The organism is Ruegeria sp. J8, assembly GCF_056531925.1.
This window is the reverse complement of record NZ_JBQFMR010000004.1, coordinates 1-57,671: the sequence shown is the minus strand read 5'-3', so window position 1 is coordinate 57,671 and position 57,671 is coordinate 1. Positions and strand designations below refer to the sequence as shown.

At 58.6% G+C, this 57,671-nt stretch carries 44 protein-coding genes (1 of these 44 running past the window's edge); 13 read left to right on the top strand and 31 right to left on the bottom strand.

Features of this window, described 5'->3' with window-relative positions:
• From tssM to tssA, 19 genes are all read right to left on the bottom strand, one after another.
• A protein-coding gene (tssM, locus tag ACR0L1_RS09975) for a type VI secretion system membrane subunit TssM (RefSeq protein ID WP_480858542.1) crosses the window boundary here: on the bottom strand, positions 1-3,298 show its 5' portion. The gene continues 275 nt to the left of window position 1, outside the view; only the first 3,298 of its 3,573 coding nucleotides appear in the window; its start codon is at positions 3,296-3,298; its stop codon lies beyond the left edge, outside the window.
• Positions 3,295-4,728 (bottom strand): type VI secretion system protein TssL, long form, encoded by a 1,434-nt coding sequence (gene tssL, locus ACR0L1_RS09970; protein WP_480858540.1) that lies wholly within the window; start codon positions 4,726-4,728, stop codon positions 3,295-3,297. Before tssL ends, tssM begins: the two co-directional genes overlap by 4 nt.
• A 93-nt stretch (positions 4,729-4,821) precedes the next feature.
• Positions 4,822-6,162, bottom strand: a complete 1,341-nt coding sequence (gene tssK, locus ACR0L1_RS09965) for a type VI secretion system baseplate subunit TssK (RefSeq protein WP_480858538.1) — start codon at positions 6,160-6,162, stop codon at positions 4,822-4,824.
• 36 nt (positions 6,163-6,198) lie between these two features.
• Complete coding sequence (gene tagH / locus ACR0L1_RS09960) at positions 6,199-7,662, bottom strand: type VI secretion system-associated FHA domain protein TagH (RefSeq protein WP_480858536.1); 1,464 nt, start codon at positions 7,660-7,662, stop codon at positions 6,199-6,201.
• A 10-nt stretch (positions 7,663-7,672) separates the two neighbouring features.
• The gene (locus ACR0L1_RS09955) at positions 7,673-7,978 is read right to left on the bottom strand and encodes a PAAR domain-containing protein (protein WP_170356385.1); all 306 of its coding nucleotides are present in this window, start codon (positions 7,976-7,978) and stop codon (positions 7,673-7,675) included.
• Between the two features lie 2 nt (positions 7,979-7,980).
• Positions 7,981-8,571, bottom strand: a complete 591-nt coding sequence (locus ACR0L1_RS09950) for a DUF6931 family protein (protein WP_170772288.1) — start codon at positions 8,569-8,571, stop codon at positions 7,981-7,983.
• Positions 8,572-8,582: 11 nt separating this feature from the next.
• Positions 8,583-10,685, bottom strand: a complete 2,103-nt coding sequence (locus ACR0L1_RS09945; RefSeq protein WP_170789084.1) for a type VI secretion system Vgr family protein — start codon at positions 10,683-10,685, stop codon at positions 8,583-8,585.
• Positions 10,686-10,719: 34 nt separating this feature from the next.
• A complete protein-coding gene (gene tssB / locus ACR0L1_RS09940; RefSeq protein ID WP_480858533.1) occupies positions 10,720-14,823 on the bottom strand; it encodes a type VI secretion system contractile sheath small subunit in 4,104 nt (1,367 codons plus the stop codon).
• Positions 14,816-15,670: an ion transporter gene (locus tag ACR0L1_RS09935; RefSeq protein ID WP_480858531.1), complete on the bottom strand. Its 855-nt coding sequence runs from the start codon at positions 15,668-15,670 to the stop codon at positions 14,816-14,818. The genes tssB (ACR0L1_RS09940) and ACR0L1_RS09935 overlap by 8 nt, the downstream gene beginning before the upstream one ends.
• A 72-nt stretch (positions 15,671-15,742) precedes the next feature.
• Positions 15,743-16,990, bottom strand: a complete 1,248-nt coding sequence (locus tag ACR0L1_RS09930) for a hypothetical protein (RefSeq protein WP_331252395.1) — start codon at positions 16,988-16,990, stop codon at positions 15,743-15,745.
• Between the two features lie 110 nt (positions 16,991-17,100).
• Positions 17,101-19,818 carry a type VI secretion system ATPase TssH gene (gene tssH, locus ACR0L1_RS09925; RefSeq protein ID WP_480858529.1) on the bottom strand — a complete coding sequence of 906 codons (2,718 nt, stop codon included), beginning with the start codon at positions 19,816-19,818 and terminating at the stop codon, positions 17,101-17,103.
• Positions 19,819-19,820: 2 nt separating this feature from the next.
• Positions 19,821-20,891, bottom strand: coding sequence for a type VI secretion system baseplate subunit TssG (tssG, locus tag ACR0L1_RS09920; protein ID WP_170789078.1), 1,071 nt, complete (start codon positions 20,889-20,891; stop codon positions 19,821-19,823).
• Complete coding sequence (gene tssF, locus ACR0L1_RS09915) at positions 20,855-22,732, bottom strand: type VI secretion system baseplate subunit TssF (RefSeq protein WP_170783607.1); 1,878 nt, start codon at positions 22,730-22,732, stop codon at positions 20,855-20,857. The genes tssG and tssF overlap by 37 nt, the downstream gene beginning before the upstream one ends.
• A gap of 4 nt (positions 22,733-22,736) precedes the next feature.
• Entirely contained in the window at positions 22,737-23,231 is a 495-nt protein-coding gene (gene tssE / locus ACR0L1_RS09910; protein WP_170775549.1) for a type VI secretion system baseplate subunit TssE, read from the bottom strand.
• The gene (locus ACR0L1_RS09905) at positions 23,224-24,045 is read right to left on the bottom strand and encodes a type VI secretion system accessory protein TagJ (protein WP_480858526.1); all 822 of its coding nucleotides are present in this window, start codon (positions 24,043-24,045) and stop codon (positions 23,224-23,226) included. Before ACR0L1_RS09905 ends, tssE begins: the two co-directional genes overlap by 8 nt.
• 77 nt (positions 24,046-24,122) lie before the next feature.
• The gene (locus ACR0L1_RS09900) at positions 24,123-24,617 is read right to left on the bottom strand and encodes an Hcp family type VI secretion system effector (RefSeq protein ID WP_170775553.1); all 495 of its coding nucleotides are present in this window, start codon (positions 24,615-24,617) and stop codon (positions 24,123-24,125) included.
• A gap of 94 nt (positions 24,618-24,711) precedes the next feature.
• On the bottom strand, positions 24,712-26,208 hold the full coding sequence (tssC, locus tag ACR0L1_RS09895; protein ID WP_170775556.1) for a type VI secretion system contractile sheath large subunit: 1,497 nt from the start codon (positions 26,206-26,208) through the stop codon (positions 24,712-24,714).
• A 3-nt stretch (positions 26,209-26,211) separates the two neighbouring features.
• Entirely contained in the window at positions 26,212-26,727 is a 516-nt protein-coding gene (gene tssB / locus ACR0L1_RS09890) for a type VI secretion system contractile sheath small subunit (protein WP_170356373.1), read from the bottom strand.
• Positions 26,728-26,794: 67 nt separating this feature from the next.
• Positions 26,795-27,844 (bottom strand): type VI secretion system protein TssA, encoded by a 1,050-nt coding sequence (gene tssA, locus ACR0L1_RS09885; RefSeq protein ID WP_480858524.1) that lies wholly within the window; start codon positions 27,842-27,844, stop codon positions 26,795-26,797.
• Positions 27,845-28,241: 397 nt separating this feature from the next.
• Here tssA and ACR0L1_RS09880 point away from each other — a divergent pair, with 397 nt between their 5' ends.
• The 6 genes from ACR0L1_RS09880 to ACR0L1_RS09855 all read left to right on the top strand — a co-directional run bounded on the left by ACR0L1_RS09880 (position 28,242) and on the right by ACR0L1_RS09855 (position 32,363).
• Positions 28,242-28,658: a hypothetical protein gene (locus ACR0L1_RS09880; protein ID WP_480858522.1), complete on the top strand. Its 417-nt coding sequence runs from the start codon at positions 28,242-28,244 to the stop codon at positions 28,656-28,658.
• A 3-nt stretch (positions 28,659-28,661) separates the two neighbouring features.
• Complete coding sequence (locus ACR0L1_RS09875) at positions 28,662-29,282, top strand: MotA/TolQ/ExbB proton channel family protein (RefSeq protein ID WP_480858520.1); 621 nt, start codon at positions 28,662-28,664, stop codon at positions 29,280-29,282.
• A 10-nt stretch (positions 29,283-29,292) separates the two neighbouring features.
• A complete protein-coding gene (locus tag ACR0L1_RS09870) occupies positions 29,293-29,721 on the top strand; it encodes an ExbD/TolR family protein (RefSeq protein ID WP_170783616.1) in 429 nt (142 codons plus the stop codon).
• The gene (locus tag ACR0L1_RS09865) at positions 29,718-30,128 is read left to right on the top strand and encodes an ExbD/TolR family protein (RefSeq protein ID WP_170789064.1); all 411 of its coding nucleotides are present in this window, start codon (positions 29,718-29,720) and stop codon (positions 30,126-30,128) included. The genes ACR0L1_RS09870 and ACR0L1_RS09865 overlap by 4 nt, the downstream gene beginning before the upstream one ends.
• A gap of 29 nt (positions 30,129-30,157) precedes the next feature.
• The gene (locus ACR0L1_RS09860; protein WP_480858518.1) at positions 30,158-31,501 is read left to right on the top strand and encodes a DUF4384 domain-containing protein; all 1,344 of its coding nucleotides are present in this window, start codon (positions 30,158-30,160) and stop codon (positions 31,499-31,501) included.
• 163 nt (positions 31,502-31,664) lie between these two features.
• A complete protein-coding gene (locus tag ACR0L1_RS09855) occupies positions 31,665-32,363 on the top strand; it encodes a GntR family transcriptional regulator (protein ID WP_170783621.1) in 699 nt (232 codons plus the stop codon).
• A 37-nt stretch (positions 32,364-32,400) separates the two neighbouring features.
• Here the strand turns inward: ACR0L1_RS09855 and ACR0L1_RS09850 are convergent, their stop codons facing one another.
• Together ACR0L1_RS09850 and ACR0L1_RS09845 are read right to left on the bottom strand one after the other, a co-directional pair.
• Positions 32,401-32,721, bottom strand: a complete 321-nt coding sequence (locus ACR0L1_RS09850; protein ID WP_480858515.1) for a hypothetical protein — start codon at positions 32,719-32,721, stop codon at positions 32,401-32,403.
• 168 nt (positions 32,722-32,889) lie between these two features.
• The gene (locus ACR0L1_RS09845) at positions 32,890-34,158 is read right to left on the bottom strand and encodes a hypothetical protein (RefSeq protein WP_480858514.1); all 1,269 of its coding nucleotides are present in this window, start codon (positions 34,156-34,158) and stop codon (positions 32,890-32,892) included.
• A gap of 261 nt (positions 34,159-34,419) precedes the next feature.
• Between ACR0L1_RS09845 and ACR0L1_RS09840 the strand changes: the two genes are divergently transcribed.
• Positions 34,420-35,157 (top strand): hypothetical protein, encoded by a 738-nt coding sequence (locus ACR0L1_RS09840; RefSeq protein ID WP_480504730.1) that lies wholly within the window; start codon positions 34,420-34,422, stop codon positions 35,155-35,157.
• Between the two features lie 10 nt (positions 35,158-35,167).
• On the opposite strand, the gene ACR0L1_RS09835 is transcribed toward ACR0L1_RS09840, so the two are convergent.
• The 5 genes from ACR0L1_RS09835 to ACR0L1_RS09815 all read right to left on the bottom strand — a co-directional run bounded on the left by ACR0L1_RS09835 (position 35,168) and on the right by ACR0L1_RS09815 (position 41,147).
• Entirely contained in the window at positions 35,168-36,076 is a 909-nt protein-coding gene (locus ACR0L1_RS09835) for a sigma-70 family RNA polymerase sigma factor (protein ID WP_480858511.1), read from the bottom strand.
• A complete protein-coding gene (locus tag ACR0L1_RS09830; protein ID WP_480504734.1) occupies positions 36,039-36,767 on the bottom strand; it encodes an SDR family oxidoreductase in 729 nt (242 codons plus the stop codon). Before ACR0L1_RS09830 ends, ACR0L1_RS09835 begins: the two co-directional genes overlap by 38 nt.
• Before the next feature lie 121 nt (positions 36,768-36,888).
• Positions 36,889-37,644, bottom strand: a complete 756-nt coding sequence (locus ACR0L1_RS09825; RefSeq protein ID WP_170775582.1) for a hypothetical protein — start codon at positions 37,642-37,644, stop codon at positions 36,889-36,891.
• Positions 37,645-37,782: 138 nt separating this feature from the next.
• Complete coding sequence (locus ACR0L1_RS09820) at positions 37,783-38,487, bottom strand: response regulator (protein ID WP_170789046.1); 705 nt, start codon at positions 38,485-38,487, stop codon at positions 37,783-37,785.
• A complete protein-coding gene (locus ACR0L1_RS09815; protein ID WP_480858510.1) occupies positions 38,484-41,147 on the bottom strand; it encodes a PAS-domain containing protein in 2,664 nt (887 codons plus the stop codon). The genes ACR0L1_RS09820 and ACR0L1_RS09815 overlap by 4 nt, the downstream gene beginning before the upstream one ends.
• A gap of 499 nt (positions 41,148-41,646) precedes the next feature.
• Here ACR0L1_RS09815 and ACR0L1_RS09810 point away from each other — a divergent pair, with 499 nt between their 5' ends.
• From ACR0L1_RS09810 to ACR0L1_RS09795, 4 genes are read left to right on the top strand one after another with little or no spacing between them, the layout of a single operon-like run.
• A complete protein-coding gene (locus ACR0L1_RS09810) occupies positions 41,647-42,357 on the top strand; it encodes a GntR family transcriptional regulator (protein ID WP_480858508.1) in 711 nt (236 codons plus the stop codon).
• 8 nt (positions 42,358-42,365) lie between these two features.
• Positions 42,366-43,283, top strand: a complete 918-nt coding sequence (locus ACR0L1_RS09805) for a dihydrodipicolinate synthase family protein (RefSeq protein ID WP_480858506.1) — start codon at positions 42,366-42,368, stop codon at positions 43,281-43,283.
• 3 nt (positions 43,284-43,286) lie between these two features.
• Positions 43,287-44,783 (top strand): aldehyde dehydrogenase, encoded by a 1,497-nt coding sequence (locus ACR0L1_RS09800; RefSeq protein WP_480858504.1) that lies wholly within the window; start codon positions 43,287-43,289, stop codon positions 44,781-44,783.
• Entirely contained in the window at positions 44,780-46,120 is a 1,341-nt protein-coding gene (locus ACR0L1_RS09795; protein WP_480858502.1) for an NAD(P)/FAD-dependent oxidoreductase, read from the top strand. Before ACR0L1_RS09800 ends, ACR0L1_RS09795 begins: the two co-directional genes overlap by 4 nt.
• Before the next feature lie 102 nt (positions 46,121-46,222).
• Here ACR0L1_RS09795 and ACR0L1_RS09790 read toward each other — a convergent pair whose 3' ends face one another.
• The 3 genes from ACR0L1_RS09790 to ACR0L1_RS09780 form a co-directional block, all read right to left on the bottom strand.
• Positions 46,223-47,776: a trimethylamine methyltransferase family protein gene (locus ACR0L1_RS09790; protein WP_480858500.1), complete on the bottom strand. Its 1,554-nt coding sequence runs from the start codon at positions 47,774-47,776 to the stop codon at positions 46,223-46,225.
• Between the two features lie 168 nt (positions 47,777-47,944).
• Positions 47,945-48,895, bottom strand: a complete 951-nt coding sequence (locus ACR0L1_RS09785) for a GlxA family transcriptional regulator (RefSeq protein ID WP_170783644.1) — start codon at positions 48,893-48,895, stop codon at positions 47,945-47,947.
• 237 nt (positions 48,896-49,132) lie between these two features.
• A complete protein-coding gene (locus tag ACR0L1_RS09780) occupies positions 49,133-50,005 on the bottom strand; it encodes a LysR substrate-binding domain-containing protein (protein WP_480858498.1) in 873 nt (290 codons plus the stop codon).
• A gap of 133 nt (positions 50,006-50,138) precedes the next feature.
• On the opposite strand from ACR0L1_RS09780, the gene ACR0L1_RS09775 reads away from it, so the two are divergent.
• Both ACR0L1_RS09775 and ACR0L1_RS09770 read left to right on the top strand, forming a co-directional pair.
• Positions 50,139-51,659, top strand: coding sequence for a trimethylamine methyltransferase family protein (locus tag ACR0L1_RS09775; RefSeq protein WP_480858496.1), 1,521 nt, complete (start codon positions 50,139-50,141; stop codon positions 51,657-51,659).
• 112 nt (positions 51,660-51,771) lie between these two features.
• Complete coding sequence (locus ACR0L1_RS09770; protein WP_480858494.1) at positions 51,772-54,240, top strand: GcvT family protein; 2,469 nt, start codon at positions 51,772-51,774, stop codon at positions 54,238-54,240.
• A 100-nt stretch (positions 54,241-54,340) separates the two neighbouring features.
• Here the strand turns inward: ACR0L1_RS09770 and ACR0L1_RS09765 are convergent, their stop codons facing one another.
• Positions 54,341-54,952, bottom strand: coding sequence for a response regulator transcription factor (locus tag ACR0L1_RS09765; protein WP_480858492.1), 612 nt, complete (start codon positions 54,950-54,952; stop codon positions 54,341-54,343).
• Entirely contained in the window at positions 54,949-57,339 is a 2,391-nt protein-coding gene (locus ACR0L1_RS09760) for a sensor histidine kinase (protein ID WP_480858490.1), read from the bottom strand. The genes ACR0L1_RS09765 and ACR0L1_RS09760 overlap by 4 nt, the downstream gene beginning before the upstream one ends.
• Positions 57,340-57,671: the final 332 nt, after the last annotated feature.

The window sequence follows — 57,671 nt, the reverse complement described above, 5'->3', positions numbered from 1 at the left end:
TCGGCGACGGCAACCCGCCGCGATGGCGGAACTCCAGCGACTGGCCGTCAATCTCAAGCGTGACGCCCTTGGCTTTGGGGTCCAGCGCCTCGGGCATGATCTGGAACTGAATCTGCGGTTGAGGGCCTGCGGCAAAGAAAGCCTCGCGGATTTCGGCGGCGTTCTGGAATTGGGTGAGAACGGCCTGGCTGATTCCCAGATCGGCCTCGTTCACGCTGCTTTTCCAACTCCAGGGGCGCGTGCGCATGTCCACGTGTTTGGCGAGGTTGTCCGTAAAGAACGTGTCGATCAGACCTTGCGGGCCGAACAACCGGCTGAAATCGCCCATCGCCACATCCGCACCTGATCTGCGGCTGAACGGGTAACGGTCAGTGACGACCTGCTCGCAAAAGGGCAGCACATTGGCCTGCCAGCGCGCATTTAGCGAGGCTCGCGTGCTGTCCGAAGTGATCCCCGAAGATCCGTCGATGATCTGCACCGCCCAGCGTTCCATCGGGCCGGGAATGCGCGCCGCTTCCTGTTGGAATTGCTGCAAAGCCTGCCCAGATTCACCGCCCGAGGTTCCGCTGAAGGACATCTTGTTCAGTTCCTGATAGACACCCGTCAACGACCCCATCAACTGATCCAATTGCGAGGGCTGCCCCTCGGGCCGGTCAACAAGCTGGTGCAGCCAGGCAAAGCGATCTTCTACATATTGACCCGGCTCTTGCACCGGCTCGGACACCGTCGCGCCGCTGGACTTAGCCAGTGCCTCAAGCAGAATTTGCGTCTGGACCGAGGTCGCCGATTGCAACTCAAGGCTGGCTGCGCTGGACAACCCATCGCTCAGCGCTTCGGAATTGGGCAGGACCGATCGGCTTTCTGTCAGCTTCGTCTCGTCCGAGATCGAATTCAGGATGTTGACGATAGGCGAGGTCGGCCCGGACAGCACATTGGTCACTTCGACCGCATGGCTGAGGCTTTCCATCGGTACGATGTCGATATCGCCCAGCATCGCGTCGTAGCGCGCGATATAGTCGTTGTAATACAGGTCCAGAACATCGCGGCTGAGCGCCGCCAGCGCCAGTTCGGTCTGTTCCGCCTCGCCGCGCGGACCCAGAACCCAGCTTTCCTTTTGCACCCGTTTGGCTACGCCAACTGCTTCGCCGACAAATACGTCGTTGAAACCGCGATAGGTAAAGATCCCCTCGATCCCGTCATTCAACGGTTTGCCCGAGGACCGCACCAGAACGCGCGCAACCGCTGGGCCGCCAACCTCGGTGATACGCCATTCCGGCAGCGCCGTCGCGGATGGACTTGAAATGATGCCGTTATACACGCGCTGCGCCAGTGGCAGTTCGGACAGCAAGCCCTGTATCTGCTCGACCATAGGGCCGTTCAACGCGACGGCCTGCATCGGCTGGCTCAGCAATGCCTCAAGATGGTCGTTCAGATCAGCGCGGAATTCCTCGCGCGAGGGGCCGGGGAAGGACACCGTCCAGTCGATATTCATCCATTCCTTGACCAGGTTCTGGTTCATCGGACCTTGCAGACCCAGCATCAGATAAACCTTTAGTGCCTCATACAGCACATCGGGGTTGTTGATATTGGCGCTCATCTGTTCTTCGAGACGCAACAGCAGCCGCGGCAGAAGGCGCTGGTTCAGCGCCGCGCGGTAGGTCTGCGCCGCCTGCGTGCCTATCACGTCCCCCTGATACAGGCCGTAGGTCAAGCGCGTTTCAGGGTCCGGGTCGGACAGGGTCGGGTTCGCGGGCAGATCGCGCAGTGTGTTCAGCGCCTGCACTACCGGTACCAGATCGGTGTCGCCCACCGGGCTGGGCGGCAGAGTCGCGGCCGCGGCCTGATAAGCGGACACGCCTTCTTGTGCCTCAGCGATCAACTCGGAATTTCCCGAGAAGCTGCGCACCAGCAAAGCACCCACTGCAACAGCAGCAATCAGCGTCGCCGCGACCGAGGCCCATTTGGTGATCTTATAGCGTCGCTCGACCTTGTCATCGGCGCTGACCAGACCGGCCTCACGAAAAATAACCTGATCGAATAGGCGGGTCAGGAAATACGACCGCCCCGAGCCCTGCCCCGAACCAATCGCCTGACGTCCGATCCCGAAGGTGCGCGCCATGCCCAACATCAGCCGGTCAATGGGGGTGCCTTCTTGCGTGCCGGATGTGAAATAGACCCCGCGCAGCATGTGGCGATGCTGATAACGGCTGTCCTGAAACACCTCGGTCAGGAATTCATGCGCCACCTTGCGGAATGAGGCCACCTGCATCGGGAAGCCCGCAACCAAGGCGCGGCGCTGCGGGTCGGTTTCAGTCTGCATCCGCTCCAGCGATTGGGCGTTCAAACGGCCCAGAAGCAACGCGAATTCCTCATCAAAGGCGGCAACCGGGGATTGCTCGGACCGGGACTTGTCCAATGGCAAGGTAAAACCCCAAACCTGTTCACGGTCTTCCTTACCCAGATTGTCATAGAATTCGGCAAACCCGGCGATCAGGTCGGCCTTGGTGAACAGGATATAGACCGGAAAGCGCACGCCCAGTTTTTCGCGCAGCTCTTCCAGACGACGGCGCACGGCTTTTGCGTGTTCTTTCTGTGTGATCTCATCCTGCAAAGACAGATCCGACAACGAGATTGCGATCATCGCCCCGTTGATAGGCTGACGCTTTCGGTATTTCTTGAGCAGTCCAAGGAACCCAATCCACGCCGCGTTATCGACCTGCGCATCGCTTTCCTGCGTCGTGTATCGCCCGGCCGTATCGATCAGAACGGCGTTTTCGGTGAACCACCAATCGCAGTTGCGCGTGCCGCCCACACCGCCAATCGCGGTTTTACCCATCTCATCAGCCAGCGGAAAGTTCAAACCGGAATTCACAATCGCCGTGGTCTTACCCGCGCCCGGTGGGCCGATCATCACGTACCACGGCAGCTCATTCAGATGCCGCCGCCCGTTCTTGGACTTGCGCAACGCGGCCATTGCGGTTTTCAACTTGCCGCGCAGTTCCGAGATTTCGCTGTCGATCATGTCGCCGCCATCGCTGACGGCCTCGGTGATCTCTTCGGTTAGCTTTTTTTCGCGCCGGCGGCGGAAAAAGAAAATGGTCAGTGCGATGATCAGGAAAAATGCGTAGATCACACCGCACCAGATCAGCCGGGTGGTCATCCCGTCCAGCGGGCGCCATTCGTCCGACCCGATCAGCGGACCAAAGAAGTACAGGCACAAGGACAGCGCCGTCGCCGTAAAGAACAGCACGGTGTAGATCGACATGAAAACGAATCTGAAGAATCTACTGATGTTCATTGGGTATCCTCCTGCACTAACAGGACTTCGATCCGGCGGTTGGTGGCACGGCCTTCACGGGTGGAATTGTCGGCGATCGGGTCACTGTCGGCCCGGCCTTCGGCGCTGAGGCGATTGGGGTCGGTCAATTCGGGCGACATCTTATTCATCACCGATTTTGCGCGCGCCAGCGACAAGGCGAGGTTGGATGGAAAGCGCGCGGACCGGATTGGTACATTGTCCGAATGTCCGGTCACGATCACCGTGCCCGGCTCGGCATTCAACGCCACGGCAACCCGGCGCACCGGCTCTTGGAATTTGTCTTGCAGACTGTCCGAGCCTGAACCGAACATGCCCGACCCCTTGATGCGGATGACCAGCGTATTGCCTTTCTCAAAGACTTCGACCAGCCCCTCATCAATCTCGGGCTGGAGGAATTCGACGACCTTCGCGATCTGAGGTTGCTGTTGCGGAGGAGGTGGCGGTGGCGGTGGCGCGCGGCGCTGCAACTCGGTCACCGGGCCCGCGTCGATCACCGACATCTGTCCCACAAGATTTTCCGTCTTGTTCGACAAAACGTAAGACAGGCCGCTGAATTCGATCACCAGCAACAGAGCCGTCACGCCTAGCGCGATCCAGACCGGCTTCCACATGCTGAGCGCGCGGTAAGGCTTGTCCACGCCTTCCCAATGCGGGGCCAGATCACGTTCGACAGGGCCACGTTGCGCTCGGATGACCCGCGCCAAGCCCTGCCGGATTTGCAAGTGCTTATCCGGGCCGCCTTGTTCGACCCGCAAGCGGCCTTCAAAGCCAAGCGACAGGCACATGTAGACGAATTCCAGCAGCTCGATATTGTTCGCAGGCTCCTGTTCCAGCCGCGCCAAAAGGTCGTAGAACCGATCCCCGCCCACTGTTTCTCGGTGGAAGGTGCCAACAAGTGATTGCGTCGCCCAACTAGACTGACCGCCCCACGGCGTGTTCAGCACGACATCATCCAGCGTCGCACATAGAGCATAACGCGCCACCTTGACCGATTGCGCTGGGATGCCCGCCTGTAGGGCGGCATTTTCAAAGCTGCGCACCTCGGCCACCACGCTTTGGCGCAACTTGTCAGGGTCCATGTGCTGGGCGCGGTTGCGGATGCGGCTGATCAGCGAAAACAAAGGCGCGGCGCAGGCGTTAAGCCGGTTCATCCCGGTTGCGGCCACCTGTTCTCCGCCGCCTTGTGGCGGGCGCGACTGTGAGGCCTGCACCGGAGGCACGCCATATCCGTCCGCTCCCGCAGCGGGCTGTGGCTGTGGCGCTTCCATCGGCTCGGGGTAGCCCGCCGGTTGCTGAGGCGGGGCAGGTTGTTGCGGCATGGTCCCGGCCTGACGTCGTCCACCCGGGTTGGGGCGAATGACCGTCTTGTCTGTATCGTCCGGTTCGGCAAAAGGATCGTTGTCGGACATGATCTACCTGCTTCCTCACAGCGCCCGCATAGTCCAGTGGTCCACGCAAGCAACCCCATCAATTTGTTTCGTACCAATCAGCGGCCCGGACGGCTACTGATTGCGGATCGCCCACAGCTCCATCTGCAAGCCGGGATATTGCCCCGACACATGTACCGCGATCCCGCCCGAAGTGGTCATCTTGCTCCAATACGGGCTGGCTGCGTCCAGTTCGAAATAGACCACGCCCGAATGGTACGGGATCTGGCGCGGCGCGACCGGCAGCGGGCGCAAGGTGATGCCTGGCAGGGCCGAGTTCACCAATTGGCGGATTTCCTCAACCGGGCCGGTCTTGGCCTGACCCGCGAAGTGCCGCCGCACGTCTTCGGCGGGGATATCCGCATTAACTGCCAGCACAAATCCGGCCGAGCCGATCAGCTTGCGATCAGCAATTACACCGACGCTAATGCCGTATTTGCGCGGCTCCAACGGGATCGAGATCGCCGTCTGCTCCAGCACCGAGCTGAGATATTGGCGCAGCACTCGGATCACCGGGGCAAAGCTTTCGGTCAGGTTGTCGTGCTGGTAGGCGGGGAATTGCACTGCTTCTTTCTCGGCGCTCATGAAGGTCGCCAACTCGCCAGCTAGTGCGGCGCAAACGCGGTAGGCGTGTTCGGGATGCACGTTTTCGATATTGGCGAAATGGCGCACCAGCGGCAGGTTGCTGTTGATCACCATCAACAGAAGGAAATCCGAAATCTCCGCGGCACCCTTGGCAGGTCCGCCTTCGGACAGCCGCCCGGCCAGCGCCTGCATCCGGTGCGACAGCATTCCCTCAAGCTCGTTCATGAACCCCGCCAGTGCCGGGGCTGCGCGCACATCCAGGACCGAGGGCACAAAGCCGCGATCCAGTACAATCTCTTTGTCCGGGCGCACTTCGATGATGCGGGCAATCGGAATGGCCAGCTTGTCGGCCAGATCGTCCACCGCCAGTGCAAATTGAAGTCGCAGCTTACCAACACCCAGCGTTACCGGCTTTTTCTGCTGGCTCATCACGTCAGTGATTTCCTGCTCGGCGGGACGCAGGCGGCTGACGGATTGTTCCGCACCGCTCAGATCCACCTCGGACGCGCCTTGGCGCCGCTGCGGTACGGTCAGGTAAACAACGCAATCCTTGATCGTTTCGGGCACTTCCAAAGCGGGCGGATGGTCTTCGGCCTGCGGTACGCGAAACACCTGCCCATCCGGCGTCAGCCCTGAACAGGATTTGAGCGCTATTTGCCCGACCTTGAGCACCTCGTCATCCAGCTCAAGCGCGCTCAACCCCCAGGCATAGGGTGTCACCCGGCGCGCAAGCCCGGCCACCAGCGCCTCGGTATACCGGTCGGCCTGCTGGAAATGGTGGGGCTGCAAAAACAACCCTTCGGTCCAAAGCACCTTGCTGTCCCAGGACAATGGCTGCCCTCCCTTGTTATTGCGCCCGTTGGGGCGTTACTTCAGCTTTTCCAGCTGTTCCTTATACGCACGCGCGAATTCCCGGCTGAAGAGATCGTGAAAATCATTCTCGGCCTGATCCGAAATTTCCGCATACATCTTTTCATACACTTCCCAATATTGGGCCTTCTTACCCTTGAAAAGTGACCCAAGTTTGCCGGAGCCTTCGATTTTCCCGGCCAGCACCTCGGGGTCGAGCCGCGACAACACGCCTTTGAGCGCGGCCTCCATCCCTGTGACCATGGCGACCTCATGGGCCTTGATATCGTTCAACGCCTCGGCGGTGGCCTCCTCGGAGGCGAGGTAGCCTTTGACCCGCGGTTTCACCAACGCCTCGATCGCCTGTTCGGCGCTGATCGAAAATTTCAGCGGGTTGTTTCCGCCGGCGCTGATCATGGTCTGATCAATGCGGAATTCAGACTTGATAGAGGTACGCGTCATCAGAATTTCGCGCAGACCCGTGATCATTGCCCGTAACACGCGCCCCATCCGGCCCATCGTGGCGGGCAGATCGGCGTCGTCGATGCGCAGATCGTCCACCTCCAGCGCCTCAAGCAGGGCGCGGGCGGCGGATTGGTCCCCACTTGCCGCAGCGGGAGCAGGCGTTTCGACCACTGTGGGCTCATTTGCAGGCTCGGGCGCAGGCGCCGGAGCTACTGGTTCCGACGGCGGAGGTGGGACCGCACGCTCGCCCGGTGTTGGCTTGGCCGGCGGAGCGGCCGGTTCCGGCGGTGGCGCAGCAAACGGGTCCGAAGAGGACGGCTCTTGCGGCGACAGGAAGTCGTCATCCCAATCGTCGGGGATCAGATTCGCGCCGCCGCCACTGCTGGGCGCTGAAAACGCATCAGTGGCCGAGGGGTTGTGCATCGGGTCGCTCGCCCCCATGCCCTGATGCGCATCCGCCGGTTTGGCAAAGAAAGGGTCATCATCACCCAATGGTGGCAGCAGTTCGTCCATGGGATCAGGCGTTGCGATCTGGCCCGGCCCTTTGGGGGCTTCACCACCCAGCAGGTCGTCCAGAAAATCCCCGCCCGGCGAGGACGCGTCCAGCAAATCCAGGGGATCCGGCGCGTTTTGCGACTGTCCGGGCGAGACATTGCCCTGCTGCATCGGCTGTGGGATCATCTCTTCGAACGAAGGCAGATCGGCACCGATCTCGACCACCATCTCATAACCGCCCGCCGTCAGCACATCGCCATTGTTCAGCGGCGTCGGCGTCCGACCCAAAGCAATCTTGGAATAGTTCAGAAAGGTCCCGTTGGTCGACAGGTCCACGATCACCACGTTGCCATTGTGATCCTCGATCACGAAATGGTTCTTGCTGAGCGTCCGCTCGGGGTCGGGCAAAACAAGATCATTGGCCGGACCACGCCCTACGGTCAGCGATCCCCCCTGCATCGATACAGGACGCCCGTCGCCCGGCACGACGCCGGTGGATTGGAATTTGAGCGTGACCGTCATTCTTCTGTCTTCATCCTCCGACCAGCACGGTAAATTCACCTTTGACGATGGGCCCGCCACAGGCACATGTATCCATCACCCGCGCAGCTGGCATCTTGCCAATCAGTACCGTCGCCGAGCCTTTGATGATCGGGTGCGGAAAGGCGGGTGTGGCCATGTCAAATATTCGCGCCGCAGGCATCTTGCCCACTAACACTGTCGGGCAGCAGGGCGGCAGGATGGGCATCGGCGCAGGCACCGGCGCGGGGGGCGCAGGCGGTGGCGCCAGAAAGGTACAGGTGTGGAGATCCGCAACGCGGGCCTGAGGAAATCCCATATCTACTCCTTCGCCTCCAGCTTGCCGTTTCCACCACGGGCGATATCAAGGCCACGGTCGATCAGCAATTGCACATAGGCATCGAAGTCGCCCTCATGATAACCCATCGCGGTGACATTCATGGCAAAGGCCAGCGCCTCGGCCGCGCCAAGCGGAGCGGTCATCCCGGCAAGTTCACCTGTACCCAGTGTCCCATCGGCATAAAGCGCGCACATGGCGCAATTTATCGTCTCATCATCCGGATCGGCCAAGTCTATCGTCTGTTCAGCCTTTTCACGATTCTCGGGCGTCGGGCGAAAAACCCAAGCCTCAGACGCTGCCAGCGACGGCGTGTTGTGTTCAGGCGCCTCGCCGATATAGTCGCGCGCCGCCAGACAGGACCACCATACCCGTTCACGCGGCGGCAGAGCCACGCCCAGCAGTCGTAGCATGTCAATCGGGGCACCTTTTTCATCTAGCTCAGCCAGAACCACATCCAGAGGCGCACTGGCGGGCGCGTCCAGCTTTGTGCCCAATCGCGCATTGGCATCGGCCAGCATCCGGGCCGCGGGCATCTGGGGTGTCTTGGTCAAATTGGCAAATCGTTCGCTCATCCATCCGACCCCTAGTTAATCATCGTCACGCCACCCTTGAGGGTCAGCATAGCATCGCCGCTGACCGTCGTCAGTGGGCTTTTTGCGTCAAGCTTGGCGTTCGCCTGAACGTTGATCATCGTGCTTTTGACAGTGATACTGGTCGGGTCAAGCTTGATCGAAGAGGTCCCGACCTTAAGCTCGATCGACTGCATCGCGGTTATGGTGATTTTCCCGGCTTTGGCGTCGACCTGAATGTTCCCCATTTTCACGGTCGTTGTCTTGTTGCCCTGCTTAATCGTCTCGGTGTTGTTGCCGGTGACGGTTCGGGTGGATTTCCCTTCGACCGTTTCCGTCTGGTCGGTCTTGATGAAAACGTCCTGATTGCCCTTTTCGATCGTGAACGTGTGATCACCTTCCTTGATCGTCTCATCAACGTCTTTCTTGACCACCTGGCTTAGACAGCCGTCGCCTCCATTGCCGCCCGTGTCCAGCTTGTCATAGCCGATGGTGATGGTGGATTTGTTCTTTACCAGCTTTTCATGGTCCTTCTGCGCCTGAAAGCGCACCAGTTCCGCCCCCGCTTTGTCCTCGAACATCAGCTCGTTGAACGTGTCGGTTTTGCCCTTTTCTGACGACCGGGTCCTGATACCGGACTGCGTCTGGTTTGCCGGCAAATCATAGGGCGGCATCGTTTCGGCATTATACAACATGCCGGTGCAGATGGGCCTGTCGGGGTCGCCCTCTTCGAACTGGATGACGACCTCCTGCCCAATCCGCGGGATGTGGATCATGCCCCAGTTCTTACCGGACCACGGGGTGACAACACGCACCCAGCACGAGGTCTTCTCGTCCTTTTTACCTACACGGTCCCAGTGGAACTGCACTTTGATCCGGCCATATTTGTCGGTGTAAATTTCTTTGCCCGCTGGGCCGGTGACAATTGCGGTGTGCAATCCAGCAATCTCCGGCCAGGGCGTGGTACGGGCGTTGCGATACTGGACCTTCTTGGGCTGAACGTCGAACTCAACCATATACATTTCGCTGTTGTCTTCAGGAAACTCCAGCGCACCCGTATCCAGATCCTTTTCGTTCTTTACAAATCCGTAGCCTTCGGTCGTCTGCAAATAGAAGGTGGCTGCCGTGACCAGATATTCCTGGTTCTGATCCTTGTCGGGATGTTCCTTCAGGGTGAAGGTCTTTCCGACCTCCATCGCCCGGACCGAGGCACGACCCCGGCGGCGGTCATATTCGGTTTCTTCAGCCTCCATCCGAACCTGGGCGCGCGGCTTGCCCTTGTTGGCGTCGCTGTAATGACCGGGCGTGTCGTACAGCTCATATTTATTGTGCTTGTGATCGGGCGAAAGGATGGTTTTCGACACCGAGGCCATTTTGGCACTGGGTGTCTCAAAATTGAAATCGCCCAAGGCAACGACACCGGGAACGATCTGCTGTGCGGTGGCCCATTCGGTCACACTGTCGGGCAGGCGCTGTTTGTAGTCGTCGCCCGCCCGGTAAAACAGCTCCGACATTCCGGTCAGCGGCGTGTGTCCCGACAGCCCGTCACACAGGACCAACGTTTCATATTTGTTATTCGCCTTGGCATAGTCGAAGAAGTAATAGATGCCCTCTTCCTGCATCAGGCGTGATACAAAGTCGAAATCGGTTTCCCGGTACTGGACGCAATATTCCCGTTGTTCATAGGTTCCGCTTAGCTTCTTCTGGAAATCCGAGAACCCGTGTGCTTTGAAAACGTCCTCGATGATCTTGACGACCGACATGTTCTGAAAGATGCGGCTGTTGGTGGTCTGTTGAAGCATCCAGAACCACGGACGTAGCTCGGCCAGCAGATGCACGAACCCATCCCGCAGCGCCAGCCGTTCAACGCGCACGATCGTGCCGGTGAACTTGCGCTCTTTCCCCTCGCTCGAGGCCATGTGGATCGTCAGGATTTTACCCAGCAGCTCTTCCAGCTTGATGGTCTTGTCCGACGACAGCAACTCAACCTGTATCTCGGTCAACTCGCCCATCTTCTCGTTGATGATCGCGCGGCGGATGACGAGCTCTTCTTCCTTGTACTTGTAACTGCCGGTGATCCGAAGCGGCCATTCCTTGCTTTGCAGATTGTCAGACATTTCCTAATCCTTCCAAATCGCGTTGGACACGCCGTTATAGATCGGCCAGCAGAGCGGCCAGCTCCGGGTCCATTTCATCATCATCCTCGTCTTCATCGGTGTCGTTATCGAAGGAAGCAAGGAAGTCGTCCAAATCATCAACATCATCCGACGCGTCATCGTCAGAACCGGTATCGTCGTCCAGCCCCAGATCGTCCAGATTGAAATCCTCCTCGGCGGGGGTGTCTTCAGACTCGGGTTCCGCGGGGATATCGGGCGACGGCGCCGGGGCGGGAACGCCTGACCATGGCCCCAGAAGTTCTTGTCCTGCAACCGAGTTGAATGATCCCAGCCGGATCTCATCCCGTCCCTTGACGGAAAGCACCGGCATATAGCCCCGCTGAACCGAATGTTCGTGCTTGTCCAGCGACAGGTTGCGTTCGGTACAAGGCAACGCCACCTGATCGCCATAGCGGTCGTTAACGAAATGATAGGGCACCCCGCCCAGGCTCATAACCGAGCCGAGGTTCATCGCCTTACCATTCTGTTTGAAGGACCGCGCCAGCAGGATCGTTACTAGAACCGCCGGATTGGCCCATAGCATGCCACGCAGACCTTCGGTTTGGGTGAATTCCTCGAACTCAAACTCATAGATGGGCTCGGATTTGGCCCCATAGGGCCGACGTAGTAAAAAGCGCGGCGAGGCAAGGCCTACATGCCCGGCCTCAGGCATGGCGCGGAACGTGTCCCAGGCCTTGACCACTAGCGGGTGGCGGTCCTCTTTCTTGACGTCCAAATAGGCGGGCGTGATTGCGCTGATGAAAGGCGCATCCACATGAGCGGCTACCCGGCCGATACGTCCCAGCAACTCGGCATGAGGGGGGGTTTCCTCGAAGGTATAAAGCCCGATCAGGGCGGAATAGCCGCCGCGCCCGTTTTCCTCATCCAACGGCCCCTCGGTCAGCAGCCGGACCAAACCGGTCTGCGCCAGATCTTCCTCCGAGGCCAGATCGGCACCAATTTCCTCGGCTGAGACATCATAGAGGATCACGTCCAGCGTATCGTCATCCTCAACGCTGCGCGCGATCAGGTCCAGACTGCGCCACTGCGCCTCGATCGACTGGAATTCGGGATGATGCAGAACCATGCGCATCGCCGCACTCAGCGCCTCATCCACTGCTGTTTTCATCGCTGCAACATCCGGGCTTGGTAGTTTGCGAATATGCGGCCCGACCACCCGTTTCAGTAGATCATCCACCGGAGAAGGCTGCGCCAGCTCTCCGCTCGTATCTCCGATCAACTTCTGAAAATCGCTGAGCTTCAAGTCGGCCCGCACGGTATTGCCACCCGAAGTCTTGCGCGGTGGAACCACGGCCCGTCCGAATTCCTCGCCCCAAGCGGTCAACTGTTTCGCCGCATGCTCGGCGGTTGCTCCGGCCCCAAGCTGGCCTTTCAAGCCCGACAGCCCTTCGAACAGCGCGACCTTTTCATAAAGTTCGTCAGGGTGCAGATCGTCCAGTTCGGTCAGCTTGACCTCGATCCCCGCGCCGTCCTTGCCGATAGGCAGAACCAGCGTGGTGGCAAAGCCTGAGATCACATCTTCGACCGTATCGGGGTCCAGCAGGATCGGCGCACGCGCAGCCAGCGCATCGCCTGTTTCCATCTCACCCCGTGCCGCACGACCCGAGAAATCGCCAAAGATGGCAATGCGGAATCGGCTTCGTTTCAACTGTTCAGGTTCGGGCCGGTCGGCGCTCATGCGGCCAAAGGCCAGCACCGGTTCACCATCCGGTTGGGCCCCATCCGGCGCCGAGTTATCATCTGTATCATCATCCTCGGCCAGCAGACCGTCGAGGTCGAAATCGTCCGTATCGTCCGTATCGTCCGAGGCAGGCTCGTCGTCATCGCCCAGCAAGCTGTCCAGATCGAACTCATCCCCGTCGTCCGCTTCGTCCGCGTCATCAGCCAGCAGGCTATCGAGGTCCAGATCATCGTCAGAGGTGTGATCCGCCAGAAGCGCATCCAAATCATCCTCTGGCGTGTCTTCATCCTCTGCTGTCAGATCATCCAGCAGACCGTCGAGGCTGGCGTCTTCGTCCTCCTCTGGCGCGGTATCCGCCAGATCGCCCAGAATATCGTCGAGGTCATCTGCATCCGCGTCCTCTTCAATATCCGGGAGAGCGCTCAGAATATCATCCGTCTCATCTTCGTCTGACTGTTCAGATTCATCTGCAAGATCCGCCAGCAGATCGTCCAGATCCATGCCTTCATCCTCGTCCTCCGTCACATCGGGCAAAGACGCCAAGGCATCATCAGTCGAACTGTCCTCGGCGTCATCATCATCCGACGCCATATTGGCCAGATCACCCAGCAGGTCATCAAGGCTGGTATCTTCGTCTTCCTCCTCGGGCGTCGCGTCACTGAGTTCAGACAAAATATCGTCAGTCTCGTCGCTGTCTTCGTCGTCTGAAGCCAAATCCGCAAGGTCGCCGAGCAGATCGTCGAGACTGGTATCCTCGTCCTCATCCTCAGGTGCGGCGTCGGCAAGTTCTGAGAGGATATCTTCGCTGTCATCTACGTCTTCAGCCGCGACCGCATCGGGCAGAGAGGCCAAAGCATCGGCAGCAGAAGTGTCTTCTTCGCCCCCATCCGGAGCCAAATCAGCGAGATCGCCGAGCAGGTCGTCGAGGCTGGTATCCTCGTCCTCCTCCTCGGGTGCAGCGTCGGCGAGGTCCAAGAGGATATCTTCGCTGTCATCCGCATCTTCCTCCGCGACCACATCGGGTAGTGAGGCCAGAGCATCGGCAGCAGAAATGTCTTCGTCGTCCCCATCCGGAGCCATATCGGCAAGATCGCCGAGCAGATCGTCGAGGCTGGTATCCTCGTCCTCATCCTCAGGTGCAGCGTCGGCAAGGTCCGAGAGGATGTCTTCGCTGTCATCCGCGTCGTCCTCTGTTACCGCGTCAGGCAGTGAGGCCAAAGCGTCGGCGGCAGAGGTATCTTCAACGTCCTCATCCGGAGCCATATCGGCAAGGTCGCCGAGCAGATCGTCGAGACTGGTATCCTCGTCCTCATCCTCAGGTGCGGCGTCGGCAAGGTCCGAGAGGATGTCTTCGCTGTCATCCGCATCTTCCTCCGCGACCGCATCGGGTAGTGAGGCCAAAGCATCGGCGGCAGAGGTATCTTCGGCGGCGTCATCCGGAGCCATATCGGCAAGATCGCCGAGCAGATCATCGAGGCTGGTATCCTCCTCATCCTCGGGCGCCGCGTCGGCAAGTTCCGAGAGGATATCCGCGCTGTCATCTGTCGCGTCTTGTTCCTCAGTCTCGGGGATAGACGCCAACGCATCTTCGATTGCAGTGTCCTGCGGGACCTCGTCGGGGGCGGCGTTGGCAAGGCCGGACAGCACTCCGGCGGTGACATCGGGTTCGGCATCGGCGTCAACCGCGTCTGGAACAGAGGCCAGCGCATCCTGCACAGTTGTATCTTCCGGCGCGCTCTCGGGGGCTGCAGCGGACAACTCGGACAAGACATCCGAGGTCTCGTCCCGGGGCGCTGTGTCCTCGGCTTCGGGCAATGAGGCCAGCGCATCGGCGACCGCAGTGTCCTGAGGCGCGTCTTCCGGGGCCATTTCGCGTAGGGCGTCCAGCGTCGATTGGCTGTCCTGCGCGTCAACCGGGCTGTTGGCCAATGTCGCCAGCAAAGCCGGGTCGGCCAGGATCTTTTCGATCAGCGCCTCGGCCCCGGCCTTGCCATCCATATAGGCCAACAACGTGGCCAGTTGTGTCCGGGCCTCAAGCAGTTTCTGCAATGGCTCGATCTTCGAAGCGATCTGTGCAGGGCTGAAATCGCTCATCTTCTCGAAGGTCAGATCGACAGACAGGTTGCCCTCGCCGGTCAACGTGTTGGGCACGGCAAATTCGACACGCGGGGCCATCGCCTTCATGCGGTCGTCGAAATTGTCGACGTCGATCTCAAGAAACTTGCGGTCGGATATCGAGGGTGTCTCGGCCTTGGATTTCCCGGACAGATCGCTCATAACGCCCATCACGAAGGGCAATTGCACCTTCTTTTCGGCGCCGTAAAGCTCGACATCATATTCGATCTGAACCCGCGGCGCCCTGTTGCGCGCGATGAATTTCTGGGAATTGTCAGCCATCCCCCTGTCCTTTCAATTCCGCCACTTCGCTGCGCAGGGCTCTGACCTCGACCAGCAGCTCTTTCACCCGGTCGTCCACGATATCTGTTTCACTGCGCACCAGATCCCGAAGGTGAGAGAACTCCTCGACCGCATCATCCTCCACCGCCGATTGCATCGTGTTGACCAGCAGACCGATGAACAGGTTCAGCACCGAAAACGCAGTGATGACGATGAAGGGCACAAAGAATATCCATGCGGTGGGATGCACCTCCATCACAGGGCGCACGATGCCCATGGACCAGCTTTCCAGCGTCATGACCTGAAACAGCGTGTAAAGAGACCGACCAAGCGTGCCGAACCATTCCGGGAAATCGGGACCGTACATCAGCGTGGCCATGACGGCAAAGACATAGAACACGATCGAAATCATGATGATCACCGCGCCCATCCCTGGCAGCGCGTCCAGCAATGCCTGCACCACGGATCGCATCTGCGGAATGACCGACAGCAAGCGCATCGCGCGGATGACCCGCAACCCCCGCAGGGCGGATAGGCCATCGCGGTTGGGCAACAGGCCCAGTGTCACCACCACAAGGTCAAAGATGTTCCAGGCATTGCTGAAAAAGCTCATCCGATAGGCGTAGAATTTCAGCAGCAGCTCGGTGACGAAGATGCCCAGAACAATCTGGTCGAAAACGCTCAGGATATGACCGATATTGGCCTGAATCGACGGCGAGGTGGACAGGCCCAGCGTGATCGCGTTGAAGATAATCACACCCAAAATCGTGTTCGTGACCGTCCTGCGCTCGACAAATTCGCGCACAGCATCACGGAGCGTTTCACCCTTTCCGATTCCGGTTTCCAACTTTGCCTCCTGTCGTCCGTTCGGGGCGCACGGTCCTACCCGCGCGCCCCGTATTCTTTACCCTGACCTGCGTCAGGCGGCGTCAAACACCGTTCCGTCCAGCGCCTTGCTGGTGATCTTGTCATAAGCATACCCGCCAACCGCGCCGCCGACACCCAAAGCCAGATCCTTGGTGGTGTTCGCAATCGCGTTTCCGTCGATCGGCGATGTGGCCAGCGCGGCAAATTTCAGTCCTTCGCGGAAGACCTTGAGGCCCTTGGGGTCCTTGATCTTCAACTGTGCGACGCGCTTCATCAGGTCCTTGATCTTCGGGGCCCATGTCCGCGTGTCCGCATACATTATCTGGACCTTGCTGATCGCTTCATCGACCGCCTTGTAATTGGGTGCCAATGCAGTGTCCAAAGCCTTACTGATCATGGTCAACTGGGCCTTTTTGTCCTTCACCGGATGCTTCTTCAGCTTGCTGGCAACCTCTTTCAAGAACTCGGCCTTAAGCTTGTCTTGTTCCTTCAGGACCTTGTTCAGCTTTTTGGACAGATCATGCACCTTGACGACCATCTGGGCGTATTTCGCCTTGAGCGTATCCGCCGCATCTTCGACGGTCTTGATCGAAGGTTGTGCGACGCCCACGAATTCATTCAGCACGGCGGCGGAAATTTCGTTTGCGGCGTAAAGGCCTTTGTTCTGGGCGGCTTTCTCAACTACCTTCAACTCGACCAACAGGTGTTTCTTGGCAGTATCGATATCCGTTGCAAGCTTGCCGATATCCTTGGCCAGCGATACACCAGATTTGATCAGCCCAAGAATGCCGAACGCGGCCCCCGCGCCCCCCGAGAACGGAGAGGTCGCCATCGCCGCAATGGACACAGCCAGACCAGCCACGGTGCCTGCAATGGACACTGCAACCTTGATCTTGAACTTCTTCCATTCCTTTTTCTTGGCCTGAAGCTTGGTCCACGCCTTTTGCGCGGCCAGCTCAGCGCCTTTTTCAGCGATCTTCATGTCATTCTTGATCGCGTCGTTCAGACCCTTGAGCTGCTTTTGCATGTCCTTGTCGGATGCGCCCTTGTTAACCATCTGAACAAACGCTTTGTCGAACACCTTGCATTTCTGTTCGATCGTCTTCTTGGTCTGCTCCAAAACCTCGCTGGCCGAGGCCTGAAATTCCTGCTGCAAAAGAGGGTCTTTCTCGACACCTTTTTCCATCTTCTTGTCCAGCTCGACAACCACTTTGAACGACAGTTCTGGTGGTTTCACCATCTCAAGGCCTGTTACCTTGATGGGGACCTTTTTCATGTCCATGACAACGTGTTTAACCACTGGTTTTCCTTTCCCTTTTGCAGTGACGCCTCAAACAACCACAGTTCTTAAGGCGCCTTCTGTGAACTCAATTTCAGAACAGAGTTTTTTCTGCCCGGTGTGGCCGGGGATCAGTCAAAACCATAGGTAAAATCATTGTCCTTGACGTCGATCGTGACTTTCGACACCTCGTGCCCTTCCATCATACGACGCAAGAATTCGGCAGATATGTCGGGCAGCATCGTGTTGGTCACAATCGCGTCAATCATGCGCCCACCGCTGTCCAACTCCTGACAGCGGTTGACGATCTCTTCGACCACCGCATCCGTGTACTCGAACGGCACGCCGTGGGCCTCTTGCACGCGTTTCTTGATGCGGCCCAGTTGCAGCTTGGTGATCTCGCCCAGCATATCGGGGCTAAGCGGGTAATAGGGGATCGTCACCAGACGTCCCAAAAGGGCGGGCGGGAACACTTTCAGCAGCGGATCGCGCAGCGCTTTGGCCATGCCTTCGGGTTCGGGCATCAGGTCGGGATCTGCGCACATATCCATGATCATTTCGGTGCCGACATTCGAGGTCAGCAGAATCAGCGTGTTTTTGAAGTCGATCACACGGCCCTCGCCATCCTCCATCACGCCCTTGTCGAAGACCTGAAAGAAGATCTCGTGCACGTCGGGATGGGCCTTTTCGACCTCATCCAACAGCACCACGGAATACGGCTTACGTCGCACCGCCTCGGTCAAAACACCACCCTCGCCATAGCCGACATAACCCGGAGGCGCGCCTTTCAGGCTGCTGACCGTATGGGCCTCCTGATATTCGGACATGTTGATGGTGATGACGTTCTGTTCACCCCCGTAAAGCACCTCAGCCAGCGCCAGCGCGGTTTCGGTTTTACCGACACCCGAGGTACCTGCGAGCATAAAGACACCTATGGGCTTGTTCGGGTTATCGAGCCCCGCGCGGCTGGTCTGCACCCGCTTGGCGATCATCTTCATCGCGTGATCCTGACCGATGACGCGCTGCGCCAGACGGTCTTCTAAGTTCAAGATCGTCTCGATCTCATCCTTGACCATGCGACCCACGGGTATACCGGTCCAGTCGCCGACAACGCTGGCCACGGCCTGATGATCAACGATGGGCAGGATCAGGGGGCTGTCGCCCTGCACCTCTTCCAACTCGGTGTTCTTGGCCTTGAGTTCCGCAAGCAGCGCGTCGCGGTCGATGGGCTGTGCACCCGGTGCTTCTTCGGTCGCGGCTTCGCCTTCGGCGGTGCCGGTGCCTTCGACCTCCTGTCCGCCAGCGCGCAGTTTAGCCCGCAGATCGAGGATGTCTTCGACCACTTTCTTTTCGGCTTCCCATCGCCCGTTGAGTTCGGCCAACCGCGCCTCTTCCGCCTCTTTTGCGGCATTCACGGCCTCGCGCCGGTCGGCGACGTCATATCCAGCAGTTTCATCCCGTTCGATTATCTCCAACTCGGTGGTCAGAGCCTCAATCCGGCGCTGGCTGTCGTCGACCTCGGCCGGAACCGCGTGCTGAGACACCGCGACCCGCGCGCAGGCCGTGTCCAGCAAGCTGACCGATTTGTCCGGCAATTGCCGCGCGGGGATATAGCGAGCGGACAGAGTCACCGCCGCTTCGATCCCCTCATCCAATACCTGCACGCGGTGGTGTTTTTCCAGCATTGAGGCAATGCCGCGCATCATCAAAACCGCCTTGGGGATATCGGGCTCTTCGACGTGCACGACTTGGAATCGCCGGGTCAGAGCCGGGTCTTTTTCGATGTATTTCTTGTACTCGGCCCATGTGGTCGCGCCGATGGTGCGCAACGTGCCCCGTGCAAGCGCCGGTTTCAGCAGGTTGGCCGCGTCGCCCGTGCCAGCCGCGCCGCCAGCGCCGACCAGAGTGTGGGTTTCATCGACAAACATCACAATCGGCGTTGGGCTGGCCTGCACCTCGTCAATCACCTGACGCAGACGGTTTTCAAACTCGCCCTTCATGCTGGCACCAGCCTGCAACAGACCCACATCCAGCACCAGCAGGCGCACATCTTTCAGCGCAGGCGGCACATCGCCACGCGCAATCCGCAAAGCGAACCCTTCGACAACGGCGGTCTTACCCACCCCGGCCTCACCCGTGAGGATCGGGTTGTTCTGACGGCGGCGCATCAACACATCGACGATCTGTCGAATTTCTTCGTCACGACCCACGATCGGATCAATCTCACCATTGCGAGCCTGTTCTGTCAGGTCGGTGCAGAACTGCTCCAGCGCCTCACCCTTGCCCATGGCACCGGGGGCCATCGCGCCGCTGGCCTCGCCAGGCTCGGCCCCGCCACCGACGTTTGAACCATCCTGCGCGCCCAGCGTGTCCTCGGGCGAGCCATCGGTGGCTTCGGCAAACTTGTCGGCCAGATCATCGGCACCGATCTTGGCCAGTTCCGGCGACATGCTGGCCAGAATGTTGCGCAACGCAGGCGTCTTCAGCATACCAAGGATCAGATAGCCGGTGCGCACCTTGCTGTCGGAATACAGAAGCGAGCCCCAGACCCAGCCCCGCTCCATCGCGTCCATCAGATGGTCCGACAGGTCCGAGATCGAGGACGCCCCACGCGGCAGCATGTCCAGCGAACGAGTTAGTTCGGACGCGATCTTGCCGGGGTCCAAATCATAGTGCTGGATGATGCGGTGAATATCACTGTCCTGACCGTTCAGGATCTGGTGCAGCCAGTGCTGGATTTCGACATAAGGGTTGCCCCGCATCTTACAGAACACGGTGGCCCCTTCGATCGTCTGATAGCCCAGCTTGTTCAGCTTGCCGAACAGCGACACGCGGCTGATTTCCGTCATCTTCAATACCTCTCGTTGGGGGCCGATTTGTCGGCCTCGAATTCTTGGTTCATGTATCCGGGGTATAGGATCAGATCCTCTGCATCCGGGCGGGCCTCGTCCGGGTCATCGCGGGTTCTAATCCAGCTTGTGTGGCCCAATTGGGTTGTACCGCCCAGCGAGGCGCGCGGCACCTCGTCACCGGCCAGCACCAGATTGACCTCCCAATCCAGCGTGTCACCGACATAGGTGCGCAGGATCGCTTCAAGACGTTTTTGCGACACCCCGCCAGGCAGCAGGCGTTTGTAGTCCTCCAGCGAGACGGGCCCCAGACGGATGCGAAACTTAGCAGACCGCGACCAGACCCGGTTGCCGATACTGGTGGATTGCCCCAGCCGCGCAGGTGCACCCAATTGCCATGTGTCGTCGGGCTCTAGCTCCAGCCAGGTGCCGACGAATTGCTGCACATGTGCCTCGACGCCGAAATAGTCGGACAGGATGGCGATCAGGCCTTCAGCCGTTTTGGTACCTGACCCCAAATGCCCCGCAAAGAAGCGCCGCAACATGTCCGACATCGCGTCTCGATTATCGAAGCCGGTGCCTTTGTACCCGGCCAGTGCGGCCACCCTTTGTTCAAAGGGATCATCGCCGCGATCAAAGCTGGGTGCGGGTTCGGCGGCAGACCAGGCGCGATACAGCAGGCTGAGCATCCGGTGCGTCAGCATGTCGGCAAAGGCCACAAAGGTCGGGTCGCGGTGGTTGCGCAGCCGGTCGCGGGCAAATTCGGTCAGATGCAGCGGCAAGGGCCCCTGCGGGCCGAAATAGCCAAAGAACAAGTTGCTCAGCTTTCCCGGTGCATCATCCGAGGCCGGTTGGAACCGGGTCAGCGTGCTGGGCGGGAAAGCCAGCGAGACCTCTTGCCCCAGCCGCACTTTGTCCTCGCGCGGGCGGCGCGATTCCCCAAGACGTGGCGCGTCAGCATAATGCGCCTCGATCACGCGAAGCGCCTGAAAGACGTGATGCCTTTCAGGATGCGCCGCCAGAGCGGCAAGCAGGTTCAAATGACCCTGCCCAGACCCGCTGCCGGTCGCCATCTGGCAATCTCTCCTCGTCTTTCGGTCTTCAGAACGGTTTCCGTGAAACTGTTGATCGTGGTGTATTTGCGGAAAAACCGTTCCAGCACTGCGCCCAGAACGTAGACGCTGGTGCCTTCGTAAAAGCTTTCGTCAAAGCCCAGCGTGATCTCGAGCCCGCGTACGGCGGTGCTTATCACCTCGTCGCTCATGCGGCGCACGATCGGGCGGCTGTTGACCGAGACGACGCCCTCAAGCTGTTTCTCGGTCACGCGGTTACCCAACGGCGCGTAAATGCCCAGCAATTCGCGCAGCGCCCCGGCTCCGCCCTCCTTGCCATCGCCCGAGATGGATAGGTAGTTCAGGCTGAGATGACTGATTAGTTTCCACGCCGCGTCGCCCTGCGCCAACGTGGCATGGGGCCGGGTCGGCGTTACCGGCGTGCGTACTGATTTGACCGGGCCACCTTCGGGCAGATGAAACACATCCGCCCCACCGGCTGCCAGCAGCATCGGCAGGTCACGGTTCGAACACAGCGCCTCGACCGCAAGCTGATCCAGCGTGCCGGGATACGGCGCCTCGGCCCGGTCCACCAAAGATAGATAGACTTCGGACCCCAGATAGGACGTGCGTACCCCGCGCAGGCGTTCCTTTTCGTTGCGCTGCCGCATCCGCCGCTTGATCGTGTAATAGGCACTGTGGTTGTCGCCCGCTGCGGTCAGGTCTGTGTCGCTGTAGAAGGGGCGGAAGGGGATGTCGCCCTCATCATCTGATTTGATGCCGATGACACGCTGGATCGAGAAAATCTCGTAGTCCAAACCGGCCGTCCTGTTCGGCACCACATGGTGCTGCGTGTCCATCTGCGTCAGATGCACCCGGTCGCAGCGGCGGTGGAACAGATTCACCGCCGGAACTGCGTTCAGCGCAAAAGCCGTAGGGGTGACCGCTGGGGCCACATCGCGCATACCGTCCTGCAAGAGAATATAGATATCGACATCCGTGCCTGCCGAATTCTGCAAAGCCGGCTGCAGACCTGTCAGTTCCACGAACAGGAACCGTTCGGGCATGGCAAAATATTCCTGAAGCAGGCGGTAGCCGTCAAAGGACTGGCGTGGGGTCGGCAACAGGGCCTCGTCGCGTTCAAACCCTTTGGGGGTCACATCCGCCGCGGGCAAACGCACAGCCCAATCGGCGCGGCGATCGGTCGAACGCCCGGTCAGGCCCACGCATTGGGTCGCCAGCAATTCATGCAGTGACCAGGCCTTGCCGCCTTGCGTGTCCAGATGCAGCACCAGGTTGTCCAGCGCCAGCTCGGCCATCGGCGCGCCGTCGGTGCGGTTCAGCCGTAGGCGAATACCGGCCCGTGCCTCGGTATCCCTAGCCACTCCTGCCGCGACCAGTTCACCGCGACCGTCGATATATTCGGCCTCGGTAATCTCGATCGGCCACATGGTCATGTCCGCTGAGGTGCGGAACTCGCAGGCGGTCTGTTCGCCCTCAGCCAGATGCGAACGCAACGGTGTGCCGCGCGGAATGTCATAACCTTCCTTCAGCGCCGCATTGGCCACATCCGGTTCGAACTGCACCACCATCATGGACGGCGTTGGCGCGAGATAATGGGGATAGACAATTTCCAGCAGGTTCGACGTAAAGGCCGGGAACTGCATCTCAAGCTCAAGCTGCACCCGCGCGGCCAGAAAAGCGCTGCCTTCCAGCAGACGTTCCACATAGGGGTCGACGACCTCGATCCCCTCCATGCCCAGACGGGATGCGATCTTGGGATAGGCCGCCGCGAACTCGGCCCCCATTTCACGCAGAAAGGCCAATTCGGTTTCGTAGTGTTTCAGAAGCCGTGTGTCCATCTCGCTAGCTCCGCTCGATTGCGACTTCGCCGGTCGTTACATCGACCCTGCTGCGCAGATAGAGTTCCAGCGGCATTGGCTGCGCCCACATCACGGCACGGATGTCATATTCCACGTGCATCTCGCCCGATCCCTTTTCAGAGCGCAAATCAACCGAGACCGAACCCTTGACGATCCGGGGCTCGAACGCCTCAATCGCATCTGAAATCGAGCGCTGAATACGCTGCGCCTGCCGCAAGGTCGAAAACGCTCCCGAGGTTTCGCGGATGCCATAGTTCAGAACCGATTTGGCCGCGTTGGGATAGATATCTTCATCAATCAGATCGGACTGATCGGTGGTATTGAGCAGCAACGACAGGTCGCGCTGGATAATCTCGCGCAGACGCCCGACGTCGATGACCCGCGCGTCGCGCCCTTCTTTCAACTGGTCCGGCGCATTGTCAGTCAGCCGGTCCAGCAGCGAAGGCTGAAGGCGTTCGGCAAGGGTCTTCTCAGCCATCTCCTGCCGCTTCCCCGGCCTCGGTGGCCACGTTCAGTACCAGTTCGCGCACGTCCAGAAGCGCAACATCCGATTGATCCGTCGTCAGCAGACGCTGGCCCAGACCCACAAATGTTTCGGAGCCCGCATCCATCCAACTTGTGGCTCTTGCCAGCCGCGCGGCGTCGTCACCCTGCTGGGTTGTGCCGGGATAGCGCGTTGGGATCAGCGCGGCGATCTCACCGCCGCTGGCCACGGTCAGAGTGCAGGCGGTCCAGACCGCGTCGCGCAGGTCGCTGGGAGGCTCGATTTCAAGCCGTGCAATCTGCGCGAAAGGCAGCCAAAAATATCGCCCGTTCACGATGACCTCAAGCACAGGACCCAGCCGCATATCCGCATCGGCAATCCATTCGAACGGCTCACCATTCACGCTGCCCGAAGTGGCAGGAGCGGCGTCAAAAGCCTTGGCGCGCATCACGGCAGCCTGATCGAAATTGCCGCCTGCGGTAAGCTTCTGGGCCTCGATCAGATGGGCCAGCCACTCTTCGGGTTCGCCAAAGATCATCGGCGTCTTTTCCGCCGCAAAGACTTTTTCGCGGTACACCTCGCAGATGATTGCCTCGCGGTAGGTCTTGGCCATCATCGTGGCCGCTTCGTCCATTTCCGCGCTCAGCTTCAACTGGGTGATCGCACGTTTCCAGTCACCCAGAACGCAAAGAAGCTGAAACAGGAAAATCCGCAACTTGGCATCTGCGGGATTTGCGCGGATCTTGTCTTGCAGGGCGGCAAGCGTGGCAGTCAGATCGCCTGTTCTTAGATGGTCTTCCGGCGTCATGCGGCCCTCGTATGGTCAGAAATGGGTAGTGTGGGCTTGGGCGGCACATACCGCCAAAGCCCGGATCGTGGGGGAAATCAGCTGACGTCGCCGGTTTCCAGGTTCCACTTGAACTCGTTGCAATCGCTGAGCTTGCCGTCTCTGAAATCGGCAATGCGGTATTTGATCGAGATACCGCGATAGGCAACAGTCCAGTTTTCCGACGGGATCGATTCCTCACCACCCGAGACCGAATAGCTATCGACGATGGCGTCGCGCAGGGTGAAGATCAGGTAAGGCTCCATGCCTTTCTTTTCGTCATCGCCCGACCGGCAGAGGTGAATTTTCATCTCTTTGTTGGCGCGGCCCGAGGCAACATACGTCATCAGCTTGGCCGAGGCCTGGCTCAGCTCAGTCGTCAATGAGACCTTGCCGAAATTCGCGTTTGCGTATCCACGTTGGGTCGTGCCCATGTCACCCATATCCAGGGTGCGCGCAACTTCCCAGCTGATCTCTTTACAAGCGATCCAGCCAGAGTGTTGTTTTTCACGGGCTTCACCGGGGAAGTCCATTTTGATGAATACGTTTTCCATTTTACCTTCCTTTAAGGACTAGTGATGTCACTGAGATATGCGAGGTTTGATTCGACGGCAGTGAACCACTTCACATGCCGTCGAAGTTTTTGATTTAACCGGACTTTTCAGACGGCAGCTTAGACACGAGGCGCAGCGATACCGACAGGCCCTCAAGCTGATAATGCGGCCGCAGGAAGAACTTGGAGGAGTAATAGCCGGGGTTGCCCTCGACGTCTTCGACCACAACCTCGGCCGAGGCCAGCGGCTTGCGTGCCTTCTCGGCTTCGGCGGAAATGTCGGCGTTGAAGTCAACATACTGGTTGATCCATTCCTGCAACCAGCTTTCCATGTCCTGACGGCTTTTGAACGACCCGACTTTGTCGCGCACCATGCATTTCAGGTAATGCGCAAAACGGCAGGTGGCGAACAGATAAGGCAGACGCGCGGCCAGATTGGCGTTGGCGCTGGCATCCGGGTCGTCATATTCGGCAGGCTTGTGCAGCGACTGCGCGCCGATAAACGTGGCCGAGTCGGTGTTCTTGCGGTGGATCAGAGGCATCATGCCGTTCTTGGCCAGTTCCGCCTCGCGCCGGTCCGAGATTGCAATCTCGGTCGGGCACTTCATGTCCACGCCGCCATCGTCGGTCGGGAATGTATGCGCGGGTAGGCCTTCGACCGTACCGCCGCTTTCCACACCGCGAATGCGCGAGCACCAGCCATATTCCTTGAACGAGCGGTTGATGTTAACCGCCATGCCATAGGCCGCGTTGACCCAGCTATAGCTGTCGCTGTTGGCGCCGCTGGTATCTTCCTCAAACGCAAACTCCTCGACCGGTTCTGTTTTGGAGCCATAGGGCAGACGACCCAGGAAACGCGGCATCGCCAGACCGACATATTTGGAATCCTCGCTTTCGCGCAGGGATCGCCATGCGGCATATTCCGGGGTCTGGAATATCTTGGTCAGATCGCGCGGGTTGGCCAGTTCCGACCAGCTGTCCATCTGGAACAGGCTGGGCTTGGCCCCGGTGATCAGCGGCGCATGGGCTGCGGCTGCGATCTTGGACATCTCGCCCAAAAGCTCGATATCCTGCGGGCTGTGGTCGAAATGATAGTCGGCCACCAGCGAGCCATAGGGTTCGCCACCGAACTGGCCAAATTCTTCCTCATAGAGCTTCTTGAAGATCGGCGATTGATCCCATGCTGTCCCTTTGAACTTGCGCAGGGTCTTGTGCATGTCTTTCTTCGAGATGTTCATCACGCGGATTTTCAACATCTCGTCGGTTTCAGAGTTGTTCACCAGATAGTGCAGACCGCGCCACGCGCTTTCCATCTGCTGGAATTCTTCATGGTGCAGGATCAGGTTGACCTGTTCGGTCAGCTTTTTGTCGATCTCGGCAATAATCCCTTCGATCGAGCGCAGCGCGTCGTCCGAGATCAGGCCGGTATTGGCCAGCGCCTGTTCGGCCAGCGTCTTGACCGCGCTTTCAACGGCGGTTTTCGCCTGATCCGATTTCGGGCGGAATTCCTTGGTCAGCAGAGCCTCGAATTCCGAGGACCCGAACGCTGTTGCGCCCTCAGTGGCTTCTACCTTGGCTTCTTGATCGGCCATCTTTTATTCCTCCTCGGCAGCGTCGCCGCCCGGTTTGGGCTGCGCAGCAAGTGTCTTCAGCAGGCTTGGGTCCTGCATGATTTTCGAGATCAGATCTTCGGCCCCGGTTTTCCCGTCCATATAGGTCATCAGGTTGGACAGCTGTGTGCGTGCATCCAGCAGCTCTTTCAGCGGTGCGACCTTGGCCGCGATGGCGGCGGGGCTGAAATCATCCATGCTTTCAAAAGTGATATCCACGGCCAGATTGCCCTCACCGGTCAGCGTGTTGGGCACGGTAAAGGCGGCACGCGGGGCCATAGACTTCATCCGGTCGTCGAAATTGTCGACGTCAATTTCCAGGAATTTCCGGTCGGCAACCGCAGGCTGTTCCACCTCGGACTTACCCGCCAGATCGCTCATGACGCCCATGACGAAGGGCAGCTGTACCTTTTTCTCGGCGCCGTAAAGCTCCACATCATATTCGATCTGAACCCTCGGAGCCCTGTTCCGGGCTATGAATTTTTGTGAACTGTCAGCCATCTGTTGCTCCTCGATTCATCCGTCAGTTTTTTGTGTCCATCCACGCCCCGGCCTTGCCGGAAGTGGATTAAAATCCATGGTCATCATCATCGGTTTTCAGGCCGCCAATCTGGCGCACTTCGTCCAGACCTTCCTTGGCCATATCCTCGATGATTGTAAGAAAGTCCGCGTTGACCAGACGCTTGGCTCGTTCCAGTAAAATCGGCAGCGGGCTGGAAGGCTCGCACCGCGCGTAGTAGTCCATGATGCGGTCCAGCATCCGGGTTACATCATCGGGCGAGTTGATCGCACCGCCACCCGCAGGGGCCACGCCACCGGCACCGCCCGCAACAGCCGGGGCTGCGGCGGGGGCACTTGTATCGGCCACATCTTCGGCGGCAACCTCGCCTACATCGGCATATTTTGCCAAGGCCTGTCGGATGCTTTTCAGCGCCTCGATCAGCGGGTCCAGATTGGGGCCTTCGCCCGGTGTCTTGTCCGTAAACACCGCATCAATCGCACCCACATCTTCCAGCGCAGCAGACACTGCCTCGGCATTGGCCGCCAAAACCTCGTCATCGGTATCCTTGAAGGCCGCCGCAACGCCGTTGGCATCCGGTATATCATCCAGATCGGCGGGCATGTTGATCCGGCCATCCACAACATCCAGATGGCGCAGGGTCATGCGCCCGAACATGCGGCTGTCGGTTAGACCGGTGCGCCGCAGCGCCCGCACCATCCGGTCGGTCGAGGCCAGACCACGCACCGCGTTGATCCGCATCGTGGCGTCGCCATCGTCTTCGTCCAACTCAGGGTGGCAAGTGTCCCAGAAATCCTCAAGCAGGGATTTCGCATAGTTCAGGGTCGTCGCAAACGCGGGCAGACCCTTGGTGTGCAACACGGCCTCGGCCAGATAGATTGCTGCGCGCAGATCGTGGCTTTGCTCCATGACCGCCAGCGCCTTGGTCTCGACTTCAGCCCAATCCTGTTCTTCGGCGGCGACCACCTCGTCACCCATCTGCCGTTCTTCACCGGGCTGCGCGGCTATTTCCAGATCGGTAAACGCCGGATCGTATTCCAGGTTTTCTCCGCTTGGCTGGTCTTCGCTTCTGGGCTCCAGATAAGACGATAAATTCATACTCTCCCCAATAACATCGCGGTTATTCACCACTTGTCTGTTTGTTGGCACCGCTTAACGTGATATCGTTGACGACCTAAATGAACTACTTCACAGGGCCACGACATTTTCTCACATTTCGCACATCATGCGCAGTCACTGTGATGAATCAGCCGCATACCCGGCGTAAAGTCAAACCTAATAAATACGTTTTTTTTGCGACATGACTTGGTCGCACCAGCGCCGAGGCGCGTTTTTTCTTATGTCTAACCAAGTTAGTTGTCTTGCACGGGAATTTTTTTCTTCTCGGCTGCGGGGTGTTGCTGCAATGATCAGACAGGCCCGGTCCGCGTCTCACCGGCAAACGGGCTTGCGAGTTTGGTCAACAAGACTGCCAGATCGGAAAATGGGGAGAAGAATGAAATCACGACTATTCGCGGCCATTGCGCTGTCGCTTGCCGCTGTCACCGCGCAGGCCGAGGACGGCAAGCTTTCCATCGAGCTGAACAAGTTCGAACCCGGCGAATCCGGCGGCTGCCGGGCCTTCTTTCTGTTTCGAAACCAGACCGGCAACAGTTTTGAAGCGTTCGAGATGTCGCTAGCCATCCTTGATACCAACGGGGTAATTAACCGGCTCTTGTCGATCGACGCAGCCCCCTTGCCGGTGCAACGGACGGTTTTGAAATTGTTCGAGATCCCCGAGATTGACTGTTCCGACATATCAGAGGTTCTGCTGCACGATCTGCCCGCCTGCAAACCGCAGAACGCGGACCCGGTCGATTGCTTCCCTTTGCTGGCGCTGGACAGCAAGACCTCTGCCAATCTGGCGCAATAAGCCATGCCGGGTTTGGAAAATCTGGGCACCGGAGGGCCCATCATCGCCATTCTCGGGCTGTTGTCCCTGCTCTCGCTGACGGTGATCGTCGTCAAAGTGATAAAGCTGGCCCCGGTGCGCGCGGGCGGACCGGCGCGGGATGCGGCCTTTGTTCAATGGTCGAGCGGCGACCGGCAGACCGCACAAAAGGCGGTTGCGGCGGGGAAATCCCCTGCCGATCGGGTTTGCGCCTATGCCATGCAGGCGCTGATTGACGGCTTTAAGGGCCCCGCTCTGATGGCCGAGCTAACCCGACGCGGCAATCTGGAATTTGCCGCCATGAACAGCTGGTTGCGTGTGTTGGAACTGATCGCCATGATCTCACCCCTGCTGGGGCTTTTGGGCACGGTCACCGGGATGATCCAATCGTTTCAGGAACTCGAACTGGCACAGGGTGCGGCCAACGCCTCGGTTCTGGCCGGAGGGATCTGGCAAGCATTGCTGACGACCGCTGCTGGGCTGGTTGTTGCCATTCCCGCTGCCATCGGAGCTTCGCTATTGTCGGGCCGGGCCGAAGCAGGCGCCCAATCCATCGAGAACGCAGTTGGCCGTCTGATGGTGCTGGAGGAGCGCGGCGCGCATTAGGATCATGGCGATGGACAGCGATCTCAGCCTGAACAGACGCAAGCCAACGGGGCCCTTGATCTCGTTGGTGCCAATGATTGACGTGATGCTGATTCTGCTGGTCTTTTTCATGGTGACATCGACCTATCTGAACCTCGACATGATCCCGGCGCTGGCGCAATCCGATCGGCCTGCGCAGGCATCGTCGGGTCAGGCGGGTTCGGAAACCTTTCTGGTTCGTATTGGTGGCGATGGGGCGCCCTATCATCGCGGGCAGGCTATGGCGCTGGACGCACTAGCCGATGAGATGACGGCGCGCCTGACAGCGAACCCTGCACTTCAGGTCATCATTCTGCCGACCGGTGGGGCCAAACTGCAAGCGCTTGTCTCGGTCATGGATACTGTCACCGGCGCCGGGGCGGTGAACATGCGCGTGGTCCGGCTTGAGGCGCGCCCATGAAGATCACCCGCCCCACCCCGCGCCGTCACCCCGAGACGATCATTGCCCTGATCGACGTTGTGTTCTTTCTGCTGGTCTTCTTCATGCTGATCGGTCGCATGGATGCCACCGCGCCCTTCGAAGTTTCACCACCCACAGCCCTGACCGGTGCGGACATGCCCGCAGGCGGCGTCACCCTGTCCGTTGCAGCCGATGGCACCATGGCACTGGACGGTGAGGCGATTGCGCCCGACCAGATCGATCCGCGTGTTCAGGCGTTGCTGGCGACGCAGCCGGACGTCCTGATCCGCATCAACGCCCATCGAGACGCCGCCCTGCGCGCGATCTTGCCTCGGATTGCGCGGTTCGAGGCGATGGGCGCGCGCGATGTGGTGCTGGTGGTGACGCCACCAGGGCCGGTGCGGTGATCCGGGGGCCGGTTATATGGGGGATCGGGTTGGTCAGCTCGGTCTTGCTGCATGTCGGCGGAGCGATCGCCCTTGTCTGGAGCGTTCAGCCTGACCCCGTAGCGGACCAGCCCGTCCCCGAAACCCGGATGCAGCTTTCGGCACATCAGGTGCAGCAAAGTCAGGCCATTGAAGCCCGACCAGAACCAGAGGCCGCACAGGCTCAGGACGCCACCGGAGCGCAACTGGGTCAAAGCGCAATCGCGCAGTCTTCTGCCACCGCCGCGCCCTTGCCACAGCAAGCCGTCGTGGCCGCCGAACCCGCGCCGCAGGCTCTAACGCCTCAGGATAGCGGTGCCACAGTGATTGCACAGACCACGGCCGAGGCCGCGCCGCTGCAAGCGGCTAAGGTTGCAGCGGTGCAACTGGTTTCGGCTGCGGTGTCAGCGCAGCCTGTCGCCCTGAACCTGCCTGCGGCGCAGGCGGCCCTGCTTGCGGCCCCCAAAGCGCAGAAGGCCCAACCTCTGCAACCTGAACCTGTCGCCCTGCCCCAGACCATCCCTGATGTTCCGCAAACCAGCGCGTCCGAGGTCTTTTCCACCTCTGGCGACGGCCCTATTGACCCTGTCTCACTGGCTGCGATCCAAAGCTTCATGCGACTTGAGGATGCCGGTGCCAGCGCGCAAGACCTGCGGGACGGGATAGACGGCCTGCTGGCGCAAGTGCCCTGCGCGCGGCTTCAGGTGCAGTTTCGGCCTGACAGCAATACTTTGGAAGTCATCGGTCATATCCCTGAGGATGGATTGCGCAACCCTGTCTTGACCGCCTTGCAAGCGCAGATGGGCAGCAACATTCGGGTGGATGACAACATTCGCATCCTGCCCCGCCCGCAATGCGGCGCGCTCAGCGGGATTGCCGATGTGGGACTGCCGCAGTCCACCGATCAGATCACCAATCCGCTGTTGATCGGACAGGATATCCACGCTCGCGACTTTCGCTATGTTGACGGCCAGCAACTAGTACTGGAGCTGACCGGTGCCGATTATGACGCCTATGTCTATGTCGATTATTTCGATGCCGAAGGACAGGTGATCCACCTCAGACCCAACACCTCCACCCCGATGGAGCTAACGCCCGCCAAGGCTCGGTTACAGGTCGGCGCGGCACAACAGGGTGACCCGGGCTTGTTCATCACCATCGGCCCTCCCTACGGTCAGGAAATCGCCGTCGCATTCGCCGCGTCCGAGCCGCTTTACCAGACAGAGCGGCCCTTGGTCGAACCCGCCGAAGGCTATCTGCAATTCCTCAAGACCCGCATTGCCGAAGTCCGTGCGGACAACCCGGATTTCAAAGGCGAGTGGGTCTATTTCTTTGTCACCACCGCAGCGCGGTAATGATGGGTAACCTGAGACAGAGGCGTTTCGCTGTCTCAACCATTTCCAAATGTTCCGGTGGATGCAAAAGTCCTGAATTCTGAAACATGGCCGGCAAAATGAAATGGAAAATTCTCGCCAAAATTTCTTGACCCCATGACGACCGCCCCATAGGGCATTTGGCATGGACATATCCCCTGACAGCACGTCATCAGCCGATATTTACGACACCCTGCGCGATGGGTTGATTTGGGGGCGTTGGAAATCCGGCCAGCGGCTGAAACCACAGCACTTGAAAGACGAATTCGGATGCTCGACCGCAGCATTGCGCGAAGCTTTGTTACGCCTGGCCGGTGAAGGGTTTGTCGAAAATGAAAAGAACCACGGATTTCGCGCCGTGGAACACTCAGATGAAACGTTCCAACAGGCGGCACACTTGCGAATGGTGTTGGAATGCGAAGCGGTTGAGCTGGCATTGAAACAGGGCGATTTCGAATGGGAGATGGCGCTGAACGCGGCACATCATAACCTCGACTATATCGAGGCGCGTATGGAGCAAGCAGAAGATGTCACACCGTTTGTCAAACGCTGGTCCCGGCAGGACTGGGTGTTTCACAGCACATTGTTGGGGGCGTGCAACTCTGATCTGCTGATGCGGATCTACAAATCGGTCTACGACACCTTCCGAATGTGCGCGGTGTCCCGAATTGAAGGGTTTGGCTTCTCTCAGTTGACACGCCGTGAACATCGGGCGATCTATGACGCCGCCATTGCCCGCGATCTACCGGAATGCATCGGCGCCATTCGGGCGCACTTGGCCTTGTACCGAGATGACAACCGCCCAATCGAAAGACCGGAACAGATGGAAAGAGACAAGGCTTGAACCTGATTTGGGTCCGGACAGGCAGTTCCAGGCCAAATCAGCTTCGATCAGAAAGAGAGGCGGGCACCGGCCTGTCAAAACATCCCAAAATCGCCATTCCGTTCAGAAAGAACGCGCGAAGATGCCCGCGTGTAAAGCATTTTGTTCCAGCCGAGAACCTGATATTTGCAAACCTGCACTCCAGATCCACTTCACTGGGTTTGGCAATCGGAACCGCCAGAATTTCGCCATCGGCAAGGCGATAGATCCGCGAGTTGATAATCACGTCCATGGTCCCCTCGAGGCATTCAAGGCGAAGGTCGCCGTCATCGCCCGGAGCCAGTTCAAGCTTTTCCTCCTGAACAGGTGTTTCAGCCAATATCGTACTATCCGCAACCGTTTGCGCGAACGCTTCACTAACCGGCAGTGCGCTGCAATTCACTGTAGACAAGACCGCTTACAAACCCTTCCAGAAACATGAGAGAGGGGGCGTTGTCATGATGTGATCCTGCAAGATAGCGACTTGGTTTGTGGGTTAAGTACGAAACTACTTACCGCTGATCCCGACCCGCTGACCATGAAGCGATTGCGGCATGATGGACAGGTCCTGCTGCACAACGAAAGGTTGGGCGTATTCCTGTTGCGCGACGGCGCCTTCCAACCAGAGACGAACTGATTTCTGAGTGCCCAGGCTGATCCGCATCCAGACCGGACGGGCGAAAATCCCGTCCAAGCGAACCAATACATTGTAGTGCGAGATGCGCGGGCCAGACTGGTTTTTGAAATGCAACTGTTCGATTGTGTGATCTGTAACAACGCCTTGAATAACGGCGCCGGACTGGATTGTATCGGGGAGCTGCGCAAAAACCTCGTCCGGTTGAAGTTGCGCAACCAATTTCGGATCATGAACCGAGGCGGCCAGAGCTATCATCGCGACTGTGCCGCTGACAACTGCGCCCAGAAACAAAGCCCTGTGATGGGTCCAAAGCCAGGCAAAGCCATCTTCCAGGGGTCGGCCCGAGCTATCACCCAAATCCCCTTGATAGTCGACAGACCAGCCAATCAGCCCAATAAAGAACAGCCCGAGGATCACCAAGGTCAGGCAGTGCATTAGACCCGCCTTTATCGCTGCGGCTGTGGTGAAGGATTGCCAGCCCAAGGTATCCTCGGCCCGTTGGCCGAACCGCAGGGTTTTCTCCCATCGCAGATCGGAAAAACGGTCGGTGAACACGTCGTTGTCATCGTGGACGGCGCTGGACGTCGCGACAATCTCGCCCGCGGGATAGAGCCGGAACACCTCGTTGTGCAAATCATGGCCAACCACGACCGAGCGTTCCGGTTGACCAAAGTACCGGGCATGGATGGTGACAAGCGAGGTTGATGCAAGTAAGGCGTGCAGAAACAGCACAAAGACAAAAAGCGCGCCCAGCACCCAATGAAACCCGGTGCCCTCGAACCATGAAATCGCAATTAGGATACCGGAAACCCCAACCGTAAAGCGACAGAACAGATCAAACAGGCCCAGCATCGCGACAACGGCAAGCAGCAACACCCAGTGATTTTGCTCTGAGTATCGCGGCGCATCAGGAAAAGCCGGGGGCACCGGCGCGACAGCCATGGGTGAAAAAAAATACTGATAGCCCGCCAAAAGAATGGACAGTAACAGAAACAACGCGCCCAGCACCCCGGCGGCGAACGGTATCATGCCGCTCATACCGTCAAAGTTTTGTTGCCCAGCCTGCGTATAGAATCCCCAGAAGGCGAAGGTCGTGCCACCGACCCCCATCGCGAAAAGGACGAAATTCGTCGCGCTCATATGACCTGCTCCATGCTAGCCGCGAGGGCAAAACAGCCCATCTTCGCGTGATGAGGGGATGCTGAACGCGCTGTGTATCATCCGCATGCCGCGGAGTGTATCAATTGTAATTCCACCACTTTTTCGGGTTCTCCGGGCTGCATCTGACCCAAGCGACAGTGATACATTTGATACGGGGCGCAACCTACTACAGACACACGGCACGGGCAGCATGGACGAAAAGCCGGCACTCTATTCTGCGAAAATTTGACAGGAGAGATGATGTTTCCTTGGAAACCAGCCCTTTTTGCGGCTGCTATTACGGCCCATCCAGCCCAAAGCTGTAATCTAAAACACGTCCTTGAATTCAGCATCGAAGACGGCCACGCGATTATCTTTCTGAATGACGTGTACTACCGCAAATTCGTAGGTCCAGATGAAAACGTTCTGGGCTTTGCCGAATGGAACATTCAAGGCGAAAATCGGGTTCACATCCGATTTGAAGGTGATCAGAGCGCGATGTTTCAGATCAGGTCCGCCTGTGCCGGGGGTTTTGAAAATCAGGCGGCGTCTTCCAAGGCTGACCTGTCTGGCGGGGGCGAAGTGGCATTCTCGGTTCATTTGACGAAACCCGGCAATCCTCTATTCGAAGCGTTGGAACCCGGCGACCCTGACGGGCTGGCTGCGGCCTATGACGCGTTTCGCGACACAGTCCTTGCGCGGGATGCGCAAGCCGTACTGAGCGCGTTGCAACTTGTCATAGACAGGAGTGTCGAAGGCGGGTTGGATCGGGATGCCCTTGTTGCTCATCTGATCCATGCCGTGACAGAAGGTATCTTTGACTTGCCCGAAAACAGTACCTTTTATCCCGCCGCTGAAGGCAGGATCTTCCAACGCCTGACCGATGGGTACGATGTGGCGTTGACGTCCCGTTACAAGTACGATGGCAGCGCCTGGACACAGCCCCTTGGCACCTATTGGGCCAGGATCGACGGCGAATGGTCTATCATCCTGAACTGAGACAATCAGGTTATACCCGCCGCCAGTGAACATCCTGCATCACGTAACGCGCATAGCGAAAGTCCTGAATGCGCAGCAGTTTTTGGTCCGAAAAGGTCAGGCGAATGACATAGACCGGGGCAATGCCGGGTTTTTCACGGTCAAAGACCAACACCGTAGGCGTCCCGTCCACATGGCCGGGCACCATCATCCAATCCGCCACCTTCGCGTAGTTTGAGTAATACCCGCCCACCGCCTCAGCGCCGGTGCGGTGTTCGATGCTGACGACATCCAGCGCCACCTCCTCCGCCAGCATGGCGCGGATCGTATCAAAGTCATGTGCGTTGAAGCAGGCAGTGTATCGCGCCAAAAGCACTTTGTCAGTGTCGTTCAGATCGCCCAGTTGCTCCGATGGCGCGGATCTCAGCGCCGCGCGTCCACGTTTGAGCGTCGACTTGACCGCGTCGATGCTGGAATCCGAGATATCGGCCACCTCGCTAGCGCTGTATCCCAACACGTCAAACAGGATGACAGCGCTGCGCTGTCTAGGCGTCAGCGCCATCAAAGGGCGCAACGTATCCGCCGTCCCGCCCGAAACCGGCAAAGTTTGTGTGACCTCTTCGAAATGACTCAGGCGGGATTTCATGGCCTGCTCCGACTTTCGGGCGCGGATAGCGTTGAGCGCGGTGTTCCGAGCGATCCGAAACATCCATGCACGGGGGTTTTCGACCCGAGCCCCCGTCTCAATGGCGCGCAGCGCGGCAAGCATTGTGTCTTGCAGCACGTCCTCGCCATCAAAGACGGATCCCATCATACGCGACAGAAAGCGATGCAGATCAGGACGCAGTGTCGTCAGTGCAGCGGTCAAGGCGGCATTGGTCGTTGGCAAATCAGGCTTCATGTCACCCCAAGTTTTCCACGCCCGCGCCGTCAATGCCATAGGCCCCGGCTTTGGGATGGGCGACCAAGGTGCACATATGCGCAGAAATCGCCTCGGGTGTCAGGGGGGTGTCCCATTGGCGCATGAAGCTGGCCGCATCGCCGCCGCGCATCTGCCCATAAGCTCTCGCTGCCTCTTGCGCGATGGCGGTGCCCGCGATCAACTGTTTGGGGTAGATCGTGGCGAAGGTCAGACCGAGCCCGCGTTTGTCTGCTTCCATCTGCGCGTAGTTCATCACGAAATGCTGCATACGTTTTGCCCCCGCGTACCCCCCGGACAAGGGCGATCCGTTCAGGGCTGCGCCGCTGGCAAAGGTGAGGACAGTACCGCCTTGAGGTATGGCACCGTTCAACGCGGCCTGTGCCAGATCGAAGGTTATCTTGGTGTCGTTGAACCACGGCGCACAGAAATCCGACCAGTCATAGCTGCTGATCGGCCCCATCTGCGGTTTGATCCCACCGATATGCAGAACCGTGTCGGGACCGTGTTTTCCAAGCAGATCAGATACCGCGCCATCCTCGGAGGCATCCATGACTTCGGGCGTGATGTTGTCTGTTTCCGCGCATAAACTGTCCAGATCCACAGCCGAGCGTGATACCGCAACAACGTTTCGCCCCTTTTTGGCTAGCGCGGTCGCCGTTGCGCGCCCGACGCCCCGCCCGGCCCCAAGGATCAGTGTTTTTCCGACCATTTCAAATACCCCTTATGGTGTCAGTTCACTGGATAAGACACGGGAGAAGGGCAAAACGGGGCGCTGGGGTTTCAATTTTTGGGATGTGCTGCATTGCGCCCGCAGGCGCGACACCCTCCGCTCAGGGTTCCAGAATGGCCCATGCTCCGTCGACAAAGATCCACAACGTACCACTTGACCACCCATGGGTGCCGTCAGAATGCGTCCGGGTAATGGACACGGGCGGTTCACCCCGTGGGCCAACCACCTGCCAGGCTTGACCGTCCAGAACAGCTTTCATCTCAAGCTCGTCCTGAATGTGCAGCTCGCCTTCGGCAATCATACCGCCGACATGCGCATTGATCCGTTCCAGCGGCGCGCCGTTGGCCACCATGTTGGCAAGCAGAGGCCCATGCAAAGCAAACACCGCGTCGCTATTGCGGCTGCGAATGGCATCCTGCAGTGATTGCACGGCGGCCATCAGACCAGAGCCGTCGGTTCTTTCCACGCCGGGATAAATTGCGGTGTCCTGCACTTCGGTGTCAAATTGCAGCGTCTTGGTCGCCGTGCTGTCAAAGCTAACCTGCGCAATCGGGGTTTCATCTGGAAGGCCGCCCTTGCAGCTTTTGTGGACGCTGTAGCGCGCCGTGCTGTTTGCATCACGGGCCGTGAACGCAATCGAAACCTCGTTGATGCCGGCCACCAGCCCTTTGCTGAGCCGCGCGAAACCGCTTGAATGGTCGCCTTTGTCGATTAGGACATCATTCAAATGCACGCTATGCTCACCCTGCCCGTCGATCGAGTAGCGTAGGGAATGTTCAATGTCGCACGCGTTTGCCTGCGCGGCGATACCGGTCGACATACAGGCTGTCAGGATGGCGGGTTTAACAAGACGCATAGGGTTTCTCCGATACAAAAAGGTTGTCATAGCCCCTTATCCGCCCCGTCTGTCTCAGCAGGATGTTGCGGTTTGTCTCATTTGTATCAATGGGTTGACGTTTTATCAGCGGGTGTGGTTCATCATGGCCCCAGCGCTCTAGCTGAAGACATATCCAATGCCGCGCACGGTTCGGATCGCCTCGGGCTTTGTCGGGTTGTGTTCGATCTTGCGCCTGATCCGAGAGATACGCAGGTCGATGGAGCGGTCGAAAGGCTCCCACCCGCGATCATGGGCCTGTTCCAGCAGCTGGTCACGGTTCAGCACACGCCCGCGGTTTTCTGCAAAAACCCGCAACAGGCTGAATTCCATCGCGGTGATCGGGATTTCCTGCCCATCGGCACCAAAAAGCCGAGCCTGATCCAGATCGAGGCGGCAGGTTCCAAAAGGTACTGTGCCCGACAACCTGTTCAGCGATTCCTGCTTGTCAGTCTGAAATTTGTTCCGCCGAAGGGCGGCGTTGACGCGGGCCTGCAATTCGCGCAGATCCACTGGCTTCACCAGATAGTCATCGGCCCCGAACTCCAGTCCCAGCACCTTGTCCACCACATCCCCTGCCGCCGTCAGCATCATCACCGGAACGGTCGAGGTTTCGCGGATTTCGCGCAAAGCGGTCAGGCCATCCTTGCCTGGCATACGAATATCCAGAACGATCAGATCGGGCTCTCCGGCCTCCAGCAGTTCGGCCAGTTCCTGTGCATTGGCTGCCTGATCCACGGTATATCCACATTCACTGAGATGGTCGTGCAACATGCGACGCAGGGGGGCTTCGTCATCGCAAATAGCAATTCGAGGGGCGGTCATTTCGTGGAGTCTCCGATCAAGGATGTCAGCAGGGACAGCAACTCATCTTGCATAATGGGTTTTTCGATATGGGGGCGTTTCGAGGTTTTGAAAAAGGTTGTGACCTGCGTACTCATCGCGTCACCGGTGATAAATCCGGTTCGGGCGGCATTTTCCGGGGCAACAGCCCGCAGAGCACGAAAGAAAGTATCACCGCTCATCTGAGGCATCTTGAAATCGCTCAGCACCGCATCGAATTGTTGTGCCTCGGCCAACTTCAGTGCAGCAGTCGGATCGGTGGACATGGTCACTGTATATCCCGCCTCGGTCAGCAAATCGGTGATCAGCCGCGCGACGCCCTCTTCGTCATCCACCACCAGAACCGAGCGGCTGGACGGGTGTTCAACCTCGGGACCAGTCAGAAGAACGCTGTCATCCTCCGATGCCAACAGGCGAACGGTGAATGTGGCCCCCTGCCCCACGGTCGAGGCCACGGTCAAAGTGCCATCGTGGCTTTCAACGATCCGGTGGCTGAAGGCCAGGCCAATCCCGGTTCCTTCGCCGACATCCTTTGTGGTGAAGAAGGGCTCAAAAATGCGTGGCTGGATGTCCTTGGGGATGCCGTTGCCATTGTCCGAAATGTCGATCTGCACCTGCCCGCCTTCATGCCGGGTTCGAACCGTGATCTTCCCGCGCGCGCCCTTATTGCGCACCGCATGTCCTGCGTTGACGATCAGGTTGCTAAACACCTGTGCCAGCTGGTCGAAATCCCCCGTAACATGGGGATCTGATCCGTCCAGATCGACAACCACTTCGGTTCCGTTGGATTTCAAGGAATAGCTTGAGACCTCAAGCGCCGTTTCCAAGATGTCATTGACCGGGCAGGGTTCCATGCTAGTCGGACGTTGCCGTGCCATGGCCAGGAAAGTACGCACGATCTTGGCCGCCCGTTCCGAAGACTGGCAGATGAGGTCGACACGTTCCGACAAGACCGGGTCGTTGATTTTGCCTTGCAGCATCTGAGAATAGCCGAAAACAACAGATAAAGGGTTGTTCAGCTCATGCGCGACCCCAGCCAGAAGCTCGCCCAAAGCCGAAAGTTTCTCGTTCTGATGCGCGATCTCGCGCTGTTGCTCCAGTTCAGCTTCCAGCTTTTGCTGTTCGGTAATGTCACGCACAAACAGCAGCGCACCACCGTAGGAGGTCAGGTGCGATGAACCCATGATGTGCCGGCCGTTGGCGAACTTCACATGCGCCCGTTTGCCGTGCTGGGACATCTCGGACATCATCCACTGCATGTATTCCTCGCCCGACATGCCGCCCATGTCGTAGTGCCCCATGGCGATAAGGGCGGCGAGGTTTTCAACGACACTGTCTCCGACCTCGGGGATCATGTGCTCAGCCCCTTCGAAATTCATCTTTTTCCAGGCGTCATTGCCAAAGACGTAATTCATGTCCCCGTCGCACAGCACCATGCCTTCATCCAGCGCCTGAAAAGCGTCCAGCAGCATATCCCGCGCTTCCTTCAGCGAGGTCGTGTCTGTCATCACCAAAATGGTCTCGCCCCGTGTGGTCGAGGCACGTTCGGCCAGGATGTGGCGCCCGTCCCTGAATTTCATCTCAACAGGGATGAACTGTTCGCTATGGGCGCGCATGATCGAGCGTTGGGCGCTTAGCGGGAAGCCGTCGCAAGGAACGTCGTTCAGGGCCTCGAGCTTGTCATACAATTGGGCGATGCGATCCGCCCGCGATAGCGACTTCAATTCGTCGCCCGAAATACCGTAGAAACGGCTAAACGCGTCGTTGCAATGGGTCAGGCGATGGTTTGCATCTTCGACCGCGACGCCCACGGGCAGGTTTTCGATGACGTCTTCCAGAAGGTTTTCCACCCGCGCCTGATCGGTGCGATCGCGGTAAACCAGCAGGTACCCGCCCTGATCGGTCTTGTGCGACGAGGCCAACAGTTCACGCCCGTCAGACAGCCGGATTTCGCGGTATTTGGCCCCGTTTCGCACGTTTTCAACCGCCAGCCGCGCACGGTCTTCTGGGTCGACGCCGTCCTCCAGAACCCAGAATCCATCCAGCGCGAGACGGCGCCAGATCGCCTCAAACGACTGGCCTGGTTCGAAACGGTTGCCATCTCTTTGAAAGAACTCAGAGGCGCGGGTGTTGAAGACCTCAAGATTCATGTCGCTGTCGAACAACATGATCCCGTCATCCAAGGCGTCCACCGCTTCACGCAACATGTTCCGCGCGCGTTCGGCGGCCTCCATCGTATCGCGGGGTGTTACCTCGGTCGTCGAGACCAGATATCCGCCAATTTGGGCGCGTTTGGCTGAAGCCTGAAATTGTCGCCCGTCCCGCAATTTCCATGCCATACCCTGCTCGCAAGATGTAATGGCTCTTCGCAGATCGGCCTTGAGCCCTACTTCTTCCAAACCATCCGGGGTTTGGAAATGATCCAGAGACCAGTTCTCGAATGGTATCTTGTCCACTTTCCCGCTATACCGAGATGCAGTTTCACCACCGAACGCGATATCCGCAAAGCTCTCGTTAACCAGAACAAAATTCAGATCTTCATCCAACAGCGCCATACCGCAGGCGACGCCGGAAAACGCATCTTCCAGCAAGGCAATGGCCGCATCGGCGTCAAGTTCGGAGCGTAGGGCAAAATCTTCCAAAACCACCGTCCTTTGCGAGCGTTCGACTGGCGAACAGGTTAAAGAACCATGACAGTTTTTCCATTTGATGTCGCTATTTGTATCAATTGTATCCATGCATGAACCCAAACCGACGGCGTTGAATTGGACAGAATTTAAACCTGTTTGATCGCCCCGCATTGAGCAGACAATCCAAGATCGAATTCGGATGTCATGATTGTTCTGTTTCTATGTCTCAGGGGGATGTCGGGTCATGTCTCAATTGTATGTCCGGACTTTACCCTCTCGAACGGCCAGTGTTGCACCCCGCAGGGTGCGCATCGCGCGCCACGCCTGCCCCATGGCCTCGCCGACCAATCACAGGGCCTACACCTGGACCTTCGAGCAAAAATTATGTGCGGATGATAAAATATTTTAATTGTATACAACTTGCATTTTAAGATATCTGGCCGAGAGACAACCCCCATTGTCGCGATTCTGATTTCACAGATCGCAGGGGCGCGCGATGAGAGGACCTGAGATGAAAGATGCATCCCGGCGCAAGAAAACGCAGCTCTATGAGCATTTGAAAACAGCGGTGATGACGCTTGCACTGACGCCAGGGGAAGATTTGGACGAAGCCACGTTGTCAGAAGAGTTCGACTTGTCCCGCACGCCCTTGCGTGAAGTGTTCCGACTGTTAGCGGGCGAAGGGTATCTGGAGCTTCGCGAAAACCGCGGTGCGCGGGTAACCGGGATGTCGTACACGACCCTGCGTGATTTCTTTCTGGCCGCACCAATGATTTATGGGGCAATTCTGCGCCTTGCGGCAAAGAATGCCACAACTGCTCAACTTGCCGATTTGAAAGCCGCACAGGAAGACTTCAAGAGGGCATTGCGCTCGGGGTCGGGTGCGGACCGGGCAATGGCCAACAACCTGTTCCACGAGATTACCGGCACCATGGCAGATAACACCTATCTGTTGCCGTCCTTCAAGCGACTGCTGATTGACCACGCCAGAATTGGCATGACCTTTTATCAGCCGCAGGACCAACACATGGCCGAAAACCTATCAGTCGCCAGCAGTCAGCACGATGCCATCATCGCCGCCATCGAGGCGGGCGATGAGGCGGCTGCCGCGCAGCTGGCCATCGACCATTGGAACCTGTCCCGCGACCAGATCGAGCTGTTCGTCACGCCCGCAGGGCTTGATGTACCGCTTGGATCTTTTGCGCGCAAAACCCCTGCATGAGGATGTAAATGACACCCCTGTTCAAATTTGAAGGGATCTACACGCCCGTCGTGACCCCATATCACGAGGATGGCAGCGTCAACTGGGACGCGCTGTCGGATGTGATCGAAAATCTCATCGAAAACGGTGTGCATGGCCTGATCTCGGGCGGGTCCACCGGCGAGAACTATACGCAGCCGGTGGCCGAGCGCCTGGAGCTGGCGAAGTTCACCCATGAACGATTGAATGGCCGCCTGCCGCTGGTCGTCGGCACCGGTGCGATGATGACGCCGGATTCCATTGCGCTGGCGACAGGCGCGCGTGAGATTGGCGCAGATGCGATCCTGCTGGCCAGCCCGGCCTATTCGGTGCCCACCGACCGGGAAAACGCGCTGAACGCGCTGACCATCGACAAGGCGGCCGATCTGCCGGTGATGCTGTACAATTATCCGCACCGAACCGGCACCATGATGGGCGAAGAGTTTCTGGATCGCGTGGGTCGCAGCCGCAACTTCTGCGGCATCAAGGAAAGCTCGGGCGATATCAACCGGGTACACCTGCTGGCGCGTGACTATCCGCATATCCAGCTGGGCTGCGGCATGGACGATCAGGCGCTGGAATTCTTTGCCTGGGGCGCGCCGTTCTGGGTCTGTGGTGGGTCGAACTTCCTGCCAGCGGAACATGTGGCGCTGTACAATGCCTGCGTGGTCGAGGGGAACTTTGACAAAGGCCGCCGCATCATGTCGGCCATGCTGCCGCTGATGCATGTGCTGGAACAGGGTGGAAAGTTCATCCAGACCATCAAGCACGGCGTCACCATGAACGGTATCGACGCGGGCATCATGCGCCCGCCGCTGAAGGGTCTGAACAAGGATGACAAACGCGCGCTGGAACAGGTCACGCGCGTGTTGAAACGCAAAATCGCTGACATCGTGGCGGAGGGATAAGGCATGAGCTTGCTGACACAGGACGAATATAAATCCATCGCCGCGGGTCTGGACCTGCCCACCGGTGCCTTTATCGACGGCAGCTTCCGTCCGGCGATCTCGGGCAAGACGTTTACCAGCACCAACCCGGCCACCGGCGAGACTCTGGCCGAGATTGCCGCATGTGGCGCGGAAGATGTGGATTTTGCGGTCGAAAAAGCGCGCGACGCCTTTGACGATGGCCGCTGGTCGAAACTGTACCCGTCCGAGCGTAAGGACGTGCTGATCCGTCTTTGCAAGCTGATGACCCGCAATGCACGGGAACTTGCAGTGATGGAAAGCATCGACAGCGGCAAGACCATCTATGATTGCGAAACCGTGGATGTGCCCGAGACGATCCATTGCCTCAAATGGCATGCCGAAGCGATCGACAAGATCTATGATCAGGTCTCGCCCGCCTCGGACGATCACATCGCCATGGTCGTGCGCGAACCCATCGGCGTGGTGGGTCTGGTGCTGCCGTGGAACTTCCCTCTGCTGATGTTGGCGTGGAAGATCGGCCCGGCGCTGGCGGCGGGTTGTTCGCTGGTGATCAAACCAGCGGCGGAAACCACCCTGACGGCGTTGCGCGTGGCCGAACTGGCGATGGAGGCCGGTGTTCCAGCCGGTGTTCTCAACATTGTTCCCGGCGGCGGGGCCGATGTGGGCGAACCCATTGGCCGCCACATGGATGTCGACATGGTGTCCTTCACCGGCTCGACCGTGACCGGTAAGCGGTTCCTGACCTATTCGGCGGAAAGCAACGCCAAAGAGGTGGTGCTTGAAATGGGTGGCAAGAACCCCGCCATCGTGATGGATGATGCGGAAAACCTGGACCGCGTGGCCCAGCATCTGGTCAACGGGGCGTTCTGGAACATGGGCGAGAACTGCTCGGCCTCGTCCCGCCTGATCGTGCACAAGGACGTCAAGGCCGAGCTGTTGGAGCGTATCGCGCATCATGCGAAACAGTGGAATATCGGCGACCCGCTGGACCCGGAAACCCGCATGGGCGCGCTGGTATCCGAGGGGCATTACACCAAGGTATGCGGCTATCTGGACCAGGCCGAAAATGTGCTGATCGGCGGCACTGCCAAGGATGGTTTTGTCGATGCCACCGTGGTCGAAGTTGCAGACAACAATGCCGTTCTGGCCCGCGAAGAAATCTTTGGCCCGGTTCTGTCGGTGATCGAAGTCTCGGGCTTTGACGAGGCGATCGCGGTCGCAAATGACACCGAATACGGCCTGTGTGCGTCGATCTTCACCGCCAATGCCAAACGCGCCATTCGCGGTGCCCGCGCCCTGCGGGCTGGGACTGTCACAGTCAACAGCTTTGGCGAAGGCGACATCTCGACCCCGTTTGGCGGGTACAAACAGTCGGGCTTTGGCGGCCGCGACAACTCGGTCCATGCCCATGATCAATATACCCAGCTGAAAACCATCTGGATTGATCTTGCCGATGACGCCGATGAGGCTGTGAATTGACGCGGTACACCGCTAAAACCCTGCCGGTCCAACGCGGACCGGCTGCTTGGAACACGATTCTGGGTCCGCAAGCTCAGCCGACGGAGCTGGACGAGGATCAGACTGCTGATTTTGTCGTTGTTGGGGCGGGCTTTGCGGGACTGACAGCCGCACGCCGTATTAGACAGTTGCAACCCGAGGCCGAAGTCGTGGTCATTGAGGCCGGTCGGATCGCCGAAGGCGCAGCAGGCAGAAACTCGGGTTTCATGATCGACCTGCCGCATGATCTGGCCTCGGACGACTATGCAGGCAGCGGTGACGATCGCAAGATGATTGATCTGAACCGACAAGCGATCCGTTTTGCCCGCATGGCCGTTGAGGAATATCAAATCGACCCGAACTATTTTGACCCGGCGGGCAAGGTCAATGGGGCGGTCAGCGACACGGCTGAGGCGCACAACAAAAGCTATGCGCAGCACCTGACATCGTTGGGCGAAGAAAGCCAGACGTTGGATGCTCGGCAAATGTATGAACTGACCGGCTCGCGCCACTATACGTCAGGGCTTTACACGTCAGGTACGGTGATGTTGCAGCCCGCCGGTTATATCCGCGGGTTGGCGGACGGTCTGGTCGGGCAAGGCGTGCGTCTTTTTGAAAACAGCCCTGTCACCGGCTTTGCCTGCGAAGGCAAAGACTGGCGCGTGCAGGCAGAGAAAGGCAGCGTCACGGCACCCATGGTGATTCTGACCGTCAACGGCCACCTTGAAAGCTTTGGGCTCGAGCGCGACCGTTTGATGCATCTGTTTCTGTTTGCGTCGATGACCCCGGAATTGGGCAGCGATGCGTTGGAGAAACTGGGCGGCCAACCCCGCTGGGGAGTGACCCCGTCCAATCCCATGGGCACCACCATGCGCCGGATTGACACCGGACAAGGCGGCAACCGCATCATCACCCGAACCTGCGCCGCCTTACGCCCCGGCATGACCGCTACTGCTCGCGACCTGACGCGCGCCTCAAAGGTCATGCAGCGTAAATTCGACGCGCGCTTCCCCCAGCTTGCTGGCATGAAGATGCAGTACCAATGGGCAGGTCACCTGTGCCTGAGCCTGAACGGCGTTTCAGTCACCCGCGAAATCGACACCGGGGTCTATTCCGGCTGCGTTCAAAACGGGCTGGGCACTGCGCGCGGAACCCTCACAGGTATCGCGGCGGCAGAACTCGCCTGCGGTCACAGTTCAGCCATCTCACGGCACTTCTCGGCAGAAGCTCAACCAAAACGACTGCCACCGCAACCCTTCAGAGAAATCGGCGGCAACGCCGTGCTTCGGTGGAAGGAATGGCGCGCGCGTGTAGAATAGTCAGGGCGCCGGGCGGATCCGCTCGGTCGCCCGCAACATTGTTTTCCCACCTCGAAAAAAAGCCCGCCTATTGAGGCGGGCCAGTACGGGGAGAGACTTTTCTCAGTAAGTCTGGTTCAGTTCATCAGCTGCAGGGATCTCACGTTCACGGCGCGCGATGTAATCCAATAGCTCTTCGTTCTTGGCTTCGTCCAATTTGGGTTCTTGGTACTCGGCCAACAGCTTTTTGGCGTGTTTCAACGCGCGTTCGGTAATCTCGACACTGCCTTCTGCTTGCCATTGCTCGATCGAGTTGTTGTCGAACAGTTCCGGCATGAAGAACGCCTCCTGGAAATTGTCTTGCGTGTGCGGATGGCCCAAGTAGTGACCACCGGGCCCAACATCTGGAACCGCGGCAAGCGCCTGATCGAAATCGTGCCATTTGGGGCCTTCTGCCATGCGATAGGCCATGGCGCATTGTTCCGCATCGACGATGAACTTGGCGACCGAGCAATGCATTCCCGCCTCGTTCCAACCGGCGGAGTGCCAGATATAGTTCGCACCGGCATGGATCACCGCACTGAGCGTTGTTGCGGATTCGTAGCCTGCCTGCGCGTCAAAGGTCTTGGCACCGCCCAAAGTGTTCGAGGTGCGCCACGGAACATCATAGAACCGCGCCATCTGACCGATCATGAAGTTCATCAGGCTGATCTCGGGTGTGCCCGCCATCGGCGCGCCGGATTTCATCGACACAGTCGACAGATAGTGACCCCAGATCGCCGGGGCCCCCTTGCGGATCACCTGTGTATAGGCCAGCGCCGACAAGGCCTCAGCCGTCAGCTGCGCCACGGTGGCGGGAACGGATGCCGGCGTGTTTGCGCCACCCAGCACAAAGGGCGAGCACAAAACGGGTTGATTGCGTCGGCTGAAAGCGCGCATCGCGCCCAGCATGGTTTCATCCCATACCAGCGGGCTGTTGCCATTGCAGTTCCCCGTGGTGACGGGATTGTTGTCGATGAACTCATCGCCGAACAGGATCGCGCACATATCCATCACGTCTTCGGCGTTTTTGGGCGAAGTGGTCATACCCATGAACATTTTGTCGGAATATTTCATGGACGAATATGTGATGCGCAAGTGACGCTGGCTGATCGGGTGATCGTAGGGCTCGACAATATGGTGGGCCGAGCTGTGCAGCGCCGGCATCATGTGGCTGAGCTTGTGGAACATCGCCAGATCTTCCAGCAACGGGTTTCGCCGCACATCCTCCAGATCTCGCAGGAAGGGCGCGCCGGTCATCGGCACGAAGACCGAGTGCTTGCCGCCCAGCATCACATTCTTTTTCGGATCGCGCGCGTGATATGTAAACTGCGCCGGGATGGTTGCGATCAACTCGCGCACCATGTTGCGATCCAGATAGACCAGTTCGCCAACGACCTTTGCACCAGCCTTCTTCCAGTCTTCCAGCGCGATCGGGTCGCGGAACTGGACACCGACATTTTCCAGAATGTCCATGGCCGCATTGTCGATCAACTCTACCTGGGCGCCGTCCATGACTTCACAAACCGGCAAGTTGCGGGTCAAGCCGGAAAGCATGTCGAACACCGGAGCGGTACGAATGGCCCGCCGGGCAGAACGACCGCCAGAGCGGGAACGGATGCGAGTTTCTGTGGTCATCGGGTTTCTCCAGGATTTTCACAGAATATGGCAGTTGCCGAACGCGGCTGCGTCAAAATGAGCGAAGCATATTTGATAGATGCGACATGATGGTGCCGCGTGCGACACGACAAGGGCCCGGGACTCGAATCAACCTTCGAAGCCCCGGGTCGGCCCTGGCGTATGAAGCTAGTCTATCTTGTTGCGCTGCGCGTGAGGCGAAACGCCAAAATGGGCACGATAGACTTTCGAAAAATGACCGGGGCTTTCATATCCGCAGGCCAACGCAATGTCGGTGATCGAATCCTCGGTCTGCAACAACAGCGTCCGTGCCCGGTCCATTCGCATTTCGACATAGTATTTTTTGGGAGTCGAATTCAGGTATTTGCCGAACAGCCTTTCAAGTTGGCGGGTCGAAATGCCGAGCTGCGTTGCAATAACCGAAGGCGAGACCGGCTCGTCGATATGATCGCGCATGACACGGATCGCGCCGACCAGATGTTTGTTGCGCATCCCATTTCTGGATTGCAAGGAAACGCGCTGTTCAGCGGTGGCGTTACGAACGGCGACATAGACCATCTGGTCTGCGACATCCAAGGCGAGGTCTTCACCGTGATCCGCTTCGATCAAATGCAGCATCAGGTCCGCGGTCGCCGTGCCTCCAGAAGCGGTGATGTATTTTTCGTCCGCGACAAAGACACTGCGCACCAGATTCACATCTGGAAACTCTTCCATAAAGCTGTCGTGATATTCCCAGTGAATGGCGGCTTTCATACCGTCCAGAAAACCGGCCTCTGCCAATATCCATGCGCCCGAGCACAGCGCACCAATCTCTGTTCCTTTTGCGCGTTCACGCCTTAGAGCCGCCAACAAGGGGCGGCTGACATGATTGCGCATGTTGATGCCAGACAACACCAGCAACCTATGACATTTCGGGACGACAGAAAAATCCCCGTCCACCAGCGTTTCAGAACCGTTCGACGACGTAACCGACACCCCATCTTCCGAGCGCAAGGACCATTCGTATAGTTCCTTACCACTGATCAGGTTTGCAATTCGCAAAGGCTCGACTGCACAGGAAAACGCCAGATGCGAAAACTCATCCGTCAGAAAGAACACGAACTTTTGGGGTGGGGACATAAACGCCTCAATCGCCGCCTGGTCGCGCACCAAAACCGTTAAGGGTGCGCTTCTGCGCTATATCACTGTATTTTCTGCGTCAAGCGCACAAAGTGTTCAGGACAAAATGTGGACGGTCGAGGGTTACGTTCACGGGTCACACCATTCCGCGTCGGCTCTTCGGTATAGCAGCCCGCTTCTTTCAGCCGGTACTGGAAAATATTTGATGTAAGGCGAGACGGTCCCTTTTGTGCAGGTCTATCCGGCTTCTGCTTGCGCGGTGGCAAGAAGCCATTCCTTGACCCTCTGCGCATCATCAGACAAGGGTCTTCTCTTCGACCAGATAAGGTAAAACCCCTTCCCCGTTGTCCATTGCCATTCCGGTCTGGCCGCCAACAGACCTTGCTCAATCAGCCGGTCTGTCAGGTGTTTCCAACCGAAGGCAAAGCCCTCACCGGCCATGGCAGCCTGAAGGACCAGAGCATAGTCATTGAGACGCAGACCCGTTTGCGGCACCGCTGTATTGACCGAAAAATTCGCGAACCAATCTCGCCAACTTGGACGTTGACGAATGGGCTCTTCCAAGTGGATCAGGCGCTGGGTCAGCAGATTGGGCAAGCTACGCAGATCAACAGCCGCCGCCATGACGCGCGGTGATGCAACCGGATAGATCACCTCGGGCGCGATCAGGGCGCTTTCGCATTCCGGCCAGTTCCCGTCCCCCTGCCGAACAGCAAGACTGATGTTTTCCGCGTCGATGTCGGGGTCCCGGTCGCTGGACTGCAATCTCAGGTCAATTTGCGGGTGTTGCTGCTGCAAGTCAGCAAGGCGCGGCATGATCCAATAGTTATTGAAAGCCGTCGAAGCGCTGAGAGTCACATATCCGGTCTGACCAAGCTGTTGGATGGATGAGACAGAAAGAGCGAGCTGTTCAAAAGCGCGGGTTACATCGGCCAGCAACCTCTCGCCTGCCGTGGTCAGGACAACCTGACGGTGGCTTCGGGTAAAAAGCGCCGTTCCCAACCCCTCCTCAAGACGTCGGATCGCGACACTGACCGCCGGTTGTTGGACGTTAAGCTCTTGCGCAGCCCGCGTGAAGGATTGAAGCCTTGCGGCAGCTTCAAATACCACGAGATGCCGCGGAGATCCGAGAAGTTTCCAGAGTTCTTGCATAAATACTGTTTATGCTACGCATTCTTTTTTTCAAGCATCACAGCGCCATTTCAAGGTCTTAATATGTCGAAAAAGAATGGAGTGATTCACTATGGCTCGGCGTTCGCGTCAATCCCGGTCCCACAGTTCAGAGCCCGGTTCGGTTCCGGCCTCCCCATACATCCAGCGCAAACTGGCGTTTTTCGACCCTCTGACCGAAGAGGCCCTGACGCGGCTTGAGGCACAGGTTGACTGGATTTTTCAGGATGTAGGCATCGCATTTCGCGACGATCCGCAGGCGCTGGATTTGTGGCGACGTGAAGGTGCCCGGGTCGAAGGGGATATTGTGCGGGCCGACGCACAATGGATTCGCAGCTTGTGCGCCAAGGCACCTAAGAGCTTTACCCAAATCGCGCGCAACCCCGAACGATCAGTGGTGATCGGAGAAGGCAATCAGGTCTTTGCACCTGTCTACGGCGCGCCCTTCGTACGCGACCTTGAGGGCGGTCGCCGCTATGGCGACATCGACGCGTTCGAAAAGCTGGTCAAACTGACCTACATGCACCCATATCTGCATCATGGCGGGTTCGTCACCTGCGAGCCCTGCGATGTTCCGGTCAGCAAGCGCCACCTGGACATGATGTTTGCGCATATGACCCTCAGCGACAAACCGCATCTGGGCGCAATCACCGAGATGAGCCGGGCGCAAGACAGTATCGACATGGCCGAGATTGTCTTTGGCGCGGACTTCATGCGCGAAAACTGCGTCATCTTGGGCAACGTGAACACGAATTCTCCGCTGCTGGTCGACCGCGTTGTCACCGAAGCGGCGCGAGTCTATTCGACTCGCGGCCAAGGCATGATCGTGGTTCCGTTCATCTTGTCCGGCGCAATGGGTCCTGTCAGTACTGCCGCCAGCGTCTCACAGGCCATGGCCGAGGCGATGATGGTCTGCGCCTATGTGCAACTGCTGCGCCCCGGCGCGCCCTTTGTCTTGGGCAATTTCCTGTCATCCATGTCGCTGAAATCCGGCGCACCGACCTTTGGCATGCCTGAACCGGTGATGTCGAACTATGCGATCGGACAACTGGCCCGTCGGGCTGGCCTACCACTGCGCTGCGGCGGCTCGCTGACCGCCTCCAAGATCGAAGACGCGCAAGCCGCCTACGAATCCGCCGATTCCATGCACTCCACCATGCTGGCCGGAGCCAACTTCGTGCTGCACTCAGCCGGTTGGCTCGAAGGTGGCCTGTGCACCGGGTTCGAAAAACTGATCATGGATGCCGACCGTCTCGGCTCTTACCAGAAAGTGCTCAGCCAGGGCCTGGATACTAGTGACGAGGCCTTTGCACGCGACGCCTATGGCGAGGTCAAGGCCGGAGGACACTTCCTGGGCTGCGCCCACACCATGCGAAACTACCAGACCGCGTTCTATGAGCCCAGATTGAGCGACAGCGAAAATGTCGAAAGCTGGGAAGAAGGCGGCTCCAAGGACATGCGCCGCCGCGCCTATGAACGCTGGAACCAAATGTTGAACGACTACCAGCCGCCTGAGATGGACGAGGCCAAGAAAGAAGAACTGGCCGCCTATGTTGCCAAGCGCAAAGAAGAAATCCCAGACGCCTGGTACTAGCACCGGGATCTCTTCATCTGGCCAAAAATATCCTCGGGGGGAATCGCGCGCCAGCGCGGCGGGGGGCAGACAGCCCCCTTCCCCAGCCAAACGAAAGACACAGGACCCTCTCATGCCCGAGATTCAAAAAGATGAAACCACATCCGGCAAACAACTGCCCTCCCATGCCAAAGTCGTCATCATCGGCGGCGGCGTTGTAGGCTGTTCGATCCTGTTCCACTTGGCCAAGTTCGGCTGGAAGGACGTTGTCCTGCTGGAACGCGATGAACTGACCTCAGGCTCCAGCTGGCACGCGGCGGGTCAGATCCACACGATCAGCTCGGACCCCAACATATCGCGCCTGCAAAGCTATACCATCGATCTGTACAAAGAGATCGAGGAAACCTCGGGCCACTCGGTCGGCATGCACATCACCGGCGGTTTCTACGCGGCCTCGACCAAGGAATGGTACGATTATCTCAAGCGCGAGCGTTCGAAAGCGCGTTACATGGGCCTGCATCAGGAATTCATCAGCCCGCAGGAACTGGCCGAGCGTCACCCGCTGATCGATCCCAAACACTATCACGCCGCGCTCTGGGATGAGCAGGACGGCGACGTAGACCCCTCGGGCGCGACCTACGCCTTTGCAAAATCCGCCCGTCACCACGGCGCGCAATACTTCACCCATTGCGGTGTGACGTCGATGACCCAACGCCCTGATGGCAGCTGGGATCTGACCACCCCCAAAGGCGTCATTAACGCCGAGCAGGTCGTGAACTGCGGTGGCCTATGGGCGCGTGAGGTGGGCCATATGTCGGGCATCCACCTGCCGGTGCAGCCGATGGAGCACCACTATCTGATCACCGATGCGATCCCGATGATCAGGGACCGCATGGAGAGCCTGGGTGAAGCGGGTCGTCTGCCTGCGGGTATCGACTATGAGGCCAACATCTATTTCCGTCAGGAACGCCACGGCATGTTGCTGGGCACGTATGAGCCGAAATCGACCCCGTGGAAGGTCGATGGCACGCCGTGGGATTTCGGCCACGAACTGCTGCAACCCGATCTGGACCGCATCGCCGACCGTCTGGAAATGTCGTTCGAGCGTATCCCCGCCATCGGCGAATCCGGCATCAAGGACACCATCAACGGCCCATTCACCTTTGGCCCAGATGGCAACCCGATGATCGGCCCGGTTCCGGGCATGAAGAACTATTGGGTCGCCGTGGGCGTCATGGCAGGTTTCTGTCAGGGCGGCGGTGTTGGCCTGACCATGGCCGAATGGATGATCGACGGCGAGCCCTCGATTGACGTCTGGGCAATGGACGTGGCCCGCTTTGGCGAGTTCGCAACGCCGGACTGGGGCACCATCAAGTCCTCGGAAAACTACGAGCGTCGTTTCGTGATGACCTTCCCGAACGAAACGCTGCCCAAAGGCCGGATGCAGAAAACCACCACGCTCTATGACCGTCTGGTCGAAAAGGGCGCCGTGATGGGGCAAGGCTTTGGTCTGGAAAACGCGCTATGGTTTGCTGACAACGCCGAAGACGCGCATGAAACCCCGACTTTCGAGCGGAACCGCAGCCACGACTATGTGGCGCGCGAAGTAAAAGCCGTGCAAGAGGCCGTGGGCGGCATTGAGATCGCCAACTTTGCCAAGCACGAGTTCAAGGGCTCCGGGGCGCGAGACTACCTAAACCGCACTCTTGCAGGCTATGTCCCGAAACCGGGCCGTCTGGCGCTGACCCCGATGCTGACCGAAAAAGGCCGTCTGTACGGTGACCTGACCGTGGCGTGTCTGGGCGATGACCATTTCATGCTGTTCGGATCGGGCGCAATGCAGGATGCGCACCGCCGCTGGTTCGAAAAGGACCTGCCTGCGGACGTGAGCTATGCCAATGTCTCGGATGACTGGCACGGGATCGCGCTGTCAGGCCCCAAATCGCGCGAACTGCTGGCCCGTATAACCCGCGACGACGTAAACGCCGATGCGCTTAAGTTCCGCGATCTGCGCCAGACCTTCGTAGGCGGCGTGCCGGTGATCCTGAACCGTATCTCGTTCTCGGGCGAGCTGGGCTTTGAGATCTATTGCAAGCCGATGTACCTGCTGCGTCTGGCCGAGGCGATCGAAGAGGCCGGGGCCGATCTGGGCTATCGCTGGTACGGCGCACGCGCGTTGATGTCGCTGCGCCTTGAAAAAGGCTGGGGCGTCTGGACCACCGATTTCCGCCCTGATTTCAATGCGGTCGAATCCGGCATGGATGTCTTCATCAACTGGAAGAAGGACTTTGTAGGCAGGGAAGCGACCGAGAAGTTCAAGGCAGACGGCGTGGCACGAAAGCTGGTCACCATGACCATCGACGTGGACGGCATCGACGTCTCAAACGACGAAGCGATCCTGAAAGACGGCGAAGCGGTCGGCTATGTCTCGTCCGGCGGTTACGGCCACCGTGTCGGCAAGTCGATGGCCATGGGCTATGTCGCCTCGGACAGTGCGGCACCGGGAACCAAGCTGCAGGTGGAAATCCTGGGCGAGTTCTACGACGCCGAAGTTCTAGGGGGACCTGCATACGACGCCAACGGTGCAAATATGCGCGCGTAGCCGAGGCATTTGCATCGCGAAAGCCGAAGTCGAACCGTCAATCTGTCGAGATGAACATGCGCCCGGCCGCCAGTAGGCTGGGCGCTTTCTTGTTCGACCTCTAGGGCGATCTACCAAACAACTCATAGAGTTCGATTGTGGTTTTCACCCCAACTTTCAGTTGAATGCGCCCCCTATGAATTTCGACCGTGCGCGGGCTGATATTCAATTCTGCTGCGATTTCTTTGCTGGTGGTGCGGCCGGGGTTGCGCAGAATATACTGCAATACCTCGTCTTCCCGATCTGTAAGGCGCCCTCGCTTTTCCGCAAGATCCAGCCGTCGCGCTTTTTGCTGGCGCAACTTCTCTCCTAACTCCCAAGCCACTGCGATCCGGTCTGTCAGAACGCTCAGGTCAAAGGGTTTTTCCAGAAAGTCGATCGCCCCCGCCTTGGTGGCACGGACAGATTCCGGGATGCCACCATGCCCCGAGATGAAGATGATCGGAAGGGTCGAATCCTGCCGGACAAGGTAATCTTGCAGTTCAAGCCCGTCCATGTCGGGCATCCCGTAGTCCAGGACAAGGCATCCAGCAGCATCTGCGTCGACCTGATCCAGAAAGCTCTGAGCATCCGGGAAATGCGCAACCGTCATGCCGCGCCTGCGCAAAGAACGGGACAAGGCAATACGAACATCATCATCGTCATCAATGATATAGACGGTCAATTCGGTCATGTATCTTCTTTCCCGGAACGGTCGCTGCGCCGCAAGGTGAAACAGAACCGCGCGCCCGACAGAACAGACGGGTCATGCCAGATTTCACCGCCATTCGTCTTGATGATCGTGCGACAGATCGAAAGACCCAATCCCATGCCTTCGGCCTTTTGTGTGTCGAAGGTGTTGAACAGTACCACATCGGGACTGACCCCGGGGCCGTTGTCTTCAACCCGGACTTCGACAACATCTTCTGCGGCATGTGCGGTGATCACGATAGATCCGACCCCGGCTGAGTCTCTAGCCAAGGCGTCGATCGCATTGCGCAGCAAATTCACGAGGACCTGAGCGATCTGGGTCCGGTTTCCGATCACCGGCGGCAGGTCTACCCGATCATATCTCAGCGCTAAATCATGGGCTTTGGCCTCGGCCTCCATCAGGGTGATGGTCTGCGCGATTAGGCCACCCAATTCGAAAGGTGTTTGCCGCCCCCGGTCCTTGCGGACCATATCGCGCAAGGCACGAATGATGTCACCGGCACGACGCGATTGACGGTCAACATCGCTGAGAATTTCGGTCAACTCCGGGTCCGTCTCGCCCAGTTCGTCCAGCGTCATAATGGCCGCATCGACATTGTATGAAATCGCGCTGAGCGGCTGGTTCAGCTCATGCGCCAAGCCCGATGCCATTTCCCCCATCAGGTTCACCCGTGCCACATGGGACAGGTCGCGGCTCAGACGACTGGCCTCAGCCTCGGCTAGCTTGCGGTCACTGACGTCGTCGATGATGGCCACCGCATGATCTGGCGCGCCACTTTCGTCGCGAATTAAAATCGCGTTCACACGCAGCCAGATATTCGACCCATCCTTTCGAACAAAGGGATTTTCAACGATAAACTCAGAATCCTGCAATAGCGTTTCGCGGAGAGTCACAGCGATCTGCTTGCCATCTGCAGGCAGGATATCAGCCAGCGTCATCTTTTCCAGCTCACCCGGCTGATACCCCATGATGTCGCAAAGCTGCTCATTCACCCGCAGAAACCGGCCGGTTTCGGGAGAAATCTGTGCCATCCCACGCGACGCCAAATCAAAAGTGCGCCCATAGGCCGCCTCAAAACGCTGCCGCTGCCTCACCTGCTGCGCCAGCGCCGCGCCGGTATCCTCGAGCTCGCGATAGGGGCTGTGCAGGCTTTCTCCGGCCGGGATCTCTCCACTGGACAGGCGGCGCGTCTGACTGGCAAACATGCGCACAGGGGCATAAATCCGGTCCGCCAGCGCCAGACCGATGGCGCCCGTCAGAATCGCAATGGACAGGGCAATCCAGATCCCTTGCACCCGGTTCTTTTTGACTTCGCCAATAAAATTATCCTCGGCGGCATAGAGCCCGATCAGCCAGTTCAAACCGGGCTCCGAGACATCGATCAACATGGCAACATAGTCCTGACCGTCCAACTCGAAATCAGTATGAACAGGTCCGGTGATCTGACTGCTGCCCCTCTGCGCCAAAGCACCAAAGGCCTGGCGGGCCAATTCGTCGTCAATCTGATCCACCATTGGCAGTTCAGGATTGTCAAAATCCGCGTCCTGGTCGATCAGAACAAGAGTTGGGTGGGCAAGGACGGAACCATCCTCGTTCAAAACCAGCGCGGCCCCGCGGCGCTCTGACCAGATATCCAGCAAGAACCCCGACAGGGCGTCAATCTGAATATCCACCCCCAGAATGGCCCGTATGTTTCCCTCGTCATCCAAAACCGGCACCCCATACGTAATCCCTGGCTGGCGGGTGGTGAAGAAGATATAAGGCTGGGTCCAGATCGGGGCCTTCGCCTCGGATACCATCCTAAACCAAGGCCGGGTGCGCGCCTCATAAGTATCTGTCTGGGATTGCGCCGTTTCCAAAAGGGTAAACCGGTCATTGCGCCACTGAAAACTTGCCGGATGCTCGGTCAGTTCAGCGGCAAAGGGCGGGATCACCTTTGTGCGATACCGACCTGGCTCCTCGGTCCGCATGACATAAACGAAGCGCCCGCTGTGGTCTGCCAGATAGATGCCTGCCAATTGCGGAGCCACCTGAATTTGCTGAAAGAAATGGCTTTCCAGCGCCGAAGTGTCGTTGATATCCAGCACATCGTTTTCCGCCAGCCGCCTAGTGGCATCCAATACTTGCTGTGCCGGATTGAGAAAGTTTCGCACCTGGCCAATGACATTGACGCTGACCTGGTTCAGAGAAATCCGCGATTGCCGTAGCAGGGCTTTTTCCGAACTGACAAAAGTCGACAATGTCACGGACAGCACCGCTACGAATTGCAGCCCCGCCAGACATAGCGCCAGCGTCGCACGCAGTGATCTGCGCCTGCGGGCCGGCTCTGAGTGATCTTGATGGAAGGGTTGCTGTGCTGTCGTGTCCAATAGTCAATCCAGACGGTCTTTTCACCTGGGCCGTATCGCGGTGGCTGCTCTTTGAATCACCAGCCTATACGTAATCTACCGTATAGACACGCCTTGTCTGGTTTCGCTTAGTTCCTTGCCATCTGAATGGCTGATTCCAAACGACGTTTCGGGTGGATCAGTCATTCTCACAAGGATCAAAAAAACTGACAACAGGAGTGTCAAAGTGCTCAAAAAATCTTCTATCACAGCCTTCGCAACCGCCGCATTTTTGTCGCCTGCGGCTTATGCTGAGGAGTTCATCACGATTGGCACGGGTGGTGTAACGGGCGTTTATTATCCGACGGGTGGCG

Excerpts from the sequence above, each read along its gene's own strand:
- ACR0L1_RS09900 (WP_170775553.1), bottom strand. The coding sequence starts at position 24,617 with ATGGAAAACGTATTCATCAAAATGGACTTCCCCGGTGAAGCCCGTGAA.
- ACR0L1_RS09805 (WP_480858506.1), top strand. The coding sequence starts at position 42,366 with ATGACACCCCTGTTCAAATTTGAAGGGATCTACACGCCCGTCGTGACC.
- ACR0L1_RS09820 (WP_170789046.1), bottom strand. The coding sequence starts at position 38,487 with ATGACCGCCCCTCGAATTGCTATTTGCGATGACGAAGCCCCCCTGCGT.
- ACR0L1_RS09790 (WP_480858500.1), bottom strand. The coding sequence starts at position 47,776 with ATGACCACAGAAACTCGCATCCGTTCCCGCTCTGGCGGTCGTTCTGCC.
- ACR0L1_RS09955 (WP_170356385.1), bottom strand. The coding sequence starts at position 7,978 with ATGGGATTTCCTCAGGCCCGCGTTGCGGATCTCCACACCTGTACCTTT.
- tssF (WP_170783607.1), bottom strand. The coding sequence starts at position 22,732 with ATGGACACACGGCTTCTGAAACACTACGAAACCGAATTGGCCTTTCTG.
- ACR0L1_RS09785 (WP_170783644.1), bottom strand. The coding sequence starts at position 48,895 with ATGTCCCCACCCCAAAAGTTCGTGTTCTTTCTGACGGATGAGTTTTCG.
- tssB (WP_480858533.1), bottom strand. The coding sequence starts at position 14,823 with ATGGCTGACAATTCCCAGAAATTCATCGCGCGCAACAGGGCGCCGCGG.
- ACR0L1_RS09870 (WP_170783616.1), top strand. The coding sequence starts at position 29,293 with ATGGACAGCGATCTCAGCCTGAACAGACGCAAGCCAACGGGGCCCTTG.
- ACR0L1_RS09950 (WP_170772288.1), bottom strand. The coding sequence starts at position 8,571 with ATGAGCGAACGATTTGCCAATTTGACCAAGACACCCCAGATGCCCGCG.
- ACR0L1_RS09880 (WP_480858522.1), top strand. The coding sequence starts at position 28,242 with ATGAAATCACGACTATTCGCGGCCATTGCGCTGTCGCTTGCCGCTGTC.
- ACR0L1_RS09945 (WP_170789084.1), bottom strand. The coding sequence starts at position 10,685 with ATGTCTGACAATCTGCAAAGCAAGGAATGGCCGCTTCGGATCACCGGC.
- ACR0L1_RS09810 (WP_480858508.1), top strand. The coding sequence starts at position 41,647 with ATGAAAGATGCATCCCGGCGCAAGAAAACGCAGCTCTATGAGCATTTG.
- tssC (WP_170775556.1), bottom strand. The coding sequence starts at position 26,208 with ATGGCCGATCAAGAAGCCAAGGTAGAAGCCACTGAGGGCGCAACAGCG.
- tssH (WP_480858529.1), bottom strand. The coding sequence starts at position 19,818 with ATGACGGAAATCAGCCGCGTGTCGCTGTTCGGCAAGCTGAACAAGCTG.
- ACR0L1_RS09825 (WP_170775582.1), bottom strand. The coding sequence starts at position 37,644 with ATGCGTCTTGTTAAACCCGCCATCCTGACAGCCTGTATGTCGACCGGT.
- ACR0L1_RS09840 (WP_480504730.1), top strand. The coding sequence starts at position 34,420 with ATGTTTCCTTGGAAACCAGCCCTTTTTGCGGCTGCTATTACGGCCCAT.
- ACR0L1_RS09765 (WP_480858492.1), bottom strand. The coding sequence starts at position 54,952 with ATGACCGAATTGACCGTCTATATCATTGATGACGATGATGATGTTCGT.
- ACR0L1_RS09905 (WP_480858526.1), bottom strand. The coding sequence starts at position 24,045 with ATGACGCCGGAAGACCATCTAAGAACAGGCGATCTGACTGCCACGCTT.
- ACR0L1_RS09835 (WP_480858511.1), bottom strand. The coding sequence starts at position 36,076 with ATGGCATTGACGGCGCGGGCGTGGAAAACTTGGGGTGACATGAAGCCT.
- tssA (WP_480858524.1), bottom strand. The coding sequence starts at position 27,844 with ATGAATTTATCGTCTTATCTGGAGCCCAGAAGCGAAGACCAGCCAAGC.
- tssL (WP_480858540.1), bottom strand. The coding sequence starts at position 4,728 with ATGTCCGACAACGATCCTTTTGCCGAACCGGACGATACAGACAAGACG.
- ACR0L1_RS09875 (WP_480858520.1), top strand. The coding sequence starts at position 28,662 with ATGCCGGGTTTGGAAAATCTGGGCACCGGAGGGCCCATCATCGCCATT.
- ACR0L1_RS09770 (WP_480858494.1), top strand. The coding sequence starts at position 51,772 with ATGCCCGAGATTCAAAAAGATGAAACCACATCCGGCAAACAACTGCCC.
- tssG (WP_170789078.1), bottom strand. The coding sequence starts at position 20,891 with ATGGCGACCGGCAGCGGGTCTGGGCAGGGTCATTTGAACCTGCTTGCC.
- tssE (WP_170775549.1), bottom strand. The coding sequence starts at position 23,231 with ATGGCTGAGAAGACCCTTGCCGAACGCCTTCAGCCTTCGCTGCTGGAC.
- ACR0L1_RS09800 (WP_480858504.1), top strand. The coding sequence starts at position 43,287 with ATGAGCTTGCTGACACAGGACGAATATAAATCCATCGCCGCGGGTCTG.
- ACR0L1_RS09830 (WP_480504734.1), bottom strand. The coding sequence starts at position 36,767 with ATGGTCGGAAAAACACTGATCCTTGGGGCCGGGCGGGGCGTCGGGCGC.
- ACR0L1_RS09855 (WP_170783621.1), top strand. The coding sequence starts at position 31,665 with ATGGACATATCCCCTGACAGCACGTCATCAGCCGATATTTACGACACC.
- ACR0L1_RS09775 (WP_480858496.1), top strand. The coding sequence starts at position 50,139 with ATGGCTCGGCGTTCGCGTCAATCCCGGTCCCACAGTTCAGAGCCCGGT.
- tssB (WP_170356373.1), bottom strand. The coding sequence starts at position 26,727 with ATGGCTGACAGTTCACAAAAATTCATAGCCCGGAACAGGGCTCCGAGG.
- tagH (WP_480858536.1), bottom strand. The coding sequence starts at position 7,662 with ATGACGGTCACGCTCAAATTCCAATCCACCGGCGTCGTGCCGGGCGAC.
- ACR0L1_RS09845 (WP_480858514.1), bottom strand. The coding sequence starts at position 34,158 with ATGAGCGCGACGAATTTCGTCCTTTTCGCGATGGGGGTCGGTGGCACG.
- ACR0L1_RS09865 (WP_170789064.1), top strand. The coding sequence starts at position 29,718 with ATGAAGATCACCCGCCCCACCCCGCGCCGTCACCCCGAGACGATCATT.